The sequence below is a fragment of the Ruegeria sp. CH6 genome, from assembly GCF_056537005.1.
In genome coordinates this window covers 283,274-339,745 of sequence record NZ_JBQFQS010000002.1, presented here as the reverse complement: position 1 = coordinate 339,745, position 56,472 = coordinate 283,274, and the positions used below count along the sequence as shown (strand labels likewise).

The 56,472-nt window shown below is 56.5% G+C and carries 58 protein-coding genes (2 of these 58 only partly in view); 21 read left to right on the top strand and 37 right to left on the bottom strand.

The genetic code is table 11. The features are described from left to right. Positions 1–806 carry the 5' portion of a 5-aminolevulinate synthase gene (gene hemA, locus ACR0CW_RS05960; protein WP_155150981.1) on the bottom strand. The gene continues 418 nt to the left of window position 1, outside the view, so 806 of the gene's 1,224 nt are visible here — the first part of the coding sequence; it begins with the start codon at positions 804–806; the stop codon falls past the left edge of the window. Positions 807–1,142: 336 nt separating this feature from the next. Here hemA and ACR0CW_RS05955 point away from each other — a divergent pair, with 336 nt between their 5' ends. Further along, positions 1,143–2,528 (top strand): dipeptidase, encoded by a 1,386-nt coding sequence (locus ACR0CW_RS05955; RefSeq protein WP_170330902.1) that lies wholly within the window; start codon positions 1,143–1,145, stop codon positions 2,526–2,528. 56 nt (positions 2,529–2,584) lie between these two features. Here the strand turns inward: ACR0CW_RS05955 and lpdA are convergent, their stop codons facing one another. After that, complete coding sequence (gene lpdA, locus ACR0CW_RS05950; protein WP_480787135.1) at positions 2,585–3,979, bottom strand: dihydrolipoyl dehydrogenase; 1,395 nt, start codon at positions 3,977–3,979, stop codon at positions 2,585–2,587. A 213-nt stretch (positions 3,980–4,192) separates the two neighbouring features. Between lpdA and ACR0CW_RS05945 the strand changes: the two genes are divergently transcribed. Continuing rightward, the gene (locus ACR0CW_RS05945) at positions 4,193–4,627 is read left to right on the top strand and encodes a hypothetical protein (RefSeq protein ID WP_480787134.1); all 435 of its coding nucleotides are present in this window, start codon (positions 4,193–4,195) and stop codon (positions 4,625–4,627) included. Here the strand turns inward: ACR0CW_RS05945 and ACR0CW_RS05940 are convergent. The 4 genes from ACR0CW_RS05940 to ACR0CW_RS05925 all read right to left on the bottom strand — a co-directional run bounded on the left by ACR0CW_RS05940 (position 4,624) and on the right by ACR0CW_RS05925 (position 11,167). Then, positions 4,624–5,205, bottom strand: a complete 582-nt coding sequence (locus ACR0CW_RS05940) for a DUF924 family protein (RefSeq protein ID WP_480787133.1) — start codon at positions 5,203–5,205, stop codon at positions 4,624–4,626. The two genes, ACR0CW_RS05945 and ACR0CW_RS05940, sit on opposite strands and share 4 nt — an antisense overlap. Positions 5,206–5,312: 107 nt before the next feature. After that, on the bottom strand, positions 5,313–6,584 hold the full coding sequence (locus ACR0CW_RS05935; protein WP_480787132.1) for an MFS transporter: 1,272 nt from the start codon (positions 6,582–6,584) through the stop codon (positions 5,313–5,315). Between the two features lie 105 nt (positions 6,585–6,689). Then, positions 6,690–7,736, bottom strand: coding sequence for a tRNA preQ1(34) S-adenosylmethionine ribosyltransferase-isomerase QueA (queA, locus tag ACR0CW_RS05930; RefSeq protein WP_480787131.1), 1,047 nt, complete (start codon positions 7,734–7,736; stop codon positions 6,690–6,692). A 44-nt stretch (positions 7,737–7,780) separates the two neighbouring features. Next, positions 7,781–11,167, bottom strand: a complete 3,387-nt coding sequence (locus tag ACR0CW_RS05925; protein WP_480787130.1) for a YhdP family protein — start codon at positions 11,165–11,167, stop codon at positions 7,781–7,783. A 68-nt stretch (positions 11,168–11,235) separates the two neighbouring features. On the opposite strand from ACR0CW_RS05925, the gene ACR0CW_RS05920 reads away from it, so the two are divergent. From ACR0CW_RS05920 to ACR0CW_RS05890, 7 genes are all read left to right on the top strand, one after another. Further along, positions 11,236–11,697, top strand: a complete 462-nt coding sequence (locus ACR0CW_RS05920) for a peroxiredoxin (protein WP_480740243.1) — start codon at positions 11,236–11,238, stop codon at positions 11,695–11,697. 102 nt (positions 11,698–11,799) lie between these two features. Further along, a complete protein-coding gene (locus tag ACR0CW_RS05915) occupies positions 11,800–12,618 on the top strand; it encodes a ferritin-like domain-containing protein (RefSeq protein ID WP_480787459.1) in 819 nt (272 codons plus the stop codon). Between the two features lie 174 nt (positions 12,619–12,792). Then, positions 12,793–14,124, top strand: coding sequence for a DUF5930 domain-containing protein (locus ACR0CW_RS05910; RefSeq protein WP_480740242.1), 1,332 nt, complete (start codon positions 12,793–12,795; stop codon positions 14,122–14,124). Further along, a complete protein-coding gene (locus ACR0CW_RS05905) occupies positions 14,114–14,614 on the top strand; it encodes a bactofilin family protein (RefSeq protein ID WP_155150996.1) in 501 nt (166 codons plus the stop codon). The genes ACR0CW_RS05910 and ACR0CW_RS05905 overlap by 11 nt, the downstream gene beginning before the upstream one ends. Positions 14,615–14,783: 169 nt before the next feature. After that, positions 14,784–15,827 (top strand): Ldh family oxidoreductase, encoded by a 1,044-nt coding sequence (locus ACR0CW_RS05900; protein WP_480787129.1) that lies wholly within the window; start codon positions 14,784–14,786, stop codon positions 15,825–15,827. A 226-nt stretch (positions 15,828–16,053) separates the two neighbouring features. Next, complete coding sequence (gene aqpZ, locus ACR0CW_RS05895; RefSeq protein WP_155150999.1) at positions 16,054–16,743, top strand: aquaporin Z; 690 nt, start codon at positions 16,054–16,056, stop codon at positions 16,741–16,743. Between the two features lie 213 nt (positions 16,744–16,956). Beyond that, a complete protein-coding gene (locus tag ACR0CW_RS05890; RefSeq protein WP_480787128.1) occupies positions 16,957–18,246 on the top strand; it encodes a hypothetical protein in 1,290 nt (429 codons plus the stop codon). Positions 18,247–18,277: 31 nt separating this feature from the next. On the opposite strand, the gene ACR0CW_RS05885 is transcribed toward ACR0CW_RS05890, so the two are convergent. The 3 genes from ACR0CW_RS05885 to ACR0CW_RS05875 all read right to left on the bottom strand — a co-directional run bounded on the left by ACR0CW_RS05885 (position 18,278) and on the right by ACR0CW_RS05875 (position 20,432). Then, positions 18,278–19,240, bottom strand: coding sequence for a DUF3179 domain-containing protein (locus ACR0CW_RS05885; RefSeq protein WP_480787127.1), 963 nt, complete (start codon positions 19,238–19,240; stop codon positions 18,278–18,280). A gap of 135 nt (positions 19,241–19,375) precedes the next feature. Then, positions 19,376–19,933, bottom strand: coding sequence for a peptidylprolyl isomerase (locus ACR0CW_RS05880; RefSeq protein WP_480787126.1), 558 nt, complete (start codon positions 19,931–19,933; stop codon positions 19,376–19,378). After that, positions 19,926–20,432, bottom strand: a complete 507-nt coding sequence (locus tag ACR0CW_RS05875; RefSeq protein WP_155151010.1) for a peptidylprolyl isomerase — start codon at positions 20,430–20,432, stop codon at positions 19,926–19,928. The genes ACR0CW_RS05880 and ACR0CW_RS05875 overlap by 8 nt, the downstream gene beginning before the upstream one ends. Before the next feature lie 134 nt (positions 20,433–20,566). Between ACR0CW_RS05875 and ACR0CW_RS05870 the strand changes: the two genes are divergently transcribed. The 7 genes from ACR0CW_RS05870 to ACR0CW_RS05840 all read left to right on the top strand — a co-directional run bounded on the left by ACR0CW_RS05870 (position 20,567) and on the right by ACR0CW_RS05840 (position 26,961). Next, positions 20,567–21,757, top strand: a complete 1,191-nt coding sequence (locus tag ACR0CW_RS05870) for a phosphoglycerate kinase (RefSeq protein WP_480787125.1) — start codon at positions 20,567–20,569, stop codon at positions 21,755–21,757. A gap of 166 nt (positions 21,758–21,923) precedes the next feature. Then, entirely contained in the window at positions 21,924–22,223 is a 300-nt protein-coding gene (locus ACR0CW_RS05865; protein WP_480787124.1) for an FtsB family cell division protein, read from the top strand. A gap of 118 nt (positions 22,224–22,341) precedes the next feature. Continuing rightward, on the top strand, positions 22,342–22,770 hold the full coding sequence (locus tag ACR0CW_RS05860; RefSeq protein ID WP_480787123.1) for a GNAT family N-acetyltransferase: 429 nt from the start codon (positions 22,342–22,344) through the stop codon (positions 22,768–22,770). A gap of 105 nt (positions 22,771–22,875) precedes the next feature. Beyond that, positions 22,876–23,865, top strand: coding sequence for a pyruvate dehydrogenase (acetyl-transferring) E1 component subunit alpha (pdhA, locus tag ACR0CW_RS05855; protein WP_155151018.1), 990 nt, complete (start codon positions 22,876–22,878; stop codon positions 23,863–23,865). 15 nt (positions 23,866–23,880) lie between these two features. Further along, positions 23,881–25,254: a pyruvate dehydrogenase complex E1 component subunit beta gene (locus ACR0CW_RS05850; protein ID WP_480787122.1), complete on the top strand. Its 1,374-nt coding sequence runs from the start codon at positions 23,881–23,883 to the stop codon at positions 25,252–25,254. Positions 25,255–25,259: 5 nt separating this feature from the next. Beyond that, positions 25,260–25,655, top strand: coding sequence for a hypothetical protein (locus ACR0CW_RS05845; protein WP_480787121.1), 396 nt, complete (start codon positions 25,260–25,262; stop codon positions 25,653–25,655). A gap of 1 nt (position 25,656) precedes the next feature. Further along, the gene (locus ACR0CW_RS05840) at positions 25,657–26,961 is read left to right on the top strand and encodes a pyruvate dehydrogenase complex dihydrolipoamide acetyltransferase (RefSeq protein WP_480787120.1); all 1,305 of its coding nucleotides are present in this window, start codon (positions 25,657–25,659) and stop codon (positions 26,959–26,961) included. A 69-nt stretch (positions 26,962–27,030) separates the two neighbouring features. Here ACR0CW_RS05840 and cysE read toward each other — a convergent pair whose 3' ends face one another. Beyond that, complete coding sequence (cysE, locus tag ACR0CW_RS05835; RefSeq protein ID WP_155151026.1) at positions 27,031–27,840, bottom strand: serine O-acetyltransferase; 810 nt, start codon at positions 27,838–27,840, stop codon at positions 27,031–27,033. 86 nt (positions 27,841–27,926) lie between these two features. Between cysE and ACR0CW_RS05830 the strand changes: the two genes are divergently transcribed. Continuing rightward, the gene (locus tag ACR0CW_RS05830; protein WP_480787119.1) at positions 27,927–28,265 is read left to right on the top strand and encodes a TraR/DksA family transcriptional regulator; all 339 of its coding nucleotides are present in this window, start codon (positions 27,927–27,929) and stop codon (positions 28,263–28,265) included. On the opposite strand, the gene ACR0CW_RS05825 is transcribed toward ACR0CW_RS05830, so the two are convergent. The 16 genes from ACR0CW_RS05825 to ACR0CW_RS05750 form a co-directional block, all read right to left on the bottom strand. Next, positions 28,246–28,542 carry a DUF7742 family protein gene (locus ACR0CW_RS05825; RefSeq protein WP_480787118.1) on the bottom strand — a complete coding sequence of 99 codons (297 nt, stop codon included), beginning with the start codon at positions 28,540–28,542 and terminating at the stop codon, positions 28,246–28,248. The two genes, ACR0CW_RS05830 and ACR0CW_RS05825, sit on opposite strands and share 20 nt — an antisense overlap. Before the next feature lie 8 nt (positions 28,543–28,550). Next, positions 28,551–32,528: a baseplate multidomain protein megatron gene (locus tag ACR0CW_RS05820; RefSeq protein WP_480787117.1), complete on the bottom strand. Its 3,978-nt coding sequence runs from the start codon at positions 32,526–32,528 to the stop codon at positions 28,551–28,553. After that, complete coding sequence (locus ACR0CW_RS05815) at positions 32,528–32,974, bottom strand: NlpC/P60 family protein (RefSeq protein ID WP_480787116.1); 447 nt, start codon at positions 32,972–32,974, stop codon at positions 32,528–32,530. The genes ACR0CW_RS05820 and ACR0CW_RS05815 overlap by 1 nt, the downstream gene beginning before the upstream one ends. Further along, positions 32,971–33,858, bottom strand: coding sequence for a DUF2163 domain-containing protein (locus ACR0CW_RS05810; protein ID WP_480787115.1), 888 nt, complete (start codon positions 33,856–33,858; stop codon positions 32,971–32,973). Before ACR0CW_RS05810 ends, ACR0CW_RS05815 begins: the two co-directional genes overlap by 4 nt. Next, positions 33,858–34,490, bottom strand: a complete 633-nt coding sequence (locus tag ACR0CW_RS05805) for a phage distal tail protein, Rcc01695 family (RefSeq protein WP_480740217.1) — start codon at positions 34,488–34,490, stop codon at positions 33,858–33,860. The genes ACR0CW_RS05810 and ACR0CW_RS05805 overlap by 1 nt, the downstream gene beginning before the upstream one ends. 15 nt (positions 34,491–34,505) lie before the next feature. After that, on the bottom strand, positions 34,506–35,168 hold the full coding sequence (locus tag ACR0CW_RS05800; protein WP_155151048.1) for a phage tail tape measure protein: 663 nt from the start codon (positions 35,166–35,168) through the stop codon (positions 34,506–34,508). After that, positions 35,155–35,364, bottom strand: coding sequence for a rcc01693 family protein (locus ACR0CW_RS05795; RefSeq protein ID WP_170330953.1), 210 nt, complete (start codon positions 35,362–35,364; stop codon positions 35,155–35,157). Before ACR0CW_RS05795 ends, ACR0CW_RS05800 begins: the two co-directional genes overlap by 14 nt. Continuing rightward, the gene (locus tag ACR0CW_RS05790; protein ID WP_170330955.1) at positions 35,361–35,681 is read right to left on the bottom strand and encodes a gene transfer agent family protein; all 321 of its coding nucleotides are present in this window, start codon (positions 35,679–35,681) and stop codon (positions 35,361–35,363) included. Before ACR0CW_RS05790 ends, ACR0CW_RS05795 begins: the two co-directional genes overlap by 4 nt. Positions 35,682–35,684: 3 nt before the next feature. Beyond that, positions 35,685–36,098 (bottom strand): phage major tail protein, TP901-1 family, encoded by a 414-nt coding sequence (locus tag ACR0CW_RS05785; protein WP_155151056.1) that lies wholly within the window; start codon positions 36,096–36,098, stop codon positions 35,685–35,687. Between the two features lie 20 nt (positions 36,099–36,118). After that, complete coding sequence (locus tag ACR0CW_RS05780) at positions 36,119–36,532, bottom strand: DUF3168 domain-containing protein (RefSeq protein ID WP_480787114.1); 414 nt, start codon at positions 36,530–36,532, stop codon at positions 36,119–36,121. Further along, positions 36,529–36,867 (bottom strand): phage head closure protein, encoded by a 339-nt coding sequence (locus tag ACR0CW_RS05775; protein WP_480787113.1) that lies wholly within the window; start codon positions 36,865–36,867, stop codon positions 36,529–36,531. Before ACR0CW_RS05775 ends, ACR0CW_RS05780 begins: the two co-directional genes overlap by 4 nt. Then, positions 36,864–37,463 (bottom strand): head-tail connector protein, encoded by a 600-nt coding sequence (locus ACR0CW_RS05770; RefSeq protein ID WP_480787112.1) that lies wholly within the window; start codon positions 37,461–37,463, stop codon positions 36,864–36,866. The genes ACR0CW_RS05775 and ACR0CW_RS05770 overlap by 4 nt, the downstream gene beginning before the upstream one ends. 169 nt (positions 37,464–37,632) lie before the next feature. Next, entirely contained in the window at positions 37,633–38,811 is a 1,179-nt protein-coding gene (locus tag ACR0CW_RS05765) for a phage major capsid protein (RefSeq protein ID WP_480787111.1), read from the bottom strand. A gap of 36 nt (positions 38,812–38,847) precedes the next feature. After that, positions 38,848–39,393, bottom strand: a complete 546-nt coding sequence (locus tag ACR0CW_RS05760; protein WP_480787110.1) for an HK97 family phage prohead protease — start codon at positions 39,391–39,393, stop codon at positions 38,848–38,850. Positions 39,394–39,419: 26 nt separating this feature from the next. After that, entirely contained in the window at positions 39,420–39,638 is a 219-nt protein-coding gene (locus ACR0CW_RS05755; protein WP_480787109.1) for a GTA head formation protein, RCAP_rcc01685 family, read from the bottom strand. Next, entirely contained in the window at positions 39,631–40,791 is a 1,161-nt protein-coding gene (locus tag ACR0CW_RS05750) for a phage portal protein (RefSeq protein WP_480787108.1), read from the bottom strand. The genes ACR0CW_RS05755 and ACR0CW_RS05750 overlap by 8 nt, the downstream gene beginning before the upstream one ends. A 478-nt stretch (positions 40,792–41,269) precedes the next feature. Here ACR0CW_RS05750 and ACR0CW_RS05745 point away from each other — a divergent pair, with 478 nt between their 5' ends. Then, entirely contained in the window at positions 41,270–41,809 is a 540-nt protein-coding gene (locus tag ACR0CW_RS05745; RefSeq protein ID WP_480787107.1) for a hypothetical protein, read from the top strand. Between the two features lie 60 nt (positions 41,810–41,869). Here the strand turns inward: ACR0CW_RS05745 and ACR0CW_RS05740 are convergent, their stop codons facing one another. Both ACR0CW_RS05740 and ACR0CW_RS05735 read right to left on the bottom strand, forming a co-directional pair. Further along, complete coding sequence (locus ACR0CW_RS05740; RefSeq protein ID WP_480787458.1) at positions 41,870–43,213, bottom strand: DNA-packaging protein; 1,344 nt, start codon at positions 43,211–43,213, stop codon at positions 41,870–41,872. A 535-nt stretch (positions 43,214–43,748) separates the two neighbouring features. Beyond that, positions 43,749–45,092 (bottom strand): hypothetical protein, encoded by a 1,344-nt coding sequence (locus ACR0CW_RS05735; protein ID WP_480787106.1) that lies wholly within the window; start codon positions 45,090–45,092, stop codon positions 43,749–43,751. Between the two features lie 346 nt (positions 45,093–45,438). Between ACR0CW_RS05735 and ACR0CW_RS05730 the strand changes: the two genes are divergently transcribed. Continuing rightward, positions 45,439–46,704, top strand: a complete 1,266-nt coding sequence (locus ACR0CW_RS05730) for a DEAD/DEAH box helicase (RefSeq protein WP_480787105.1) — start codon at positions 45,439–45,441, stop codon at positions 46,702–46,704. A gap of 303 nt (positions 46,705–47,007) precedes the next feature. Here the strand turns inward: ACR0CW_RS05730 and mltG are convergent, their stop codons facing one another. The 7 genes from mltG to fabD all read right to left on the bottom strand — a co-directional run bounded on the left by mltG (position 47,008) and on the right by fabD (position 53,339). Next, positions 47,008–48,165 carry an endolytic transglycosylase MltG gene (mltG, locus tag ACR0CW_RS05725; RefSeq protein ID WP_480787104.1) on the bottom strand — a complete coding sequence of 386 codons (1,158 nt, stop codon included), beginning with the start codon at positions 48,163–48,165 and terminating at the stop codon, positions 47,008–47,010. Next, the gene (fabF, locus tag ACR0CW_RS05720; protein WP_480787103.1) at positions 48,166–49,431 is read right to left on the bottom strand and encodes a beta-ketoacyl-ACP synthase II; all 1,266 of its coding nucleotides are present in this window, start codon (positions 49,429–49,431) and stop codon (positions 48,166–48,168) included. Between the two features lie 207 nt (positions 49,432–49,638). Continuing rightward, complete coding sequence (locus tag ACR0CW_RS05715) at positions 49,639–50,382, bottom strand: 1-(5-phosphoribosyl)-5-[(5-phosphoribosylamino)methylideneamino]imidazole-4-carboxamide isomerase (protein ID WP_480787102.1); 744 nt, start codon at positions 50,380–50,382, stop codon at positions 49,639–49,641. A gap of 116 nt (positions 50,383–50,498) precedes the next feature. Continuing rightward, entirely contained in the window at positions 50,499–51,038 is a 540-nt protein-coding gene (locus ACR0CW_RS05710; RefSeq protein WP_480787101.1) for a GNAT family N-acetyltransferase, read from the bottom strand. 137 nt (positions 51,039–51,175) lie between these two features. Then, positions 51,176–51,409, bottom strand: a complete 234-nt coding sequence (locus tag ACR0CW_RS05705; protein WP_005982462.1) for an acyl carrier protein — start codon at positions 51,407–51,409, stop codon at positions 51,176–51,178. A gap of 210 nt (positions 51,410–51,619) precedes the next feature. Beyond that, positions 51,620–52,357, bottom strand: coding sequence for a 3-oxoacyl-[acyl-carrier-protein] reductase (gene fabG / locus ACR0CW_RS05700; RefSeq protein ID WP_170330981.1), 738 nt, complete (start codon positions 52,355–52,357; stop codon positions 51,620–51,622). A gap of 43 nt (positions 52,358–52,400) precedes the next feature. Then, the gene (gene fabD / locus ACR0CW_RS05695) at positions 52,401–53,339 is read right to left on the bottom strand and encodes an ACP S-malonyltransferase (RefSeq protein WP_480787100.1); all 939 of its coding nucleotides are present in this window, start codon (positions 53,337–53,339) and stop codon (positions 52,401–52,403) included. Positions 53,340–53,500: 161 nt separating this feature from the next. On the opposite strand from fabD, the gene ACR0CW_RS05690 reads away from it, so the two are divergent. Continuing rightward, positions 53,501–54,727 (top strand): cytochrome b/b6 domain-containing protein, encoded by a 1,227-nt coding sequence (locus tag ACR0CW_RS05690; RefSeq protein ID WP_480787099.1) that lies wholly within the window; start codon positions 53,501–53,503, stop codon positions 54,725–54,727. 70 nt (positions 54,728–54,797) lie between these two features. Here the strand turns inward: ACR0CW_RS05690 and ACR0CW_RS05685 are convergent, their stop codons facing one another. Further along, complete coding sequence (locus ACR0CW_RS05685) at positions 54,798–55,370, bottom strand: YceI family protein (RefSeq protein WP_155151097.1); 573 nt, start codon at positions 55,368–55,370, stop codon at positions 54,798–54,800. Positions 55,371–55,496: 126 nt separating this feature from the next. Continuing rightward, positions 55,497–56,006 (bottom strand): hypothetical protein, encoded by a 510-nt coding sequence (locus ACR0CW_RS05680; protein WP_209016419.1) that lies wholly within the window; start codon positions 56,004–56,006, stop codon positions 55,497–55,499. A gap of 279 nt (positions 56,007–56,285) precedes the next feature. On the opposite strand from ACR0CW_RS05680, the gene rpsF reads away from it, so the two are divergent. Next, positions 56,286–56,472 carry the 5' portion of a 30S ribosomal protein S6 gene (rpsF, locus tag ACR0CW_RS05675; protein WP_155151103.1) on the top strand. It continues 167 nt past the right edge of the window, so the window shows 187 of its 354 coding nt (coding positions 1–187); its start codon is at positions 56,286–56,288; its stop codon lies off the right edge, out of view.

The following is a 56,472-nucleotide window of genomic DNA, read 5'->3' as shown; positions in this document are numbered from 1 at the left end:
GAGCGTACAGCGTCGCACATCTTTTCGCTGGCGGCGATATAGCCACCCATCACGCCGTATGCTTTAGCCAGCGTTCCGTTGATGATGTCGATACGATGCGCCAGCCGGTCACGCTCGGTTACACCACCGCCGCGCGGGCCATACATGCCGACCGCGTGCACTTCGTCGATATAGGTCAGCGCGCCGAATTCGTCTGCCAGATCGCAAATTTCTTCGATCGGACCAAAGTCACCATCCATCGAATAGACCGATTCAAAAGCGATCAGCTTGGGCACTGCAGGATCGTCGGCCTCAAGCAGTTCACGCAAATGCGCGACATCATTGTGGCGGAAGATTCGCTTGTCGCCACCATTGCGACGCACACCTTCGATCATCGAGGCGTGGTTCAGCGCGTCGGAATAGATGATCAGGCCCGGGAACAGCTTAGGTAGCGTGCTCAGCGTCGCATCATTTGCGATATAGGCACTGGTGAAAAGAAGCGCAGCTTCTTTACCATGCAAATCCGCAAGCTCGGCTTCCAGCCGCTTGTGATAGACAGTTGTGCCAGAGATGTTGCGTGTACCGCCCGACCCTGCACCCGCGGCATCAACGGCCTCGTGCATTGCGTTCAGGACGACGGGATGCTGCCCCATGCCCAAATAGTCGTTGCCGCACCATACGGTGATATTCTGCTGCGAACCGTCTGGGCGGGTCCGAACGGCGTGAGGGAAATGGCCGTTGCGACGTTCGATATCGATGAAGGTCCGGTAACGTCCTTCTTCATGCAGCCTGGCAATCGCTGAATCGAGCTGAGCAGTGTAGTCCAACGGACCCTCCTTCGATGTCCGGATTGTATTGACCACAACCGGACCACTTTGTTCGCCGTATCTCCTGGCCTAGACCATTAGTACGACTTTGCGTTCCTCTGTATCAACTACCTACTGCTGATCAGTGGGACCTAACTTTGATTTGCATCAATTATCCCTTAACACGCCCTCGGACAAGTAAAGTTACGGCTATAAGACGCGAGGAAACGACGCAGGTAGTTCTACGGCTCTTTCCTTATTTCCGATAGTATACTCCAATTCCCGCCGATACACACTGGACGACACCGCCAGCGCTGCTAGGCTCCGCGCAAATTCACATCCATTCAGGAGAAGCCTATGTCGCTTGACGCTGTTCTGAGCAGGATCGACACCGATCTGACCACTTCCATCGACCGGTTGATGGAGTTTCTGCGCATACCGTCCATCTCAACTGATCCAGCCTTCAAGGAGAACGTTGATCAGGCAGCAGACTGGCTGGTCGCAGATTTGCAAAGCATTGGCATTAAGGCGGAAAAGCGTGAAACCCCCGGCCACCCCATGGTGGTTGGGCACGTCGGTGAAGATGGCGATGGGCCACATGTGCTGTTCTATGGCCACTACGACGTACAACCGGTTGATCCGCTAAATTTGTGGAACCGTGATCCGTTTGATCCGGCGCTGGAAGATACCGAGCATGGGCAAGTCATTCGCGGCCGCGGCTCGTCGGATGACAAGGGTCAGTTGATGACCTTTGTCGAGGCTTGCCGCGCCTGGAAGGCAGTTCACGGTAAACTGCCCTGCCGGATCACATTCTTCTTTGAGGGAGAAGAAGAATCGGGCTCTCCGTCACTGGTGCCGTTCCTCGAAGCCAACAAGGAAGAACTGCAAGCTGATCTGGCCCTCGTCTGCGATACTTCGATGGTCTCGCGCGGCGTTCCTTCGATTGCCTCGCAACTGCGCGGCATGCTGAAGGATGAGTTCACAATCATCGGCCCCCGTATCGACCTGCATTCCGGCCACTACGGTGGGCCGGGCCTGAATCCCCTTCGTGAGCTATCCAAGATTGTCGCTTCTTTCTATGACGATGAAACCGGACGCGTTGCGGTCGAAGGGTTCTATGAAGGCGTTCACGAAGTCCCCGCCGAGCAGCTGCGCCAATGGGAAGGTTGCGGATTTGACGAAGCTGAATACCTGAATTCGGTGGGTTATACCCAACCCCACGGCGAAAAAGGCTACTCCACACTTGAACAGCAATGGGCGCGCCCAACGCTGGAAGTGAACGGCCTTTGGGGTGGCTACAATGGTGCCGGATCCAAAACGGTGATCCCGTCAGAGGCGCACTGCAAAATCACCTGCCGACTGGTCGGTGACATGGACCCGGATGCCCTTCGCGATAAGATCCGTAAACACGTGGAAGAGCGGCTGTCCCCCGATGCGAAGGTTGTTTGGGACAATGACCTCGAAGGCTCCCCTGCTTCTGTCATGAACCTTGACCGCCCCGAATTCGAAGCCGCGCGCGGCGCACTGTCCGACGAGTGGGATCGCGAGGCTGTATTCACCGGCATGGGCGGCTCGATCCCCGTAGTCGGCTATTTCGATACGGTTCTGGGACTAGATTCGATGTTGGTCGGCTATGCCAACGACGATGACGCTATCCACTCACCCAACGAAAAGTATGACGTAAAGAGCTTCCACAAGGGTATCCGCTCGTGGGCACGCATTCTGGATGCTTTGAATAAGTAAACAAAAAAAGGCACCGCCGATATGGCGGTGCCTTTTCCCTTGGGAACATCCCAAACTTACATGTGAATCACCCGGCCATAGGCGTCCAGCACACTTTCGTGCATCATCTCGGACAAGGTCGGATGTGGGAAGACGGTGTTCATCAGGTCTTCTTCGGTGGTCTCAAGCTGGCGACCAACCACATAACCCTGTATCAACTCTGTGACTTCCGCGCCAATCATATGCGCGCCCAGCAATTCACCGGTTTTGGCATCAAATACGGTTTTGATCATGCCCTCGGGCTCACCCAGAGCGATGGCCTTGCCGTTACCGATGAAGGGGAAACGGCCAACCTTGACCTCGTAGCCCAGTTCTTTGGCCTTAGCTTCCGAGTAACCGACCGAAGCGACCTGCGGCTGACAATATGTGCAGCCTGCGATGCTTTCCGGTTTGACCGGGTGCGCGTGTTTGCCTGCAATCAATTCGGCAACCATGACACCTTCGTGGCTGGCCTTGTGCGCCAGCCAGGGCGCACCAGCAATATCACCGATGGCATAAAGACCCTCGACACCGGTGCGACAGAACTCATCTGTCACAACGTGAGTGCGGTCGATTTTGACACCAAGCGCCTCGAGGCCGAGGTTTTCGACATTACCAACGATTCCAACTGCAGAAATCACGGTGTCAAAGTCGTGTTTCTCGACCTTGCCATTGACTTCGATATGCGCTGTGACCTTGCCTTTGCCACGATCCAGCTGCTTGACCATCGCCTTTTCCTTGATGGTCATACCCTGCTTGGTAAAGGACTTTTTGGCGAATGCGCTGATCTCGGCATCTTCGACGGGAAGGATGCGGTCCATCACCTCGACCACGGTCGTGTCAGCACCCAACGTATGGTAGAAGCTTGCAAACTCGATACCGATTGCACCTGAGCCGATGACCAACAATTTCTTGGGCATGCGCGGTGGCTGCAGAGCGTGCTTGTAGGTCCAGACCAGATCACCGTCAGCCTCAAGCCCAGGCAGTTCACGCGCCCGGGCACCGGTCGCAAGGATGATGTTCTTTGCCGTCAGTTCTTCGGTGCCCTTATCGGTTTTGACACTGACCTTGCCCTTGGTTGGGATCGTTGCCTCACCCATCACGACGGTGACTTTGTTCTTTTTGAGCAGATGTCCAACGCCACTGGTCAACTGTTTGGCCACCCCGCGCGAACGTTTGACCACGGCATCGAGATCATAGCCGATCTTGTCAGCGCTCAGACCAAAATCCTTGGCACGCTCCATGAGGTGAAACACCTCTGCAGATCGCAGCAACGCCTTTGTTGGGATGCACCCCCAGTTAAGACAAATCCCACCCAGATGCTCGCGTTCAACCACGGCCGTCTTCAGTCCCAACTGGGCCGCGCGGATAGCAGCGACATAGCCACCGGGCCCTGCCCCGATTACGATCAGATCAAAGGATTGTGCAGCCATGTGTACCTCTCGGCGCAGGTCGATTGAAAACTAGTTTACCGTTAAACTATTTTTTCAAACTCATCAATGTCCGTTCCCGCGACATATATGACGCGAGGTCAGCGTGTCTGAATTACACAGAATTGAACCTATACCCGAGATACACCAATAGCTAGAACAGAGGTGCCCGGACCACCGGGTATTTCATTCTCTTAGATTTCCGAAAGGCGTATCATGGCCAAAACGCTCAAAGATTTAGTGCTCGCCCTTTTGAACGCAACTTTGATCCTTGTGGCCTTGTGCCTGTTTCTGGGACTGAAACTTAGCCAATCGATCGAGAGTATCCGGGATGGGTTTGCTGAGAACCTGCAACTGGTGGCGCCTCTGCGGGATCAGGCGCAGAGTATTCGGGGAGAGCTTGCAGCCGTGCGCAGCGATTTGGCGGCTATTCGCTCACAGGATGGTACACTGGACAGCGTAGTCAGTCAGAAACTGAATGCCACATTGCAGCGGCTTAATGATCTGGAAACCAAACTGGAGACCACCCAGTCACAGCTCGCGGGTTTAGCAGAAAAACCCGAAGAGCTTATCGATCACGCCATTAGCACTTCGGCTGATGTCGTGACCGATCGAATTCTTGTTATTCGAGGCTGTGAGCCCGCGACCTAGGTCGCGGCCCCCTGCAACTCGCGAACAGTTGAGCCGTAACCACCGCTGCTGACATATGCCGCCTCGTGTTCGGTTGTCGGACGCTCCAGCGCCTCGTTCCGATATGGAAACCGACCGAACTTGCGGATCACTTCGCGGTGGGCTCGTGCATGCAACAGGTTGCCTGCGCCGTTTTCCGGCATACGCTCACACATGAGCCGCACACAGCGTTCCTGATCACAAAGGTTTTCCGAGTGCATCATCGGCAGGTAAAAGAACTGCCGTGCCGGCTCGTCAATCTTCAGATCCCAGCCTTTGTCGACCGCACATTTCGCGGCTGTCAAAGCTGCCCTGTCAGACGAGAACGCCTTTCCACTACCCCGGAACATATTGCGCGGGAACTGGTCCATCAGAATGATGTACGCCAGTGAGCCGCTGGGATAGGTCAGCCAGAGCGAGAACCTGCCCTCGCACGCCGCTTCCCATGTTTCGAGGAACAGTTCACGGATTTGCGCATCAAGCGCTTCATCCTGCAGATACCACCCCTCGGGGCCAACTTCATCTAACCAAAAACTCAATACTTCTTCAGGACCTACCATGCCCTTGACTCCGTAATTGCCCTCCCCAGGGACGTAAGGTCATTTAAGTCCGTTTTACAGAATTGTTACAGTAACATATTGCAACATTTGCGACACAAATCCGGCGCTCAGGCAGGTTCTTGCGCATCCGGATCATCCTGCGCAGCCTCGATTGCAACCTCCTGCGCCACTTCAAGCGCAACTGGTGACGAAGTAGGCAGAATGGAGGCAATCGAACTGGTCTCATCAACAGGTACGTAGGCACGCTGTGTCATACGGTAGAGCGCATAAACCGCCATGATAAACATGAGGGTCGCAATAAACAGGAAGAAGCCTGCGGGTCCCACGATGCCTTCCCCCATCAACCAGCCCGTAATGAGCGGGCCTGCAATCGCACCAAGACCGTTAATGAATATCAGGCCGCCAGAGGCTGCGGACATATCGTCATACTCAAGATAGTCATTGGTATAGGCGATCAGCAGCGAATAGAGCGGGCTGGTCATGCCGCCGATCAGGAAAGCGCCTGCCAACAGGATCGTGAAAGTGGCCCCGAAGAACATGCCGATCAGAGCACCACAGCCCCCAACGACAGCGACAAGCAGGATCAGGATGCGTCGATCCATACGGTCGGAAATCCAGCCAATCGGATATTGCAGCAACACTGCGCCCACATAGAACGAGGCTACAAAGGTCGAGATTTCGACAAGCGACAAACCAGCCTGAGCGCCGTAAACCGAACTCATCCCGAACTGGGCCGAGAAAATGCCGCCCAACAGGAACATGCCAACGCAACCCAACGGGGATGTTTCCATCAGCTTGCGCAATGTCATGGGTTTGGTCGTGTCAAATGCAGGGGTTGGTGAAATCGACAGCAGAATTGGCGCAAAAGAAACCGAGACAAGGATCGATGCGATCACGAATGTCTCATAACCTGCGGGATCGCCTATCAACAAAAGTGCTTGTGCGCTGACGATACCCGTCATCTGTACGATCATGTACAGCGACAGCGCTTGCCCACGGTTTTCGTTGCTTGCGGCATTGTTCAACCAGCTTTCAGCCGTCACATACACCCCGGAAAAGCAGAACCCGATCACAACGCGCCCAAGTGACCAGGCAATCGGGTCGGTGAGCATCGGATACATGATCATCACGGCAGAGATGAAAGACGCCAGTGCCGCAAATACGCGTACATGCCCTACGCGCCGGATCATTTCAGGTGCAAGGCGCGATCCGCCAAGGAAACCGACAAAGTAAGCCGACATCACGAATGACATCTGCAGAGTCGAGAAACCCTCAATCTCACCCCGCACACCCAGCAGCGTACCCTGAAGGCCGTTGCCGACCATCAGCAATCCCATACCAAGAAGAAGCGCCCAAGCGCTGGAAAGAACCTGAAGCATGCTGCCACCCGGAATTGCCGACGTGTTGTACGTCTTGAGATCAAAAAACCCTTTGGTCGCGCTTGTCTACGACATTCTAAAGGCGCGATCCGGAAAACACGGCTTTCAAGGCATCAAAAGCGACGCATCCCCATAAGAGAAGAAACGATATTTCCTAGCAATGGCATGCGCGTAGATGTCGTTGACCCGATCCTGCCCCATCAGCGCCGACACCAGCATCAGCAACGTCGATTTCGGCAGGTGGAAGTTGGTCATCAACGCGTCTGTCACATGAAACTCGAAACCCGGATAGATAAAGATATCGGTTTCGCCTTCCCACGGCTGAATACTGCCGCTGCGGGCCGCGCTCTCGATCAGACGCAGGGCAGTCGTACCTACGGGAATGACCCGTCCACCGGCGGCTTTGGTCGCGCGTATTTCCTCGGCGGCCTGTTCGCTGACGCGCCCCCACTCGGCATGCATCTTGTGTGTGGTGACGTCCTCGACCTTGACCGGGAGGAACGTCCCCGCTCCGACATGCAAGGTAACATGTGTAAACGTCACCCCGCGTTCGCCCAGCGCATGCAACAGCGCCTCATCGAAATGTAGCGATGCGGTTGGGGCTGCGACGGCTCCTGAATTCTGCGCCCAAACGGTTTGATAGTCGGTCTTGTCCTGCTCATCCGCAGGTCGTTTGGCTGCGATGTAAGGCGGCAATGGCATCGCGCCTGCTTGTTCAAGCGCTTCGTCGAAATCATCGCCTCGCAGATTGAAACGCAAACAGGCTTGTCCGTCCTCGACCCGTTCCAGCGTCGCACTCAGCCGTTCCGAGAACACGATCTCTTCGCCAAGCTTCACTTTCTTAAGCGGTTTGATCAGTGCCGCCCATGTGTCATCAGATTGCGGATCAAGCAAAGTCGCCTCAATTGCGGCCGAGACAGGCCCTTGCGCGCTATTGCGATGGCGACGCCCATTCAGTCGCGCAGGAATCACCCGCGTATCGTTCAGGACAAGACGGTCACCCGGGCGCAGCCAGTTGGGCAAATCCAAAACCTGCTGATCCGTGATCTCACCCCCATTTGCCACCAGCAGGCGCGCAGAGGAGCGCGGGCTGGCAGGCCGCGTCGCGATCAAGTCTTCGGGCAGGTCGAAATCAAAGTCACTCAGTTGCATGGCGGCGCATTACAGGGCTCTGACAGATTCGGCCACAGCCTGACTTACCGATCCTCACCGCGAGTTCCCTGAGTGGGTTGGGTCCCACCTGGGTTCTGCGGCTGCGCGTTAGGCCCGTCAGAAACCGTGGGTCGTGGTCCGCGCATAAGGTCGCGAAGAAACAGTGGGGCGAGTCCGGATAGTGGGTTTACCGAAACCTGAGGCGAGCCAATCGGCCCTGTCAATGTATAGTTGAATGCAAATATCCCTTCACCTTTTCGCGTCAGAACACTGCCAATCGCGTTGACCAGGTATATCGGAGATATCGCTCCACGCAGATTCAGCGTCTGCCTGACCGTATCCACGGTGCCATCAAAGGACAGGCCCATTGACGGGCCTACCGCGCTACCGCTTAGAACTTTGACTTCGGTGGGAGTAATCCGCATCTTGCTGTCAATTGACGAAAAATAGATGCCCTGTCCCGCCATCTCGGTCAGCAAGCCAACCAGGCTGATGGCATTGAGCAAAGCAGCCATCGCCGGGGCATCCTTGATACGGGTATCGGTGATCTTTAGGTCGACATCATAGTTCCCGGCTTCGGCAATCGGATCCAATTGTACGCGCAGGTTACCTTCTCTTGCCTGCGTCAAAAGCCCGGCAGAACTCAGAACCGCACCTGCATCATTCGAGGTTAGGGTCACCGCACTTCGCCCGCCACGAGGGGATACCTGACCGTTGATCGCTGCTTTTCCATTCACCCGCGCTGAGAATGGCCCCCGAAGACCACCTGTGGTTTCAAACGTACCCCGCATCCCTGTTAGGGCAACCTCTTCGGTGACCTGCAGCCGGTCCAATGCAACCTCAAGCTTTGGTCCCGGCCTAGAGCTGCCTCCGCCACCGGTTCCATTTCCAAAGGTCGCCTTTCCCAGATCCATAACGCCACCGAGAACGCGAATGTCCGGCAACGCGGCTCCTCGCCCAATCAGCTCGGCGGGAACGGCCAGCCATTCACCCAGCTCGAATGAACTGAACTGAACACGATCCAGCTCATCACCATCCCGGAACGATATCGACGCGACCGTTCTGAGACCAGCTGCATCAAGCCTGAGCGAATCCACACGCAACTGGTCACCCAATGTGGCCTCTGCCGTTAGGCTGCCACTACTGTTTGCCCCTTTCCGCCAGCCGAGCTCAGGGATGGCCAGCGCCACTCCGACCAGATCGGACTCCGCGGACAACTTTGGCGGCTCGCCCGCGCCAATCCCCAATCGGAGTGCTGCCGTACCCTGCCCGGTCAACATCCCATTGGGCAGCCCTGCTCTGAGTTCATCCATCAACCGCGGTGATAACTCGATCTGTCCTGTCAGTTCGCTGCGCTGAGGTTCTTCGCCTCCGATCGGTTGTTGCCAACGAGCCTGAATCGGCACCACCCCAAAGAAGCCATTCCCCTGAATGTTGACCTGGGTCTGGTCTCCACTCAATTGCAGATTATCTGCGCTGACGTTGACGTCGGGAACCAGCTTATCACTCGCCAGGTCATCGAGACTTCCTGTGAAGTGAAACTCCGCTTCTTCAAATTTCAGCTTCTTTTTCAGCGGTAGCGACAGTGTGCCCACCAAGCCAACCCGGCCATTGGCCAAATCAACTGGCAAACCGGCTTTGGTCATCACTTCGAGAGGAGCCCGGTTCAACAACGAAAGCGCTGCTGTAACGCTACCGTTTGCAACAATCCGGGCGATACCGGGTGTCGTTTTCTTGATACTCACATCCGGGATGATGAAGGACGTGCCTGATGCATCAACTGATCCGCCCTCGTCTGCGACAACGACACCCTTTTGAGCCGTTATCGTAAAGCGGTCATTAATCAGGCTTGCCTGACCCTGAGCATCCTCCACAGGAGGCAATGTCTTGGCAAACCGAACGCGAGCTTTATCAAAATCGAAATCCAGATAAATGTCGGGTTCGGATTGTGGTCGCAACCTGAGTGCAAAATCCATGTCAGATACTTCACCCTGATACAGATTTTCAGTCACCCAAATACGCGGTTTGGGTGCAAGCCGTGGCGGCCAATATTGCAAAACCTGTTCCGAGGGCATCTGATCAATATTTGCATTAAGGTCCACGCTCCAACCTTCGGTCAGACCGACCAAGTTTCCCGAAGCGCGCAATCGATGTGCACCATCTTCGATCGTGACCTGTCCCAACTGCACCCGAAACGGATTTAGCTTCATCTGAAAATCCAGATCAGCGCGTCTCAGTTCCAAGGTCTCAGTGAACAGATTTGCCGGATTCACACGAATACCGATCAGACGAAATTGTGCCGCCATGCTCTCTAGCAAGCCGCTATCAACGCCTTGCAGAAAAGCCTTGCCTTCAGCCTGCACAGACCCCCAGGCTGAATCGATCGAAACCTCGTTGAAATCCAGAACCTGACCAACCGGATCATAGGTGAAGTACGTACGCGCGGATTCAAACGGCACCGGTTTGATTTCGGGGTTCGGTTGCACGGCACCAGCGCCCAGGTTCAGAGTCGCAAAGACCGGGCCCAAGGCCGCCTGCGCATCAATGCTGCCTCGCAATGCCCCGGAAATTGGCGTGTTGAGCACCTGCAACCATGCCAAAGCCGGGGTCTGCCCGGCAATATCTTCGGCAGGCAAGTCGGTTATTGATACGCCAAACCGGGCCGCAGGCGAGCCCAGTGTGCTGGTATAATTAGCTTCGATAGAACTGACATAATCACGCCCTGCCAGTACCGAGAAACCCGTTGCCAAACGTACTTCGTTGTCATTGCGGTTGGCCTGAATATGCCCACCATCCAGAAGCCACGACCGGCCCAGTCGCAAATCCTTGTAATCAAGAGTGATTGCATCAAGTTCGACCGAAGTCAGGGCCGACAATGCCGGGGATTGGAATATCCTGTCCGAGCCTTCCAGTAGCTGAGCAAAATTCGGTGCCTCCTGCAAAGGCGTGCTTCCAGATCCGACGGTCAGCGACAGCGCGCCATCGGGACCGCGCGTCAATGCAATCAGCGCTCCGTTCAGGATGATGCGCTTGGGGCGCACCTGGCCGCGCAACAGCGGCCTCATCGCCAGACTTGCACGTACATCTGCGACCTGGGCGATTTGCTGTCCCGCCGCATCGCTTACGGTCACATCCGTAAGTCGCAATCTGGGTCGCCAACCTTCGTGAATGATAAAGCTGACGTCACCGAACCTGATCTGCAAACCACCCAAGGCCCGCTCAAGGCGCGCTTCGACGCGGTCGCTGAGCCACTCAGGTGCATGCAGCCGCTGACCAACCACCATAAATCCCGTGAACAGCGCGAGAAACAACAACAGGACAACACCGCGCAAAGTCCACAGACCAGCCCTGCGCCGACGGGATCGGCGGCGCGGCTGTTGTTCTGCCTGCGCAGCACCTTCCTGATCTTGCTGGATCAATTTGCTATCCACGCCTTTCAAACCGACTACGCCGCCCTATGATGTCGAGCATCAATTAAAAACCTTTGCCGGAGTTTCCAATGCCCGACGTTTCAGACACCGCCCCCGATTTCACTTTGCCCCGCGATGGCGGCGGAGAAGTGACTTTGTCGAATCTGCGCGGCGGTACCGTCGTTTTGTTTTTCTATCCCCGTGATGATACGCCGGGCTGTACCAAGGAATCCATCGGTTTCTCAGAACAACTTCAATCCTTTGCCGACGCGGGTGCTCAGGTTTTTGGCATCTCGCGTGACAGCGTCGCAAAGCATGACAAGTTCGTTGCCAAGCACAGCCTGACGACGCCCTTGCTGTCAGACGAGCGATCATCTGTTTGCGAAGATTACGGCGTCTGGGTGGAAAAGAAGATGTATGGCAGAACCTCTATGGGGATCGAACGATCGACCTTCATCATCGACGCAGAGGGGAAGATCGCCCGCGTCTGGCGCAAGGTCAAAGTGCCCGGCCATGTCGAGGAAGTTCTGGAAGCTGTTCAGGCGCTTTAACGGTCAAGTTCACAGTCCTCTCGACCCTCAGCTTGATCCGGTTTATCACCCGCCACGAACAGCGATTGGCGGAGGAAACCCGTGCCAAAAACATTGTCTCAGATGGCGACCGAGGTTCTGACCACCGCGGACGGCAGGGCGAAAACCGCCCTGTCAAAGAAATATGCGGCTGCATGGTTCGAATCCAGAAAAGGCGATTCTGAGCCGATCGAAGTCGGAACGGCAACTCCTCCGCTTAATCCGGCGCGGCCTGATCGTCCCGAGTTGTTGTCGCCCCGCGATGTTCCGAGACGCCGTCCCGGTAGTGAAGCGGGCAGGATCGCCCTGCTGCATGCTGTTGCACATATCGAGTTAAATGCTGTGGATTTGCACTGGGACATCATCGCCCGGTTCGGGCATGTGCCCATGCCAATCGGGTTTTATGACGACTGGGTGAAGTGCGCCGAAGAGGAATCGCGCCATTTTGAAATGGTGTGCGACTGTCTGGAACAAATGGGCAGCCACTATGGCGCCCTTCCCGCCCATGCCGGTATGTGGCGCGCAGCTGAAGACACCGCCGAAGACCTGATGGGTCGGCTGGCAGTCGTGCCAATGGTGCTTGAAGCGCGTGGGCTGGATGTAACCCCCGGCATGATTGACATATTCCGCAAAGCTGACGCCAAACAGGCGATTGAAGCGCTGGAAATCATCTATTCCGAAGAGGTCGGCCACGTAGCGTATGGATCAAAGTGGTTCCACTTTTTGTGCGGTCGGGAAAACGCAGATCCAAAAGATGTGTTTCACCAGCTTGTACGCCGCTATTTTCAAGGAGCGCTCAAACCGCCTTTCAATGAAGAGAAACGCGCCGAGGCCGGATTGCCTCCGGATTTCTACTGGCCACTCGCGGATGATATGCCACCACCTGGGGTTGTGAAGGACTGATATTCCTCCCTCAGATCGGCAATTTCCTGCCGATGCCGTGCGGTAATTCTCTGTCCGGGCAGACCTGATTGTTAACAAACTTGCCCAAACGCGACTTGGCCTTTATGCAATCGGCCCAAGGGACGGCTACCCACTCATGACCGGTCCCGAACAGGGGATGAGAGGTAAAGACGCGTGCGAACACGTCTGGCAATCAAACTACACTCACTGCTCGAGCGGCACTTTCCGGAACGCCGGGTATTTTTAAAGTCCGATAATGACACGCGGTTCATCCGTCTGAGTTCGGAAACTCAGATCGCAGCTGTAGCTGGAGTTGCCGTTATGGTGGGCTGGACCGCTGTCTCAACAGCAATATTGCTGATGGACAGTATCGGATCTGGGAATTTCCGCGATCAGGCCAAGCGCGATCAGGCGACCTATCAGGAACGTCTCAACATTCTGTCCGCAGAACGCGACGCGCGCGCAGAAGAGGCACTGGCTGCGCACGATCGGTTCAACGCCGCACTGGAGCAAATCTCGGCAATGCAATCCGAGTTGCTCAAATCGGAAAACCGGCGTCGCGAACTGGAAACCGGGATCGAAGTTATTCAAACCACTCTCCGCGCGACTATGAAGCAGCGTGAAGAGGCCCGGGTTGAACTCGCTGAGCTCCAGCAGGAAACTGACAGCGACGAAATGTACATGGTGGCTTCGGCCAATCCTGCGCAGATGGCGTTCATGACAGATGCGCTGGCGCGCACTGCACTTGAACGCGACGAGATCGCTGCGAACGCCCAGGATGCGTTGGAGCAGCGCGATGAGCTTGAGCTTGAAATCCGGCTGATGCAGGAGCGCAGCGACGAGATTTTCCGTCAGCTGGAAGAAGCTATGGTGATCTCGGTCGAGCCGCTGGATAAGATGTTCCGGCAGGCTGGCATGCCAACAGATCGCATAATCGAAGAGGTCCGGCGCGGATATAGCGGTATGGGCGGTCCGCTGACCCCTTTATCCTTCAGCACGCGCGGTGAAGAGGCAGAACTTTCTGCCGACGAAGTGCGTGCGAATACTCTGCTACAGCAAATGGATCAGTTGAACCTGTACAGGATCGCTGCAGAAAAGGCCCCCTTTGCAAGTCCGGTGCGTGCGGCCGTGCGCTTTACCAGTGGCTTCGGTACCCGGCGTGATCCCAAGACGGGTGGCCGCCGAATGCACAATGGCGCTGATTTCGCTGGTGCAACCGGCACCGACATCTTTGCGACAGCAGATGGCGTAGTAACCCATGCAGGCTGGCAATCCGGTTTCGGCAGGCTGGTTAAGATCAAGCACGCCTTCGGGATTGAGACACTTTATGCTCATAATACCAAGATCCGTGTAAAGGTCGGTCAAAGGGTCTCGCGCGGCGATCATATTGCTGATATGGGTAGCACCGGACGGTCGACCGGCACGCACCTGCACTACGAAGTACGCGTGAATGGTAAACCTGTAAATCCAATGACTTACATCAAGGCTGCGAGAAATGTTTTCTAAGAGCAAAATGAACGAGCCCGCACCCAAGGCTTCTGAGGCGGCCAAACCCGCCGCTCCGGCAACTCCGGCAACCCCTGCCCCTGCAGAGACAAAGGCAAGCACTGCGCCCAAGCCAAAGCCACCGGCGTCGGTACTGTCTTCTGACCTGCATATCACAGGTAATATCAAGACCACCGGAGACATTCAGGTTGAAGGCACTGTCGAAGGCGACATCCGTGCGCACCTGTTGACCATCGGTGAAACCGCGACCATCAAAGGTGAAGTTACCGCTGATGACGTCGTAATCAACGGTCGTATCGTTGGCCGCGTGCGTGGATTGAAAGTACGCCTGACTTCGACCGCACGCGTCGAGGGCGACATCATCCACAAGACCATCGCCATCGAAAGCGGCGCACATTTCGAAGGTTCGGTTCAGCGTCAGGACGACCCCCTGAATCCGGGCCGCAGCGGCAAGTCGGGCGCAAACCCGGCAGCCGAAGTCAGCCAGTAATCCAGCTGACATTCCAATCGTTTCAAACACCGCAGAGAAATCTGCGGTGTTTTTTTGTTCGCTACAGATGCATCGGCGCTTGTTCGGAAATTACTGCAGTTCCGATTTAGATGTGTAACCGTCAGAGGCAATCACTCCGAATCCGGAACATAGTGTTGCAGGAGGCACAGTGGGCAAACTTCATGCTGATGATCGGATCGAGGTCTCCCCCGAACAAGCCATTCTGACAGCAAAGGCGCTTTTCATAGCGGCTGGCACCACGCCCGAGGTTGCGGAAGAAGTGGCAAAGCACCTTGTGCAAGCTGATCAATGTGGGGTCGAATCCCACGGAATCGTACGTGTGCTGCAATACACTCGAGAGATGTTGGACGGTACGCTGAACACCGGCGTGAAACCTGAGATCAAGAAAAGCGATAGTGGCCGCCTTACCATCGATGCGGGTGGCAGTATCGGCATCCCCGCAATGAGAATGGCGCACCAACTGGCGGCAGAGACCGCGATCGACAGGGGCATTTCAGCTGTTGCGGTTCTCGGTGCCGGACATACGGGACGGCTCGGAGCGTTTGGTGAAATCGCAGCTGAAAAAGGTTGCCTCTCTATCGCAATTGGCGGAGGCAATCGCAAACGCTGGCGTATGGTAGCGCCTTATGGAGGGCGTACAGCGCTGCTTCCAACCAACCCCTACTGCATCGCAATGCCCGGCGGAGAACGGGGGCCAGTTGTGATCGACATCGCAACCTCACAAGCTGCTGGCGGCTGGATTTATGCCGCACGTGCTGCGGGTGTAGAACTCCCTGACGGTTTGATTGTGAACCGCGATGGTGAACCAACGCGAAATCCCGAAGACTATTTTGATGGCGGAGCGATCCTACCCAAAGGTGGCCCGCTGGGATATGGCTTGGCGTTGATTGCGGAATTGATCGGCGAAGCGATGCTTGGCCCGGTACTGGCGGGTGAGATCAACTGGTTGGTACTGGCCCTCGATTGTCGTCGGTACAACACGTCCCCATCGATGCAGATCGCTGCCGAAGAGATACTATCTGAAATTCGCAGCTCGGCACCGGCAAAGGGGCACGACGTGGTTGAAGTGCCGGGTGAGCGCGAACGAAACCTGTTTGCGGATTCGCAAAACCAACCTTTACGGATACCGCGCAGGATATGGGGCGCGATCGAAGTCCTGGCCAGCGAACTGGACGTGAATACGCACCAATAATTTAGTGACATCGGCAAAAAGTGTATCTGCTTATCTGCTGCCCCAAGACATGTAACCACCCTCAAATCAGCGTGGCGCGGGTATCGTACAAAGGCTCAGAACACCGTTCTGACCACCACAATTTACGCAATTGACGACAACGCGCAAAAACTCCCCATAAGGCACAGTTTCACAAAAAGTATTTTTTGAATTAACCTTAACTCCATTGTTTTGTGGAGGACTTTCAATGTCATCAAAACTTCTGGCTGAATTTTTTGGCACTTTCTGGCTGGTTCTTGGCGGCTGTGGCAGTGCGGTTCTGGCGGCAGGTGTCGCTGATGTTGGTATCGGTTGGCTGGGTGTCGCGTTTGCCTTCGGCCTAACGGTTCTGACCATGGCTTTCGCCGTTGGACATATCTCGGGCGGACATTTCAACCCTGCTGTCAGTCTTGGTCTGATGATCGGCGGACGGTTTCCGGCGAAAGATCTTCTGCCTTACTGGATCGCTCAGGTCATCGGTGCAATCGCTGCTGCGGCAGTCTTGTATCTGATCGTCAGCGGCGCGCCGGGTTTTGAGGGTGTCGGCAGCTTTGCGACAAACGGGTATGGCGAGGCCTCACCAGAGGGTTATTCGATGATGTCGGCTTTGGTGATCGAAATTGTCCTGACCGCATTTTTCATTCTGATCATTCTCGGTGCAACATCTGATCGGGCTCCCGCCGGTTTTGCTCCGATAGCCATCGGCCTGGCCCTGACACTGATACACCTCATCTCGATCCCGGTGACGAATACATCCGTAAATCCCGCACGTTCGACAGGTGTGGCGCTGTTTGCAGATGGCCCGGCTATGGCACAGCTTTGGCTGTTCTGGGTCGCTCCGCTGATCGGCGGCGCCGTTGGTGCGCTTATCTGGAAGGTGATGGCATCTGACGAGTAGCAAAGTCTTAGACAGATAAATCCACAAAGACGTTGCCGAATTGGCAACGTCTTTTTTTATGGAAATTCGGCAAACTCTGCTCCACCTAAACGGACAGCTTCTTTGACTTCACCAAGACACACCCGAGACAAGAATTGGACCTTCGCGCTCTGGTGTGTTGAAATCCGGGATTAAGCCGCGAAAATCCATTCGCATGTGCAAGAGAGCAAGTTCATGAGTGCCCGCCCCGGCTTTAAACGCCCCGCATCGGCGATCCCGGCTACAACCGGTGTGATCGCCATTACCGCAATTCCAATCCTGCATTACCTATGGCCTGACATGCCAGGGATATCGGATCGGGATCAGACAGTGCTGTTTGCCCTGTCGATATTTGGTTTGCTCGCCCTGTCCGAGATATTCATCGCAAGGATCCATCTCCAGCCGGGCAGCGGTCTGGTTTACAGGCCCAAGAACTTCTCAGATCCGCAGTACATTCTGGACTTTCAGATCAAGCTTGTCGGACTGGCCGCCAGTTTTGGACTTCTGGCGCTGTTTTATCTGACTGCGGATATCTATCGAAGGGATTGGTATCAGCCCTTCTTTTCCCTGCTAGCGGATTATTGGGGCCTGATCTTAGCTGTTGTCCTGCTGACAGTAACTGCGGTTCATTTTTCCATGCGGCATCCGCGCGACGGGCTTTGGCATCTGGGACGCGTGGTTCTGACCTTTGGTCGTCAGTCGACTGATGCCCCCGGGCTGAAGGTTCATCTGCTGGGCCTCGGGATCAAAGGGTACTTTCTGCCGTTGATGTTCTGCTATCTGGTCTACGACTGGTCTTTCCTGCAGACCCGTTCCCTTTGGGATTCAACAAGTTTCGCTGAAGCCTATCGCTATCTCTACCGATTTGCCTTCTTTTTGGATCTGACGATCGTTGTGATTGGCTATGCCACGGCAACCCGCCTGCTGATCTCACAAATCCGCTGGACTGAGGCAACGGTAAGCGGATGGCTGGTTTGTATCATCTGCTACGCTCCATTCTGGCAACTTTTGTCGCGCAACTATTTCAACTATGTCGAAGAAGGTTTCGCATGGGGCAATTGGCTATGGGACTACCCGGTGCTCTATGTCTTATGGGGCAGTACGATCCTCTTCTTCCTGGCGATTTACTGCCTGACTGCCGCGCGTATGGGGATCAGATTCTCAAATCTTACCTATCGCGGGCTGGCATGTGACTTTCCCTACAACATCAGCAAGCACCCGTCTTATATAAGCAAAAACATCACTTGGTGGCTTATTTCGATCCCTTTTATCGCGGTTGATTTCTGGACCGGTATAGCGAATTGCACTGCACTGCTCGGGGTAAATGGGATCTACTATTTTCGGGCATGGCATGAAGAAAGATGCTTGTCGCAAGCTCCATCCTACCGCGCCTACAAGAGCCATATCAATGAACATGGAATGCTGGCGCGCGTAAGGCGCAGTGTATCCGGGCGGGCGCGTCAACGTCCCAAGCAAACAAGCTAAGGGTTCTTGAAACTGAGCGGGCTTACCCCTCTCAGGGATCAATCATCCACGTCCCGTTGGGCCAGAATGCATGGAAGGCAAAGGCGAACATAACGTCGTGGACAACATCGCGCCCGTTACCATCCCGCACCCGGATTGACCCGACATCCCGCCCGTTTCCAATGCTGCTGGTATCCAGAGCCGAAGACTGTCCTGGCATCCAGCTGATTGTTACACCCGCCTCGCTCACTTCTCCTTCGCGACTGAGACGTGTCAACGGCCAGGCTCGATTGCCCACGCGTACCACCCGTTCCAGCGGATCAATGCCATGCGGAGGCATTTCGCCGGAATAAAGGAATGGTCGGCGTGAAGTATCGTAACCACGATAGGGGTTGCGCCCGTAGTCGCGATTGAAGCCCGGCTCCGCCATGACAAGCCCAATTGGGTTACGCTCTTGAAACTCTGCCCAGCTTTCCATCCAAGCAGGCAGCGCCTTGAGTTGAGTTCCTGTCAGGCGTCCGACAATCGCTTCACCGGTGGCTTGTTGCCACCAGCTTTGGGTTTCGCGGTCATACATGATCATGTCCGAGTTACGCAGTTTCCCACTGACCCCGAAACTAAGCACACCGCGGGGAGTACGACGATCGAACACGATGCCGGAATTGCAGAGCGGGCAATAGGTCACCGCGATCGGCTTTCCGCCAACCCGGTCATTCACGATCTCATGCCACATCAGGTATCGAATGGGATAAGCGCGCGGGCTCTGGCCTGACAGTTCGACCGTAATGACAGGTTCTGATGCCGCGAGACCTGATTTGCCCGATGCGCGCACAAATGCCGGATCACTTAGCGCCGGGATCCCATCTTTGGGTGGACCGCCCGATTGAACCTCGGACCAACTCCCGATGTTTGTCTTTCCGAAATTGGTATCAGGCCACTCACCACGCCATTGATCCGGGTTTGCTTGCGCCGTGGATGCAAACAGGATCATCAGTAAGAAGGTAAAGATGCGCATCTCGTTACCTCGCCATTTGCCTCATCTTATACAGACGAAATAACGCAAACAGCCTGCAACACGCAGACGTGAGGGATTGTGCAGGAAATGAGATGAGAGAGAGACCGGCACCAGGGTTGGCGCCGGTCAATAGCGTCACTCGACGACGGTGACCTTTTTCATGACGTCTGGCTGGCCAACGACGGCACCGTTCTGGCCGGCGCCGCGCTTGATGGCATCAACCACGTCCATACCGCCGGTTACTTTACCGACGACCGTATACTGGCCGTCGAGGAACGGACCAGGCTCAAACATGATGAAGAACTGCGAATTGGCGCTGTTGGGATCCTGAGCCCGCGCCATTCCGACGACACCGCGATCAAACGAAATATCCGAGAATTCAGCAGGCAGATCGGGGCGCTCAGAACCTCCACGGCCTGCCGCGCTGACGTTGAAGTTGTCAGAGTTCATGTTGCCGTATTCGACATCACCTGTCTGCGCCATGAATCCGTCGATCACGCGGTGGAATACCACGCCGTCATACTTGCCTTCACCAGCCAGAGCGGTGATCTGCTCGACATGCTTCGGCGCGACGTCTTCGAGCAGATCGACGGTGATCGTCCCGTTGGCGCCCTCTCCTTCGACCTCAATTTCCAGGCCGGTGGCCAGCGCAGGGCTGGCCAGCAGGACAAATGCAGCTGCCAGCTTATACATCGGCGGCCACCTTGACGCTGATCATGCGGTCAGGGCTCATTGGCGGCTCACCGCGAACAATCGCATCCACGTGCTCCATCCCGTCGATAACGCGGCCATAGACCGTGTATTGACCGTTCAGGAAGTGGTTGTCCTTGAAGTTGATAAAGAACTGCGAGTTGGCCGAGTCCGGATTCTGCGAACGTGCCGCACCCAGTGTGCCACGATCATGAGGCAGTTTGGAGAATTCAGCCGGAACATTCGGCAGCGACGAACCACCGGTCCCCGCCATGCGCAGGTTGAACCCGTCTTCCATGTCACCGTGCTGTACATCGCCGGTTTGTGCCATGAAGCCGTCGATCACACGGTGGAAGGCCACGTTGTCATATTCGCCAGCCCGGGCCAGTTCTTTCATCCGAGCGCTGTGCTGCGGTGCCACATCAGGCAGCAGCTCGATGACGACATTACCGTCCTTGAGTTCGACGATGATTGTGTTTTCGGGATCCTTGATCTCGGCCATCTGGCCCTCCTGTCGATTGGTCTTGCGCAAATACCTATGCGCCGGGCGCGCGAATGCCAAGTCACGCATTGACCTGAGGGCAAAATGCAGGAAAAGAACCGCCTAATTCTGTTGCAATGGTCGAGGTATGCACAATGGGCTGGAAATCACTGGACGACATGGACCTGAACGGCAAGCGAGTATTGGTGCGCGTGGACATCAACGTACCTGTCGCCGACGGTCAGGTCACCGACGATACTCGCATCCAGCGGATCGTACCCACTGTGCAGGATATCCTGAAGGCAGGCGGCAAACCGATCCTGCTGGCCCATTTCGGACGCCCGGGTGGTGAACCCCGTCCAAACCTATCGCTCAAACAGCTGGTTCCGGCTTTGGAAGCGGCCTTTGGCACAACAGTTCGATTTGCAGATGACTGCGTCGGCTATGAGGCCGAAAAAGCCACGGCTGCACTGGGCACAGGTGAAGTCCTTTTGCTCGAAAACACCCGATTTCATGCAGAAGAGACCAAAAACAGCATCGATCTTGCTAAGGGCATGGCCAAGATGGGCGATGTCTACTGCAATGACGCATTCTCCGCCGCGCACCGCGCGCATAGCTCGACCGAAGCATTGGCGCGCTTGCTACCTGCCTGTGCCGGACGCCTGATGCAGCAGGAACTCAGCGCTTTGGAGAATGCGCTGGGGTCACCCAAGCGCCCAGTTACAGCTGTTGTTGGTGGTGCCAAGGTTTCAACCAAACTGGATCTTCTGGGCAACCTTATTGAGAAAGTGGATTATCTGGTGATCGGCGGGGGCATGGCGAACACCTTCCTGCTGGCGCAAGGCCTGAACGTCGGAAAATCTCTGGCCGAGCATGGTATGACCGAAACCGCGTCAGATATCATGGCCAAAGCCGAAAGCACCGGATGCAAGATCATCCTGCCGCGCGATATTGTTGTCGCTGAGAAATTTGAGGCCAATGCCCCGCATCAAACACTGCCAGTAGATCAGTGTCCTAACGAAGGTATGATCCTGGATGCCGGTCCTGAAAGCGTTGCAGCAATTGTCGATGTGTTCGAACAAAGTCAGACGCTGATCTGGAACGGACCCTTGGGCGCCTTTGAAATCGAACCCTTCAATGCGGCAACAGATGCAGCAGCTTTGAAAGCCGCTGAACTAACCCGCGCAGGCAAGCTGATTTCGGTTGCCGGTGGTGGCGACACAGTGGCGGCACTCAACGCGTCTGGCGCAGCGAAAGACTTTTCTTACATCTCAACAGCGGGTGGGGCCTTCCTTGAATGGATGGAAGGAAAGACCTTGCCGGGTGTTGCTGCACTGGATCAGTGACTGGAAGATTAAGGCGCCTCAACCGAGGCGCCTTTTTCATTTTCGACTCAGGTCGCAACTTTTTCTGCATTCGGGGATTCACAACCCGAATCACCTATGACATAGTGCCGGGAGATGCCCGAAAAGGGCACGTTATTGAGGCAGTATTCATACGGCGGTAAACAGAGTGTCCCGTTCCCATCGGCCCGGTTTGGGCGCAGTTGTCTTCTTTTCGGTGGCTTTCATGCTGGGTGTTTATTTCACCTTCGCTGCCGTTCAGGGCGACTATGGTCTCTTCCGCAGGGTTGAGATCGCAGCGGAACGGGACGCCCTGTCACGCGATTTGGCAGCCCTGAATTCCGAAATCATCGAAATGGAAAACCTGACGCGCCGTCTGTCCGATACTTATCTGGATCTGGATTTGCTGGATCAACAGGCACGCTCGGTCCTTGGCATGATCCGTGCGGATGAAATTGTGATCCGCTAAGTCCGCTCTGCCATTCAAGGTCTTCTGTTTCCCTTACTTGGACAGAACAATGGACCACGTAAAAATCCAAAAATGGGTCAGACCCGTCTGCCCCGGTGACAGAACGCGCTGGGAAAGCATGTTTGAAGCTTACGCGCGTGTCGGACAGCAAGATCAGACTGCTGACATGCGCGCACGTGTCTGGGATTGGGTCCAAAACCCTGACAGGCAGGTATTTTGCAACATCGCGGGCACCGATGAGGCCGGCGCTGTAGGCTTTATTCACTTTCGCGCATACGAAAGACCCCTACCCGCCACCATCGGTTGCTATATCGATGACATGTTCGTCTGCCCATCTGCCCGCGGTCTCGGCCTGGCTGAACTATTGATCGAAAGTGTCTGTGACTCGGCATCTCGAAACGGCTGGGACGTCGTGCGCTGGATGACGTCTGAAACCAATTATAGGGCCAGAGCACTTTATGATCGAATAGGCTTTAAAACAAAGTGGATCACCTATCAGGCTGGCGAGAACTCAACTGATCTGACAGGCGAAAAATCGCAACGATAGAGCCCTGGCAACGTCGCGTCACATTTCCCCTCGCCAGATCGCGCCAAATGCTTTATGAGATAGTTTAACGCTAAACTATCTTGCCGTAAGGGGGAGATCGCCACGATGGCCGCGCGAAAAACCACAAAGAAACCAAACGTTTCGGCGGATGAGCTGAAACTCTACTACCGTGAAATGTTGCTGATCCGTCGATTCGAAGAGAAAGCCGGTCAGCTTTATGGAATGGGTCTGATCGGGGGGTTCTGCCACCTTTACATCGGACAAGAGGCTGTTGTGGTAGGCCTCGAAGCTGCCGCCGAAGAAGGCGATAAGCGCATCACCTCTTACCGCGATCACGGCCATATGCTGGCCTGCGGAATGGATCCGGGTGGCGTTATGGCCGAGCTGACCGGGCGCGAGGGCGGCCTTTCAAAAGGTAAAGGCGGCTCAATGCACATGTTCTCGAAAGAGAAGCATTTCTACGGCGGCCATGGCATCGTCGGCGCGCAGGTGCCGTTGGGTGCGGGTCTCGCCTTTGCGGACAAATACAAAGGGAATGGCCGCGTCACCTTCACCTATTTTGGTGATGGCGCTGCAAACCAGGGCCAGGTTTATGAAACCTTCAACATGGCGGCGCTCTGGGATCTTCCGGTCGTTTTTGTGATCGAAAACAACCAATACGCCATGGGTACTGCTCAGGCGCGTTCGACCTCGACCAAAGACATCTATCACCGCGGCGAAGCCTTCGGTATTCCGGGTGAGATCGTGAACGGCATGGACGTGCTGGCGGTCAAGGAAGCCGGTGAAAAGGCCGTTGCACATTGCCGCGCGGGCAAAGGTCCGTACATTCTGGAAATCAAAACTTACCGCTATCGCGGCCACTCGATGTCCGACCCGGCCAAGTACCGCACCCGCGAAGAGGTTCAGAAAGTCCGCGAGCAAAGCGACCCGATAGAACACGTGCGTGAGCTGCTGCTGTCCGGCAAGCACGCGACCGAGGATGACCTGAAGGCGATCGACAAAGAGATCAAAGAGATCGTGAACCAGGCCGCCGAATTCTCGAAAGAAAGCCCTGAGCCTTCGGTCGAAGAGCTCTGGACTGATATCTACGCCTGAGAGGACGAATAAGACATGGCAACCGAAATTCTCATGCCCGCCCTTTCGCCCACGATGGAAGAGGGCACATTGGCCAAGTGGCTGATCAAGGAAGGCGACACCGTATCATCCGGCGACATTATGGCCGAGATCGAAACAGACAAAGCGACCATGGAATTCGAAGCTGTCGATGAAGGCATCGTTGGCAAGATCCTGATCGCAGAAGGCACAGAAGGGGTCAAAGTGAACACCCCCATCGCGGTTCTGGTGGAAGACGGCGAAGATGTCTCCGCTCTGCCTGCTGCTGCGCCCGCAGCCGCTGCAGTGACCGAAGCTGCCCCAGCGGCGGTTGAGGCCCCTGTTCCGGCCGCAGCAGCCACTGCCGCGCCCGTGGTGGACTTGTCCCCCGACTGGCCTGCAGATGCCGAGATGAAATCTGAAACCGTCCGCGAGGCCCTGCGCGATGCGATGGCCGAGGAAATGCGCGGCGACGAAGATGTCTACCTGATGGGTGAAGAAGTCGCCGAATATCAGGGCGCTTATAAAATCTCGCAAGGCCTTCTGGATGAGTTCGGCAGCAAGCGGGTGATCGACACACCGATTACCGAGCATGGCTTTGCGGGAATCGCGGTTGGTTCGGCCTTTGGTGGCCTGAAACCGATTGTCGAGTTCATGACCTTCAACTTCGCCATGCAGGCGATTGACCAGATCATCAACTCTGCCGCTAAAACGCTTTACATGTCCGGCGGTCAGATGGGTTGTCCCATCGTCTTCCGGGGACCTAACGGCGCAGCGGCCCGCGTGGCGGCGCAGCACTCTCAGGATTACGCTGCATGGTACATGCAGATTCCCGGTTTGAAGGTGGTGATGCCGTATTCGGCCGCCGACGCCAAAGGTCTGCTGAAATCAGCGATCCGCGATCCCAACCCCGTGGTGTTTCTGGAAAACGAAATCCTCTACGGTCGGTCGTTCGACGTTCCGCAGGTTGATGATCTGACCATCCCGCTGGGCAAAGCCCGCATCTGGCGCGAAGGTTCCGATGTAACCATCGTCAGCTTCGGCATCGGCATGCAGTTCGCTCTAGAAGCTGCCGACAAGCTGGCCGAGGAAGGCATCAGTGCCGAGGTGATTGACCTGCGCACCATCCGCCCGATGGATACCGGCGCGATCATCAATTCGGTGATGAAGACCAACCGTTTGGTGACTGTCGAAGAAGGCTGGCCGCAAGGTTCCGTCGGCAGCTACATCTCGTCCGTGGTGATGCAAGAGGCGTTCGACTATCTCGACGCACCGGTCATCAACTGCACCGGCAAAGATGTACCGATGCCTTATGCAGCTAACCTCGAAAAACTGGCGCTGGTGACCACGGATGAAGTGATCGCAGCCGTCAAACAAGTTACCTACCGGTAGTAGTAATGGCTAAGCTCAAAACACCTCTCCTTGTCTCAGCGGGATTTGTCTTGGGCTTTGCCGCCGGCGAGTTAATCGACTGGCTCAACAACGCAATGACCGTAGCTTACCAAGAAGCAGACCACAGCATAACACTGACCTATGTGTTTGCAGAGCAAAACACTCTGCGCGCAGAAAGTGACGTGCTGAAAGCTATGGCTGAACCGCACTGGGTTGGATTACCAGCCGACTTAGCGAAAGAGCAACTTGAATTGCTCGGTATCTATGAATTCACAAAAGGTAGCGAAGGGTTCGCTGCCGGTCCGGTATTCCTGCGGTTGCAGGATGACACTGTTTTCGAAATTCAAGCCCATTGCGCCCGGATGAAATCTGATGGTTGCAAGGACGAGGGAGTGAACTGAAATGCCCACCGAAATTCTGATGCCCGCCCTTTCACCGACGATGGAAGAAGGCACATTGGCCAAATGGTTGGTCAAGGAAGGCGACACCGTCTCCTCCGGCGACCTGCTGGCCGAGATCGAAACCGACAAGGCCACGATGGAATTCGAGGCCGTAGACGAGGGCGTCGTCGGCAAAATCCTGATCCCCGAAGGCACCGAAGGGGTCAAGGTTAACACGGCTATTGCTGTGCTGTTGGAAGATGGCGAAAGCGCGGATGATATCGCGACCACATCGACCAAAGCGCCGGATGCGGCGCCAGCCGCCGCGGGCAACGAGGCTGCCGCCCCAGAGGCACCCGAGGCGCCCGCCCCTGCTCCGGCTGCTGCGGTCAAAGCCGATGGTGGCCGTATCTTCGCTTCACCTTTGGCCCGTCGGATTGCCGCTCAGAAAGGCCTCGATCTGACGCAGATCACCGGTTCGGGTCCGCATGGCCGTATCGTGAAGGCTGATGTCGAAGGCGCAACAGCTACTGCTGTCGCTCCGGCCGCAGCCCCGGCACCTGCGGCGGCGGCCTCTGCTGCAGCAGTACCGGCTGGTCCTTCCGCCGATGCTGTTGCACGGATGTACGAAGGTCGTGAATACGAAGAGATTACCCTCGACGGCATGCGCAAGACCATTGCTGCGCGTCTGTCCGAGGCCAAGCAGACTATCCCGCATTTCTATCTGCGTCGTGATATCAAGCTGGATGCGTTGTTGAAGTTCCGCAGCCAGTTGAACAAGCAACTGGAAGGCCGGGGTATAAAGCTCAGCGTCAACGACTTCATCATCAAGGCGGTTGCGAATGCTTTGCAGCAGGTCCCTGAGTGCAATGCTGTTTGGGCAGGTGATCGTGTGTTGCAACTGAAACCATCGGACGTGGCAGTCGCCGTTGCGATTGAAGGTGGTCTGTTCACGCCGGTTCTGCAGGATGCCGACACCAAATCACTGTCTGCCTTGTCGACCGAGATGAAGGATCTCGCGGCCCGGGCACGGGAACGCAAGCTGGCCCCGCACGAATATCAGGGCGGCACCTTTGCGGTTTCAAATCTTGGCATGTTCGGCATCGACAATTTCGATGCGATCGTAAATCCGCCCCATGCCGGCATCCTGGCCGTCGGCACAGGCCTGAAAAAACCTGTTGTCGGCGACGACGGAGAGCTGACCGTCGCGACCGTGATGTCGGTGACGATGTCCGTCGACCATCGGGTTATTGATGGTGCTCTGGGGGCTCAGCTCTTGCAGGCCATCGTCGACAATCTGGAAAACCCGATGGTCATGCTGGCCTAGCCAGTAATCCAAACATCAAAATAGCCGCCTCGAAGATCGAGGCGGCTTTTTTTGTTAACTGACTAGATTTTACTGGTCTTTACCCAGCATATGATCCATCGAAATTGACGGCTGGTCGCACCCAGCCTCTCCTACGATCTTGGCGGGGATACCCGCCACGGTCTTACAAGCAGGAACTTCCTGAAGAACCACAGAACCTGCCGCAATACGGCTGCAGTGGCCGACCTCGATATTTCCGAGAACTTTGGCCCCGGCACCGATGAGTACACCATCTCCGATCTTGGGATGGCGCTGCTCCTCTTCCTTGCCGGTTCCACCCAGTGTTACCGAATGCAGCATCGATACATTGTCGCCCACTACCGCAGTCTCGCCGATCACGATGGAATGGGCATGATCGATCATGATCCCCTTACCGATCTTCGCAGCCGGGTGAATATCGATCCCGAAAATCTCAGAGGAGCGCATCTGGAAGAAATAGGCCAGATCGTGACGACCCTTGCGCCACAACCAATGTGCCACGCGATAGGCCTGCATCGCCTGATACCCTTTGAAGTAAAGGATCGGTTGCAGCAACCGGTGGCATGCCGGATCACGTTCATAGACCGCCATCAGATCCGCGCGCGCAGCCTCAAGCAGGCTTTTGTCGTCGGCATAGGCTTCGTCAACGATTTCACGCAGAACCATCATCGACATCTCGTTCGAACACAGCTTGGCGGCCACGCGATAGGATAGAGCGCGCTCGAGGCTGCGATGATGCAGAATACAGGCATGCACCAGCCCGCCCATCAATGGCTCTTTTTCAACCGCTGCCTGGGCCTCTGACGTGATACGATCCCAAACAGGGTCCACTGGGGTCACATGAGTGCGCGTTTCGAACATGGCTTTTCATCCTTTGCTGCGCCTAGAATAGCCATCTAGGCTCAAAAAGGCCAAACGCAAACCCTTGATGTGCGACACAACAAAAAATGAACGAGACCGATCTGCAGCATTTCAAAACGCTTATTCTTGCTCGGCTGGCCGAACTGGAACAAAATTCCGTCGCCGGACAAGATGCCCAGTCGGTTGTGGAACTGGACCAGCAAGCAATCGGCAGGCTCAGCAGAATGGACGCGTTGCAGAATCAGGCGATGGCCAAGGCACAGCAGACACGGCGGGACATGGAATCTCATCGCTTAAACGCTGCACTCGCCCGCATAGAAGAGGGTGAGTTCGGGTATTGCGAAGACTGCGGAGATGAAATTCCACGTGGGCGAATGGAGCTTGATCTGGCAGCAAGCAAATGCGTCAGCTGTGCCTCTGGCTGACATGAAACCGGACCACTTGGCGCAATACCAATTCGAAACACAGGCAATACTCCACATCATCGAAGGCAGGTTCATCAGCAAGTGTTCTGGTCCGTGCTGCAGCCATCAACGATCCGTTTCCATAGGCCGGATGCAACTTCCCCGTTTGCGCAACATGCTGATCAGCAAGTTCCGCCTCGGTGATCAACTCGGTGCAGATTCGGTCTCGCTCTGACTGCGGCAGGGCCAGCAAAACCCGTGCCGCAGCGCTGACATCTCCGTGGAGAAGTGGGCGCATAGAATTGGCTATCCGATGGCCAGATGGGCAAATGCCCCTGCTCCGAAACTTGCGGATACCTGCGCCACCTCGAAATCATAGGCGCCTGCTAGGCCATCCTCTGTTTTCATGGCGCTGGTATATTGCCAATTTGGGGAACTTGTTACTGCTTCGCGCAGAACGGCGCCGTTGGATCGTACCCGCACCAGATAGGACTCGCTTTCTTCGCCCAGCGGCACGTCCAGGCCGCTCCAGTCATCTCCATTGATGCGCGTACGTCGTATCCAGTCAATTACATCTCCCGAGTTCGATCTTTTCACTTTCAGATGTGCGGGTGCATAGGGGCGCAGTCCGTTGCCCTGAAAAGTTTCGACCTGATGTACATAAGCCGGGTCTTCGTAGCCCCGCGTGGCCGGACCGATCCGATAGTGCTTTGCAATACGTCTTTCGGTCGGAAGAAGCCCAGTCTGATAGATCCGTTCATCAAGCAATACGAACATCGAACCTTCGGGCCATACATCGGGCATCGCGGTGTCTGTACCCAACTGCCCCCGCAATCGCCCGGACAGCGCGTAAACTCCGGTCTCTTTCAGTTCTGCATTCGCAAACTGAAACAGCTCCCAGTTTCCTGTCGTGCCATCTCCTATGGCGGCCAGATTGGCACCGTTCAGCAATGCTGACCGAGGGCGCGATTCCAAAACACCGTCGATCAGGTTCACACGCAGCGGACTACCCTGATCCCAAAGCCCCATAGAAGCCTTGAACAGCGGAGTTTCAGCAAAGCCGATAACTGCCTGACCCGAGATCAGTTCGTGTAACACATAGTCCTCGTCGCTCGCGGCTGCGTAAACTGCGACATTACCGGGCCACGGATCAGCAGTCACAGCCAGATATGGCGCATGCGGGACTTCGGCCCCTGTGATCAATGGCAGATCCATGAATACGGGCAGCACTGGTACCGGGGCGTTGTAGGGTTTGGCTTTTACCTCGTCATCTGGCAGGTCCGAGGGTGCATAGACACTCGGCTCGATCCGAACTGCATCCGCCAGTTGCATCTCGGCCTGCTCCAGCCGGTCGATACGGTAGAGAGCCCCCTTATCCTGGCCCGTCCCTGCCAATCGAACCACATCGCCCGCACCCAAGTGCAACAAAGACGGCGGCAAGGCAAACCGGGCTGTTTCGCGCGATGTTCGCGCTTCGCTCAGCCAGCGCTCAGCCGTTTGACGCCCTTCAGCTCGTGTCATCGACAACGGCATCTCATTCACGGACACGGCATGGGTTTTGTCGTCGGGCAGAATTGCCTCTTCTGCCACTACATCATGGTCCGCATCCGATTGCACGAACCTCAGGCGCACACGGCCGCTCATTTCCGCCTCAGCTTCTCGACGGTACTCAACCGTGCCTTCAATTTCCGAGTTCATCGCCATTTTGTCCGGGGTGATCTCCTGTACCCCCAACCCGCCCCGCGTTCGGAAATGAAGAATTCCATCACGCTCGATAGCGTCAAATCCATAGCGAAGCATCAACGGCTGCAGCGCAGCACGCGCGTCCATCACATCCTCAACCGCATACCCGCGGACAACACCATACAGGCGGGAAACATCGATTTGCGTGACACCGGCATAATGGCAAATTTCCGTTACAACCGAAGCCAATGAGCGCGATCCTGATCGTCCATTCAGCCAATGCCCACGGGCATAGTTGACCCCGTCGCTCCATTGTGAACCAAGGTTGGGAAACGTCGGGTACGGTCTCGCATCCCACGCCCAGACATAGGCATTCGACATATCAACCATCCTGCCACCATAGTGATGCGACACCGGGTTGTTCTGAGGTGTGTTCCAATAGCCCAATACGGCCTTCAGATACTGAATCTGCATAAAGTCGTCACGCATTCCATTGGAATAGCGTGGCAAACTTGATTCCGACGATTTGGGATCCAGAAACTTGTTCGGCTGGTTCGTGCCCTTGTCGATGGCCGCACACCCCAGTTCGGTAAACCAGATCGGCTTTGATCCTGGCACCCAACTCGTCGGCGTCGCCTGCCTGACGCCTCCGATCCGCTCGTGATGCGGTTTGGACCACCAGTTGCTCAGATCCTTGTAACGCCAGATCCAGGGCTCATCGTGTTCGTCATCTTTGATCGGAGTTCTGATCTGGGCTTTGGCTTCTTCTGGCGATGCATAGAACCAATCGTAGCCTTCCCCGCCTTCGACATTGCTACGCAAATAGTCCAGATCATAGATTGAATGGACACCGGCCTTTGCATCCACGTGCGTATCGCCGTCCCGCCAATCTGAGATTGGCATGTAGTTGTCGATCCCAACGAAATCGATATTTGCATCTGCCCACAAAGGATCGAGGTGAAAATACCTGTCGCCACTGGCATCCTCGGGTTGGTAACCGAAGTATTCGGACCAGTCCGCCGCATAGCCGATCTTGGTATTAGGCCCAAGAAGCTGACGAACCTCATTTGCCAGCGCCCGCAACTGAGCCACCGCTGGAAACCCAGACGCCCCCCGGATCTGTGTCAGCCCGCGCATTTCCGAACTGATGCAAAACGACTCCACTCCGCCCGCCGCCTTGCACAAAGCGGCATTGTGCAGGATGAAACGTCGTAAACCCCAGTCCTGCGGACCGTGATACGAGACTTTGCCATTTGCGACCGTAAAGTCACTGGCTCGGGCGCCGCCAAAGAATGCAGCCACTTGTGCATCGGCTGTTGCTGTCTTCTCGGGCGATCCCGCGCGTCCCGGAGCCACACTCAAAGATATGCGCCCGCGCCAGGGCAAATGCGGTTGCTCTCCTGACTCTGACCAGGGATTGGGCAGACCATTCCCTTTCAACTGGTCCATCAGAATGAACGGGTAGAACATGACACGCTGACCAGACTGTCGCAGATGCTGAATAGCCTGCACCACAGCGTCATCCGCCGGAGTACCTCCATAAACCGGCCGATCATTCTCGTGCTTGACGACCTGAGCAGAGTGCCGGGTCAGACCCGCAACCTTCCACGGCATGTTTTCACCGTCTACATCTCCGCGCACTACCTTGGGGGTGATCTTGCACTGACCGCAGCGCAGATCGCTACCGAACCAGGATACGATCAGTGAGGTCGCCCGGCACTCACGCAATTCGTGCCGCAATGCCCTGACGGACGTCACCAGATCAGGACGCCCAGAGCGCGAGTTTACATTGGCAGCCCAGCTGCGACCCTGTCCTTTGGTGTAGTTCACCTGAGTGCTGGCAAGCGCATACTCGCCTGTGCCCGGCATCAATGCCACACCCTTGATGATCTGACACAGCGCGTCGGTAAAGCGGGGCATGGTGCCTTGTTCCTGCCGCACGACCTCGAACGAGAACTGCGGCACCCGGTTCCCGTACGAGCCCAGCTGCAGATCTTCTATCACCACATATGCAGTGCCGCGATAAGCTGGAACCTGACCCGTGCCCTCGATGGATTCAATTAAAGGATCTGGTAGCTGATCCGGACCACCATGATAGACTCTCATGTTCAGAGAAGATCTCTCAACTTCTTCTCCATCCGCCCAGATCCGCGCCACATCCGAGATTATGCCGGCGCCAACCGCAATCGCCAGTGATACCGAATAGCTGTAGGTATGTGTGGTGGTGGTCGTTGTCACCTGTGGCTGTTTCGGCTTACCTTTGCCGCCACCGCCCGTCGTTTGGGTTTGGGTCGACGTGCTCTTGGTCTCCAGAAAGTCCGAGGCCCAGATCACCTGCCCACCAACGCGCATCCGACCAAACGTTGTGGATACCGGTGCGCCTTCGCCGGTCTCGGTCAGACGAAAACGATCGAGGCGGCCAGTCTCGACAACTTCGCTGCCTCCGCCCATAACCGATTGACTCATCAACCGCTGATCAATGACGCGGCCCAGAGTTGCGCCAATGGCGCGACCGATGACTGCCGTTGAAAGACCCGCGACCGTCCCCCCAATGGATCCCCCGATTGCAGCGCCTGCTGCAGACAAAACGATAGTAGCCATCAGCCATTCTCCAGCGGGAATTCAAAACAAGCGACGACCCGGCGTCGCCAAGGATCGCTTAATGTGTTCTCGACAACGCCATGCCCGGAATATGCGTGGATGAAGCGCGGCACTGCACCATCAGCGCTTACGATGCCCAGATGCTTGGCCACACTCTGGTCGCGCATCCGAAACAAAAGGACATCGCCGACCCGCATGTCGGCCGCACTCTTTTCGACAAGGTGTCTTTGTGCAGCGGCCCACATGCGCTCTTCACCCTGTGGTTCCGACCAATCCATGCTGTAGACAGGTACTGCCTCTGGCTCGTGTCCCATGACGGCGCGCCACACACCACGCAAGAGGCCCAGGCAATCCGCCCCCGCCCCCCGAACCGAGGCCTGGTGGACATAGGGCGTTCCGAGCCAACGCTTGGCCTCGGCGACGATGGTTTGCTGTGACACGCTCATCTCCTGCTACCCCCTTTGTTGGGCTTGCCGGATTTGGGCACGGCCATCACCCAATCTTCTTCGGGAAGATCCGGGAAACCCTGAAAATTCAGAAGATTGTTGAACTTTAACCGGCAGGTATTCATGGCCTTGTCACATCCCGCCAACAAACGAACCCGGTCACCCGCCGCCACCGGCGCATTGATGCCAGACCACAAAGTCACCTCGCGTCCGCCCTCAATCCGCCGGTCTAGTTTGATAGATGCCCACAACCCTTTGGCCTGACCGGACAGGACATCCAACCTTCCCCGCTTGAACCAATGGTCCAAGGGCTCAATTCCGCCGCGCAGCACCAAAAAAGTTCCGCCTTCGGCTTTGGCCACCTCTGCCTCGGCTGAATAACCCGGCTTATTCAAATCGATCTGGCACGAGCTATCCCCAAGAACGGCGGTGCAAGGTTTCTGATAGATGCGCCCCATGGGTCGGTTCAATAGATCAGTCAGCCCGCGCAGCTCGGCATGAAATGCGCCACCGCCACGCCGCAGCTCACCAATCGTTCCTCTGAACTGCAGCACACGTTGCTCGGGCGCGGTCCAATTGACCAACCACGCCCGCACTTCGGCCCCGTCAAAGCGGCCAGCCTCGATGTCCTCTTCGCGGACGGCGGCATCCGACAGAGCGCCCATGGCCTCGGAATTGTCGATCGACAATCCGGTTGCCTGCTCAATCGCGGCAGCGGTCAAACCGCTACTTGCCCGAAAGGCCACCCCCTCAAAGCTCAATTCCATGTCATGGTCGGTAAAGCCAAAAACCTCTCCGTCGGTGCGTTTGATCGCCCAGCACCGGCAGGTCGTCGTCAACCCGCTTTCCAAATGGGTCTGCAATCCCTGTTTGTCACCACTCATCAGACCCGCACCTCCACTACAGGGACATTCGGAACGTCTCCTGCCTGAAAGCTCGCAACGCTGGTTTGGATCTTGTCGGTGTCAAATCGCACCGGCACATCGAATTCAAAACCGGCCGTAATCTCAACTTCATCGGGTGGCGCATTCTCGAAGGTAACCACGCCATTAGCGAGATTAATCTCAAAGTCCGTCCCCTCGCGCATTTCATCTTGCTCGAGGCCCAGCTTCACCGTTCCAAGTACCGGCTTCACGATCGGGCGCACATAGCTGAACCCGCCCGAACTGTAAGTCTTGATCAACTGAAACTCAGTTTGTTTCCCATCACCCCGTGCGATGATCTGATCGGCTTTGTCCACATCGGCCGAAGACGCGCCGGATTTGTAGTCAGACCAGTCTTTCCAACGGAATCCATACATCTGGCCCTGCCGCGCTTCAAAAAACGAGATCAGGGTTTCGATGTCATCCAGTGATCGCATTCCCAACCCCGCATCATAGCGGCGACGGGAATGCGCCCAGGGCGTGTTCCGCTCCTCAAAACCATTTGCAAGCGTCACGATATCGGTCCGCCGTTCGGGCCCTCCGACTGAGCCGAAACTCAGACTTGCGGGAAATCTCACTTCGTGAAAATTCATGACCTGCTCCCCTGATTATCTGTTGCGATTGCCGCGCCCCAGAGCACGGCTCATTTGTGCTGCAATCTGGCTTTGGCTACGGCGGAAACCCTGTACGTCAGGCGTGGTGATGTTCATGACCACACTCACTGCGCGACCGCCGCCAGAGTTACGGACACCCAATTTTCCATCAGGACCGCGGGCCAGTGGCATGATCGCTTCTGGGCCTGCCTCACCCATTAGGCCGGTACCACCCCGCATCGGAAAGGTGGTCGGCCCGCTGACCACCCCTCCATTTGCAAAGGGCATCACCCTGCCTTGTGAAAAGCTGCCGCCATCTGCAAAAGGCAGAATGCCCTGCACCAATCCACCCACGGTGTTGGCCAAAATCCCACCGAAGTGGTCCGTTACAGGCTTGATCGCTGCCGAATATGCAGTGCGGATCATCGAGTTTTTGAGCACATCCAGCGCATCCGACAGGTTCATCCCATCCAGCACGACCCCATCAAAGGCTTTGCGCAACCCGCTGGACATGCCGCGTTCCAGCGTGGCAACGTCCTTACCCGTTTCCTCAAATGCGGCGCTGATCCGTTTCATCTGCCCATCAAAGGCCGCCGCCATGGTTGCCGCATCTCCCAGCGAGTCGCCCAGCGCCTCGCCACGTTCTTGCAGATCCTCCAACCCATCACGATCCGTCATCACGCTCTCCTTGTTCCTTGTCCGGATAAGCCGACAGCAACGCATCCAGGCCTGCCCGGTTCATCGCGGGGATCCCCGCGCCTTGCCCCAACATCAGCCGCAACTCAGCCGGTGTCAGACGCCAGAACTGGTCTGGCGTCAGACGCAGGCCAACAAACCCAGCCCGCATCAGGACGGGCCAGTCGAACCCGCTCATACTTGCTCGGGGACCATGAAGGCCCGCGCCAACAACTCAGCCGCCGCGCGCGCGCCCGCCAGCGGACCGCCTTCGATTTCGGCGCTCAGCAAATCGGATCGGGTAACCTTGGCCCCACCACCCCTCAGTCCGGCCACAATCAATGCCAGCACATCACCGCTGGAATAGGCTCCACCTTCGAACCGTTGCACCAGTTCAACCAATGATCCCGCCCCCAGTTCTTTTTCCAGTTCCGCCAAGGCACCCAAAGTCAGCTTGAGCACATGCCGCTCTTCATCGATGGTCAGTGCCACCTCACCCGTCCAAGGATTGGCCATTGGTCAAAGCGCCGTGAATGTCAGAGCGCCCGCGCTCGCCATGCTCATCTCGTAAGTCGCCTCGCCATTGTGCGAGCCCGCATATTCGATGCCGGTCACCTGAAAAGGCCCCTCTACGATACCGAAATCAGGGATGATTACCTGAAAGCCTGGCGTCTCCCCGTCAAAGAACAGCTGCCTCGCCCGTTCATCCGTTCCTGCATCCTTGAACACACCCGAACCCGAAATAGCCGCGGACTTGACACCCGCCCCCGACAGAAGTTCTCGCCATCCGCCCTGACTTTCCAGAGATGTCACGTCCACACTTTCGGCGTTGAAACTGATCCGTGTGGCGCGCAGCCCCGCGATTGTCTCGAACAGACCCGATCCGTTCATGTCTACTTTGACCAGTAGGTCCTTACCATTCTGGGCACCCATATGCTCTCTCCAATGATTGCTTAATTGTCTTCCACGCGCGCGCGAAATCTCAGATCGATCTGACGAATTGCGCCACCGGTGCCGGTACGCCTGGCCGAAGCACGCTCGAACCACAGCCCAACAAGCCGACCACGATCCAAGGTCAAAGGCGCATCCTCAAGCGCATCACAGACCGCGCCAGCCAGTATTTTGGCCGCGCCAAACCCGGCTGCTTCGGATACCACCGAAACCGTGAACCGATGCACCGCGCCCGCGCCGGACCGGTCCGAGGCTTCACGAACCTCTTCCGGACCCAGCGACACATAAGTCTGGGGAACTGTCCCAGTGGGCACGGCGTCATAGATTGCACCGCCAGATTGCGCGCTGACCTGCGCGTCATTCGAAAGCTGTTGATACACTGCCGCTTGCAAAGCAGCTGAAACGCCATAGCTCATGCCGCCACCTCTTCATCAGCAAAGCAGGTCAGGTAGTGACCTCGAGCGTCCCGATCCGCGACAGCGCGAATTACGAAACGGCGCTCACCCTCGCGAAATCGCTGATCCGGTGCAGGTCGCGCTGTCGATCCCTGAGGTGCATTCCGCACCACGATGCGATAGCTAACCCGCGAAACAGGCACTCCGGCGATTGATCGCTCTGCACCAGTACGGGCAGTGATCTCGGCCCAATGCTCTCCCAAAGCCTCCCAGGTCTCGGTGTATCCACCCGCTCCGTCAGCAGTTCTCACTGGTGACTCCAGCACCAGCTTCCGATTCAAATGCGGTGCCTTCATCGCGCCACCCCTGCCCCAAAGCGCACCATGCGGTAGCGCTGGATCAGACTGGTCACACCAAAGGGCATGCACCCATCACCCAGTGCGGTTTCATCTCGATATTCATAGTAATGCGCTGCCAGCAGCAGTACCGCCTGACCAAGATCAGCCGGCAGGCCACCCCAATCTGTTGCCATGCCAGCAATAAAGGCAATCTTGACCGAACCTCCGATAGAAATCGCAGGCAGACTCGCACCTTTGGGGCGCAATCTGGGCCGCTGACTATCCCGCTCCAACCGATAGGCATCAGTCACCACTGCGGTTTCGGATCCTGACGCATCCGACATCGTCATCACAGATATCTCCGTCACCGGTGCAACCGGTAAAATCTCACCCGCCTGGTCGCGCCATTTGTTCAGGCTCCACGAGAACTCGCGCTCGATCAGAACCTTGCCCGTGCGCGCCTCAATCGCTGCGATTGCTGCACGCAAGAACCCCTTCAACACTTCGTCCTGCACGGTGGCTTCGGTGAAACCCGTTCCCAGCCGCAGGTGTGCTTTGAACTGATCTACCGGCAGCGCCGCATCCGCGATGGCGGTTTCTTCGATCAACATCATCCATTCACTCCGCAATCTCGGACCCCTCCGGGGCCGCTTCTTGGAAAATGACGGGCACGCGCCGCCCCACGTTGCTCGGACGGAGGGGAGCAGCTAGACAACGCAGGGGATTCACCCCGGCTCGCGCCCGCCGTCCGAGGGGCACCAGACCCCTCGGATCCGTCACCGCTTAGGCGGTGCCGAATTTCACCAGCTTGATCGCGGCAAAATCGCTCACGTCGCCGCCCACGCGCTTGGTCGCGTAAAATAGAACGTGCGGCTTGGCGCTGAACGGATCGCGCAGCACACGCAGATCAGGTCGCTCGGCAATGGTGTAGCCAGAGTGAAAGTCACCAAAGGCGATCGAGAAACTGTCGGTCGCCGCATCCGGCATGTCTTCCGCGATCAGCACCGGATAGCCCATAAGACGTGCAGGCTCTCCCGCGGCCAGACCATCCGACCACAGGAAGCGGCCATCACTGTCCTTCAGTTTACGGATCACACCTGCGGTTTTCGAGTTCATCACAAAGGTGCCATTGACCCGATACTGTGCACCCAGCGCATAGACCACATCGACAATAGTGTCCGCATCAACACCACCATCAATGCCGGAAGCCACATAACCCAGACGCCCCCAGGACCAGTTGTCCTCGGCCATCGTGCCGTGGTTCAGGATACCCTTGGGCTTATCCACGCCATCCCCATTGATGAACGCCGCTGCCTCGGCTCGCGCGAACTTGTCTGCGATACGCGCCGCCAGCCAGCCTTCGACGTCAAAGGCACTGTCATCCAACAGGCGCTGCGACGCCTTGGGCAAAGCGCTGAGCTCGTGCAATGGGATCGAGATGCGGTCAATCGTCGGTGTCGAAGTCTCGGTTGTGGCCGAGCTCTCGTCGGCCCAGCCCGCGCCGACATCAGTATGGTCGATCAGTACATCGAACGAATTCGCCTCTACATTCACCACAGACGCAATGGAACGGATCGAAGCGGTGGAATTCAAAACGGATTTGATGGTCTCAGCCGTTTGTGGGTCAATCAGATAGCCGCCCTCACTGTTGACCGCGCTGGACAGCGACTTGGCCTCCATCTCAAGCCCGCGCAGCCCGTCATCTTCACCTGATCTCACATAGGCATCAAAGGCCTTCTGATGCGGGGCTCCGTCCTCAAGCGAAGCCGCAAGATGCGGGCGCGCCGCGATGGTTGATTTACGATCCAGCATAGTCAGTCGCTCTTCTGTCTGTTGCAATTTGGTTTTAACTTCAGCCTTCAGGCCCTTGAATTCATTCACGAAGCCAGCCATCGCCTGCTTCACCTCCTGAACCAGGGGCGCACCCTCTCCGGTCAAGGCCGGGGTCTCGGTCTTGCTCATCAGCATGTCCTGTTTTTGGGTGGGTATTGAGGCGCGCTAGGTCCGCGCCAGCTCCTGCCGGGCGTCGTTGAACACCTCAGCAATACTGCGCCAGGTGTTCTCAACGTCAGGCTCGATGCCCTTCGCTGCCACCCGCGCACTGGGCAACATCGGGAAGGTCACCAGCGACACCTCCCAAAGCTCCAGTTCGGTCAGGACCCGCTGGCCCTTGTCATTCTTCACGGCCCGCTTGGTGCGATACCCAATCGACAGGCCATCCATCGCACCCGCCCGGATCAGCTCCGCCGCCTCGCGACCCTTCTGCGTGCTTTCCAGAAGTCGCCCTTTGACCCTCAGGCCCTTGTCGTCTTCGCGCACTTCATCCCAGACACCGATGGGCTGCGCCGGGTCGTGTTGCCACAGCATTTTGACCCGCTGACCCGCCTTCGCCAGCGTATCAAGCGATCCGCGATACGCACCACGCTGCACCACATCGCTGCCTTGATCAGCCTGACCAAACAGGCTGGCATAGCCTTCGATCACAGCGTCCTCGGTCACGGATAGCCCATCGCCGAACCGCGCGAATTTATGCTCCAACTCCATGAACATCTCCTCGTAAGTACTTGATTTCACGTCGTAGACGTGAGAAATGACTGAAACGCCTGTGCTAGGATCACTGCCGCCACACCGTAGACCGTCAACCAAAGCCGACGCTCCAACCGCTCCATCATCTCTTCGATCTGATCCAACCGCCTGCACAGATGCGCATGCTGAATCTCCGCCACCCGTTCATGCGCAGCCAGACGCAGGCCCGGCGCACATTCGAACGGAGGATACCCGTCAGACATCCGCACGTTCCGGCAGCCCCAGCAAAGCGCGCTTCTCGGCATCCGACAGGAAATCGGCCCCGTTGACCCGCGCCCATTGTGCATCCCGTTCCGCCGACAACGCGGGCACCTGATCCAGATCGGGCTTCAGCACCAAATCCTCACCCGAGAACCCTGCCAGCCACTCCGACACCGCCGCCGCCACCCGCGTCACCAGGGGCAGCACGGTCAGGCGATAGAACGCCCGGTTGGCCTCCTGATAGTTCGAATAGGTCGCGTCGCCCTGGATCCCCAGCAGCATCGGCGGGACCCCAAAGGCCAGCGCGATCTCGCGGGCAGCGGCTTCCTTGGTCTTTTGAAACTCCATATCGGACGGAGAGAAGCCCATTGGCTTCCAGTCCAGCCCCCCTTCCAGAACCATCGGACGGCCAGCATTGCGCGCCCCGCGATAGTTCTGCTCGATCTCATCGGACAGACGCCGGAACTGATCCTCGGCCATCACCCCATGACCATCGCCTTTCCAGACCAGCGCCCCTGAAGGCCGCGCCGCATTGTCCAACAGCGATTTCGACCACCGAGACGCGCTGTTATGCACATCGATCGCCATCGCCGCCGCCTGCATCGGCGAGAACCCATAGTGATCGTCCTGAGGGTGGAACGACTTGATATGACAGATATTTTCTGCCGCAAACCGGTGCTTCTTGCCACCCACCGCGTAATCATACGCCTTGGGCCAGCCATCCGCCCCCGGCACCACGCACATCCGGTCCGAGCGCAGCACATGCAACTCAACCGGAAGCCCCTCTTCGGCTTGAACCGCCTCGACATAGGCATTGCCTGACAGCAGCAACTGCCCGAACAAAGCCTCCATCAACTCCGCCCGCCCCTGCGCCGCATTCGGACGGCGCATTAGCGACAGGATCGGATGAGTATCAAAACGCTGCGCCTGATCCTGCAGCACCAAGGGCAGAGCAGCCGCCGCCTCGGCAATCAGCTTAACCGAGCGAAACCCCACCGGGTTCCCCGAAAACCCGGTCCGCGTCAGTGACACCGCGTCCCGAGGGCTCCACGCCACGCGCCCGCTCGTCTGCCACGCCACCACAGGCCCCGCCGCGCTCGCCTTCGCCTCGGGCGCCTCGCCAGCCGATCCACGACGCAAGAAATCGAATACCATCTGTGCTCCTTTCTGCCGCCGCTCTGCCCGGCTTGTTGAAAGGAGTTATGACGGAAAGAAGTTTAAGCCTCGGGAATGGGGCGTACGGGGGATTGGCAACGGGTGGATATCCGTCAAAGAAATGCTCAGAGCACCAAAGGCTTAACCGCTGGTGCTAGTCGTCGTCCCGCATGCCTACAAAGTAATGCCTTGTTAGACCTGCGATTACCAATGCTGTAGCCAGCAAAGTTCCCATTCTGTGCTTCCCAGTGAACCCGGGCTGATCAAAGTACCAAAGCGCGCCGAAACACCCAAGGAGCACCAAGGTAACAAGTAAAAAATAAGTTTTTCTGTAGGACATTTCCAACACCCTCAGATTGCACACTCCAAACCATTTACAACTTGGCGCGCTGATGTCAATTGAGGACCATATTCGAAAGTTGCGCGCTTTTGCAAACGTTTGTAAGGATCTGAATCGTTGATGATTAGTCACGTCAGAATGGCCTCACTTCTGATTTCTCTGTTGGCCTTGAATTGCAACATGGCGCTTGCCGAAGACGCGCAATCATCGCTTGCTCAAGAGATCGAAAAATCTTCCGATACGCGGCTGGTTCAAAGAGGAAACAAAATTGGCAATCGCGTTTGGTTCCCTGAAATTCGTTTCCGGCAATATATCAAATTAGACGGCTGCAATCTGACTGCCGAAAATGAAGAAACGACGGCACAAGGCATACGAACACATGGCATCACTTTTGATCTCACAAGAACTGTACTACCAGATCCCAGTGATCCGGACAGCGCGGATTGGGGTATAGTCAGTTTCGCGGAGGGTGTTCAGTGGGGAGAGATAGTGTTTAGGTTTATCAAACCGTACACTCCTACTCCATATGGGACCGGAGACCTTTACGGTTCCATGGAGTTTTCTCCCGTGAAGCTCTACTCGTTTGGGATGCGAGAATTGCAGGACGTTGAGCAACCTCAACACCTTCTGGTATTACTTCAACATTATCAAAAGCAGTATTGCGCCTTTACCGGTTAGCTGCGGTCAATAAATTGGACTTCGAATCTTTGGTAGCGCTGTGACGTTCGTTAACGATCTTCACAAAGCCCGCACTCTAGGTCGCCGATACACCCCCGCAGGCCCCACAACCAATTCATGCAGCGCCCAGACCAGCGCGTCGACTCGGTCGGGCGAACCCGGCCCCTCAAACCCCCGCGCGGTCATCTGGCACATCTGCTCCTCCAGCGCGTCCAGCCCGGTCACATGCGCCACCCGCCCCTGCTCGTATAACGCTGCCACAGGCTCGGCCCGCGCAACCTTGCCGCGTGACGCCCGCACCGCGCGGAACGGGACCAGAGGGTCCACCTGCCGCACGACCTCTTCCACCAGTTGACCGCCCTGATTGACCTCGGCCACCAGCCGTTCGGCCCCGAATTCATCCATCGCATCAATCGCCGCCTGCGCCCAGCCTGCCGGACCGACGCCCTGCACCGTCCGGTCGGCCAGCACATAGGCGCGCCAGTCTTCGGGCGATCCCTGCACCCGAGCCCCCACGACCACGATCCCGCAAGCATCCGCATCTGCCCCCGCCGTCACCGCCGGGTCCAGCGCCACGACGATCCGATCCAACGCAGGCACCTGCGCGCACCGCGCCGCCTCCAGCATCGATCCGGTCCACAACGCCCCTTCGGCATCCGACAACAGCACCCCGTCCAGCTCCTGCCTCCCCAGCCGCGTGCCTGCATAGCGCGCGCGCACCTCATCTAAGAAGGAATCCGCCAGATTGGCCCGGTTCGCCTCAGTCGGCGCATGGGTCTGCACGGTCGAGGGCGACGCCAGCAACTCCTTCAAAACCTTCACATTCCGCGGTGTGGTCGTCACACAGGCCCGAGGCCGATCCCCCAACCGCAACGCGAATTGCAGCATATCCCACGTTTCGCCAGCCTTCTTCCACTTGGCCAACTCATCCACCCAGGCCGCATCAAACTGCGGCCCGCGCAGCCCCTCTGGGTCATGCGCCGAAAACGCCTGCGCCTCGGCCCCGTTGGGCCAGATCAGTTTCCGTTCCGATGCCTTCCAGGTAGGTCGACGATCCGGCGGAGAACACTGCAATATTCCGCTATCCCCAAAGATCATCACATCGCGCACCTGGTCAAAGGTCTCACCGATCAACGCCACCCGACTGGCCTCACCACTGTCCAAAGGCTTTGCCCCTTCGACCATCGACCGTACCCATTCAGACCCGGCCCGCGTCTTGCCGGCCCCACGCCCACCCATAATGACCCATGACCGCCATTCGCCCGCGGGTGGCAACTGATGCGGCAACGCCCAGAACTCGAACAGGAAAGGAAGGGCACTAAGCCCTCCCTCCCCGATCTCACTCAGATATCTGTCCTGCAGCGCAACAGGTGCGGAGGCGAGCCAACCGGCACCCGACCTCAAATCGAGCTCGGTTAAGGTCGAGCGCGTATCCCCCTTGGGCAATTCCGGCTTGTCTGTGATGTTGTTCGACAAAGCTTGTCTCCACTTTCTGACAACTTCGGATCAGCCCCTCTAACTGCCCGAGTTGCTTGGCTGAACCAGCAAGATCTGCATCCTCCCCGGTTCCGATTTGCCTTCGCAGTTCTTCCGCTGCCTGCCGCAAACCGCGAATGGATGCCTCAAGCGACTGCAAAAGTTCTGCCGTCTGGGACATCCGCTCTTCCGGGGTAATCAAAGTCATGTTTGCCTGTGACCTCATGCGTGAGTTTTCTCCGCACGAGAGAAACGAAAAACGGCCACCGGGTCGCCCCGGGGCCGTCGCCCACTTCTTCTAGCATGACACAAGGTGTATACGATTAAGTTCGCAAAGTCAATGAGTTACGCAACATGGACGCAACACGGTGCGTACGGAAACCGAACGAAACATTAAGACAGAGCTCAACAATCGCTCACCTGGGTTTACCAAAAACAATTCCCGTAAAGGCGGTGCAACGCATTACGGAACCATCGTTGCAAGAAACGACAACGCCGGGGAATCCTTGCGCTCATAGGCAAGTTTGATCGCTTCCCCAACCCTACCTTGCGCTATCATCAATCGCTCAAGCGCGAAATTTCGGTCATCAAAGACAGAACGCCCATTTGAGTTGGGGTGCAAACGCCAAAGGTCCTCATACGTGTCCAGAGCACCTTCTATATCCCCTTGCTGCACCTGCAAATACCCAAGAACACCCAATCCTTCGCGTTGATATTCTGCAGGAATACTTAGACCCAACAGCGACAAGTCATTGTAACCGGATTGCAGATAAGCACGCCCCACGGTCCACAACCGTCGCTCGTAGTCAAAGCGATCCTCTGCATCCTGCAAATATAGTAATATCTCGCCGTTGTTCCCGCTAGATGCCGCATGAACGGCTCTGATCCCGTCGACTGTGACGCTCGAATACACATGAGAATTTTCAATGGACCAAATCAGCAACTCCATTTGTTTCGTATCGCCCGCAACCGCATGGACAAGGGCAAAGTCATCGGTGCTCGAATCGTAGCGATCCAGATTTTGCTGCTTCATGAACTCAAGCAGTTCCAGAGCCCCATCTACCTCGCCGTCCATCGCCATGGCCAAGGCTATGTTTGACAGATGCAAAGCGCGATTTTCAGCATCCAGCAGATGACCTGCAAGATCTTGCGCATTCTGATATTCTTTCTTCTTCACAAGAGTATCAATGCTGTCAGCCTTCAGAAATAACCGCTCCTTGGGCACCCCAGCTGTCTCGATAAGTTGCAGCGCCTCCAAATAACGCCCTTGCAGAATCAGAACATTGACCACTTCGCGCTCAAGCAAGGCCCGCTCTTCGGCAGTTGCCGCCTCAAGCAGCGCTTCAACCTTTGCTCGATCTCCTGCAAACATCAGGAAATAGCCCGCCGCGGCCTTTGCGTGTTTTTGCCTCTTGGGCTCAATCTCCGGCATGAGATCGAGAATATACGTCGCGAAATCCGCCGCCGTTTCCGGCGCTTCGTTCATCAACGGTCCAATCAAAACGTCTGAATGAAACCTCAACAGTGCGCCTTGCCGTGCCACATCGGGCCATTTTTCTGCAAAATGGGCAAGAAACGCTGCCCGCGTTTCTGCGTGATCAGGCGCACCCGAACGCTCCTGATGAACCAAAATCCTAAGGGTGCTCCGCATCCAATAGCCAGGATCATAATCGGCCTCGGCAGCCTCGGTCGCGAGACCAAACACGCAATCGCGCGTCGGTTCGGCCAGACATGTATCAACCTCGGCGGAAACCGGATCGCTGGCCACTAGAAGGCCCGCAAAAACAATCGATCCAATAGTTTTCAAGGTCAAAGCTCCAACGAATGGCTTTCGGATATTCTGAGTACACATCCCTGCGTCGTTAAACCAGCGCCAGATCAACCCGGATTGGAGGCAAAACTTGACATTTCCCCCAATACCCCGCATGAGCGGCCACAACACCGCGCTGCCGCGTGAGCACGTGGGCCCTGAACAGCCCCCACAGCGCCAGACTTCCACCAGTTCCCATTCACGCAGGGTTCTTGACGCGACGACCAGATGATGCAGGGTGCGCTTGCATCTTCTGAGGTTTCGCACAACCCCTGTCGGTCGCGGATGCGGCCCGTCATGACTTGTCCATGAGTCATCCTCATGGGCGCAAAAGGATAGTTAATTGTTCGACTTCGACATGCTTGGCCTTGCGCCAGCGCTTAACGATGCGCTCAAAAGCGCCAATTTCACTCAACCCACTCCAATTCAGAACCAGGCAATCCCGCTGGCGCTGAACGGGCATGATATTCTTGGGTTGGCGCAGACCGGTACCGGCAAAACGTTGGCCTTTGGCTTGCCACTGATCGACCATCTGCTTGCCCAGCCCGGTAAGCCGGACCCCAAAACTGCCAAGGCGCTGATCCTTGCCCCCACCCGTGAGCTGGTGAACCAGATCGCTGACAGCCTGCGCAACCTCACAAAGAAAACCAAACTGCGTGTGGCGACAGTAGTTGGCGGCCAGTCGATCAATAAGCAGATCATGTTCCTGGCACGAGGCACGGATATTCTCGTCGCGACCCCCGGGCGCTTGATCGATCTAATGGAGCGTCGTGCCGTTGACCTCAGCTCGGTACGGCACCTTGTTCTCGATGAAGCTGATCAGATGCTGGATCTCGGCTTCATTCACGCGCTTCGAAAGATTGCTCCACAGCTGGGCACACCGCGCCAAACAATGTTGTTCTCGGCCACCATGCCCAAGCAGATGGAAGAACTCAGCCGCGCTTACCTGACCAACCCACAAAGAGTTCAGGTCTCGCCTCCCGGCAAGGCAGCAGACAAGATCACCCAATCGATCCACTTCGTCAGCAAACCCGGAAAACCATCAAAGCTGCGCGAAATCCTATCCCAGGATACCGACGCTCTCACGCTGGTCTTTTCCCGCACCAAACACGGTGCTGAGAAATTGATGAAGGGCCTGGTGGCGGATGGTTACAACGCTGCGTCGATTCACGGCAACAAAAGCCAGGGACAGCGCGATCGTGCAATCAAGGCCTTTCGCGCGGGCGAGATTAACGTGCTTGTAGCAACCGATGTTGCAGCGCGCGGTATCGACATCCCGGGCGTTGCCTATGTGATCAACTACGACCTGCCCGAAGTTCCTGACAACTATGTCCACCGCATCGGTCGCACAGCTCGCGCAGGTCGCGAAGGCGAAGCAATTGCGTTCTGTTCGGCGGAAGAAGTAGATCTGCTGCGTCAGATCCAGAAACTGATGAAGATCGAAATCCCGGTGGCCAGTGGGACCATGCCCGAAGCTGTGGAGCCCAAGAAACCAACAGGACGCCGCGGCAATGGCCCCCGCCGGGGACGAGGACCACAGTTCAAGCCTGAAGGTGCATCAAAACCCACCAACAAAAAACGGCGTCCGCGTCGCCGTCCGGCTGCATAACCAAACTCGAGGATCAGAGTGGCTTGTGCCCTTTGATCCTCGTGACTGCCAGTCGCAATTAGCTGAAAACTTCGGTTGGTCTGCGCCCCAGTTGTGCTGTCCGGTGGGTCGCATTGATATGTGCTAAGATATCTCGAAGCTCGGCATTTGGAAGCGAAACTTCAAAAGCCCGCATTCTCGATTAAGGCCTTTGAAATTCAGGGTTCGTCGCGAACCACGAATTATCCAAAAACACCTTCTTTCACCGAACAAGAAAGCCATCCGCGCAAAGACGCAGATGGCCTCGAACTTTTGTTAACAGGGTCAGTTACCCGAATTCCGCTCGGCTTCGATTTCGCGCCATTTGGCAACGTTCCGATTGTGCTCCTGCAGTGTCTCGGCAAAGGCATGCCCGCCCGTACCATCAGCCACAAAGAACACGTAGTTCGTTTGATCAGGCGATACCGCTGCCTCAAGGCTTGCGAGACCCGGGTTTGCAATCGGTGTTGGCGGCAAACCATCAATCTGATAGGTATTCCAAGGGGTTGGCCTATTCAGCTCACTACGCCGCAAACCGCGACCCAGAGTACCCTGTCCCTTTGTAACACCGTAGATCACCGTGGGGTCCGTCTGCAGCTTCATGCCTTGGTTCAGTCGGTTCACAAAGACGCTGGCGACCTGTCCGCGCTCTTCCGGAACGCCGGTTTCCTTTTCGATGATCGAGGCAAGGATCAACATCTCTTCGGGGCTTTCCAGCGGCAGACCCTCCTGACGCGCTTCCCAAGCGGCGTTAATTCTTAGCTGTTGTTTGTCCTGCATCTCCTGCAGAACTGCATTTCGATCTTCACCCGGCGTTACTTCATAACTATCCGGCGCCAGCATACCTTCAGCAGGTATCTCAGCCACTTCTCCCGCCAGCATGTCGACCGATTTCAGAGCTTCTACAATCTGCCAGCTTGTCACCCCTTCAGCCAGAGAGATGCGATAGCGGGTATCCGCCTCATTCCGCTTCTCACCATACACTGCAGGAACTTCATCCTCGCCGAATTCGAACGAAGCGATTTCGACAAAATTCAGTGTCGCCGGATCCAGTTCGCGCACGCGCGTCTGGGTTCGGGTCACGCCGATACGGTATTCAATCTCGGTTCCGCAGGTGCTGGCGCCACTACGCGTGATCTCATCGACGATCTCTTCCATCGATGCGCCTTCACGCACCAGAAAGCTGCCTGCCTTCAACTGCTGAGACTTGTCAGCGTAGTCGGCTGCCATCCGGAATATCGTGGCGCTGCTGATCGCTCCCTGATCCTCAAGCTCGCGGCTGACCCTGGTCATGTTCGACCCGGGCTTCACCTGCAGGCACATGGCGGTTTCAAGCGGGCCCTCGGCCTTGTATTGCGACTGCCCCCACAGGATCAGACCACCCATCAAAAACAGGCCAACCACCAGGATGGTCAGCATGTTCGACGCCAGAGCCCGCCACATTTAACTGACCTTTCCGAAGATCACGCTGGCGTTGGTGCCGCCAAATCCAAACGAGTTCGACAGTGCAACGTTGATTTCCCGCTCGCGCTTGGCGTTAGGTGCCAGATCAATCGGAGTTTCAACAGCCGGATTGTCCAAGTTGATCGTCGGTGGCGCGACCTGATCGCGAATAGCAAGGATTGAGAAAATCGCCTCGATTGCACCGGCTGCCCCCAACAGGTGGCCTGTGGCCGATTTCGTTGAGGTCATGGTCGCCTTGCTCGCGTGCTCGCCCAACAGACGCTCAACTGCACCCAGTTCAATGGTGTCGGCCATGGTCGAAGTACCATGCGCGTTAATGTAGTCCAGATCATTCGGCTCAAGTCCGGCGCTGCGCAGCGCGGCTTTCATCGAACGTTCCGCACCATCACCATCCTCAGACGGTGCAGTAATGTGATAAGCATCGCCCGACATGCCATAGCCCAGCACTTCGGCGTAAATCTTGGCACCGCGCGCTTTGGCGTGTTCATAGTCTTCTAGAACCACAATGCCGGCACCCTCGCCCATAACGAACCCATCGCGGTCAATATCGTATGGGCGGCTGGCTTTCTTCGGATCGTCAGCATACTTGGTGGACAGCGCTTTGCACGCATTGAAACCGGCAATACCGATTTCGCAGATACAACCTTCGCCACCACCAGCGACCATAACATCCGCATCGCCCGCGCGGATGATCCGGCTTGCGTCGCCAATAGCATGAGCACCTGTTGAACAGGCCGTTACGACGGAATGGTTAGGCCCTTTAAACCCGTGGCGGATCGACACCTGACCAGAGGCAAGGTTGATCAACGCACCCGGAATAAAGAAAGGGGAAACCCGACGCGGGCCCTTGTCTCGGATCAGGTTTGCAGTATCGGCAATAGAACCGAGACCGCCAATGCCGGAACCGATCAGCACACCTGTGCGCAGGCGCGATTCTTCGTCCTCGGGCAACCAGTTAGCATCTTTGCAGGCCATTTCGGCAGCTGCGATTGAATAGAGGATAAAGTCCTCGATCTTGCGCTGCTCTTTAGGCGGCATCCAGTCGTCAGGATTGAATGTGCCGTCTGTCCCGTCGCCGCGCGGAACCTCGCAGGCATAGGTGGTGGTTACACCACTCGCTTCGGCATCGAACTGAGTGATTGGGCCCGCGCCCGACTCTCCGTCCAGCAACCGTGACCACGTTTCCTCGACCCCGCTGGCCAAAGGAGTGACCAATCCCAGACCGGTTACAACGACTCTGCGCATGAAATGCCTCTTGCCTGCTTCCTGTTTGAGAACCGCTCATACCCCGGCCCGGGGTCCGGGGGCAAGAGCAACAGCATATTCCCTACCGGCATCATACCGCCAAAACGGGTAAGAACTGGCTTCTGAACCGGAGATTTCGAATTGAAATAACGAATTCCGCCCCTTCCAGAAAGCAGAAGAAGCGGATCATCGTTTAATTCGGCAGCTTTATTGGAACTGTGCCACCGGTTCATGAGCAGCTTTGGCAACGTCCAAAGCCTCGGCCAGATCCAGCGACTTGCGGAACAGCGCCCGACCGACCAGCGCGCCGGAAATGTTGTGAATGTAAGCCAGTCGCGAAATGTCATCAGCCGTGCGGACCACACCGCTTGCGATCACTGGCGTACGAGAATGCGCTGCCAACCCCGAGATCAAGCCGAGCTGCGCTTCTACATCTTCCATGTCGCTGTCGATATCCGTGACAAGGATCGCAGCGAAGGGCGTACCCTCGAACGCATCAATAAACGCTTCGGGCGTGAATGCACTTTGGCTACGCCAACCTTCGGTCATGACGTATCCCTGCCAGACGTCCACCGCGAGAACGATCTGGTCCGGGTAGAATTTGGCAAGTTCCTTGACCAGATGCGGATCGCGCGCTGCGAGAGTGCCGATGACGATGCGACCGACCCCCTTGTCGATCCAATGTTCGACCTGTTCACGGCTGCGCATACCACCCGCCAGTTGTACCGGCATTTCTGCTGTACGAATAATCTCCTCTACCAACTCAGCATTGGTATCACGGCCTTCGATCGCATCGAAGTCGGTCAGATGCATCCATTCTGCTCCGGCCGTAGACCATCCGCGCGCAGTTTCGGCAGGGTCGACATGCCAGATCATCGCTTCGTCCAGACGGCCTTTGTCCAATGTGACACAACGGCCATTCTGCAATTCCATGGTGGGGTAAATCATCATGAGCCCGCTCCTACGCTCTGGTAATCCAGAATAACATACAAGCGGCAATTGCGTGCACATTTTACAGTATCGGCAAACCGGGTTCTATTTGCGGCACTCATCCGGCCGGATATGTTTCAGATCCGTGCAGGCGGTCCGTCGCGGCGAAACAAATGAACCGGCGTATCATTGTATACAGACTCGCGCAGTTTCACATATCCCAGTTTCCCGGCAAGGCTCTGCGAAGCAGTATTGGTCGCATCCACCAACGCCACAAGCGGCCCGGGAATGACCCTGTCGAACCAGTCATGTGCAGCCTGCGCGGCCTCGTAACCAAACCCCTGCCCCTGCGCCTCAGGAGCAAGCACCCAACCTGCTTCGGGGAAAGTATCAAAATCCTCACCGAGGCATCGATTGCCGTAGAAGAATCCAGCTTGCCCAATGAGTACGCGATTCGACTGCATGACCACGCCCCATTGACCAAATCCGGCCATCTGCCAGTGGCCTGCGTTTCGCAGAAAGGAATCCCAGGCTTCGCCACGGCTGCGGGGCTTGCCACCGATATGTCGCACAACACAGGGATTACGCCAGATTTCGGCGAACCGATTGAAATCCTCTGGTCGCATCGCGCACAGCGTCAGACGCGCAGTATTTATCATCGGGGTGGATCTTATCATGCCCTTGCCCGCTCAGGTTTTGCCTCTGGTTCACAGTGCAAACCCGAGATTCACCACGCAAGCTCGAATTTCTTGCAGGCATAAAAAACGGCGCTTCCGTTGCCCGGAAGCGCCGCTTTTGATCAATTTCGAAACTCTTAGGAAGCTTCGCTGATGAATTTGACGGCGTCGCCAAAGGTCTGAATGGTCTCGGCTGCGTCATCAGGGATCTCGATGCCGAACTCTTCTTCGAAGGCCATAACCAGCTCAACGGTGTCCAGGCTGTCCGCGCCCAGATCGTCGATGAAGGAAGCGTTTTCGGTCACTTTGTCTTCTTCAACACCCAGGTGCTCAACAACGATCTTTTTAACGCGATCTGCGACGTCGCTCATGTCTATTCCTCATTCCATTTCAGGGCGCTTTGCCCGGTTCTGCCCTTGCCCGCTCGGGGTGGCTTTGTTTGCCCTTACCGGGCGGTTTGCGTCCCGGGTCACCGGGAAAGTTGAAGGCCGACCAAAATGACCGGCCTCTGCATTTATGCGCCGCCTAATAACACAGACTACGCAAGAGGCAAACGCTTTCGCACCTGCCTCCGACAGCGCCTACAACATGGCCATACCGCCATTCACATGCAAGGTGGTTCCGGTAACATATCCTGCTTCGGGGCTTGCAAGGTACAAAACTGCCGCAGCAATTTCAGACGGTTCGCCCATCCGACCTGCTGGCACCTGTCCCAGAATGCCCTCTTTCTGGTCATCTGTCAGTTTTGCAGTCATTGCAGTCGTAATGAAGCCAGGCGCCACTGCGTTGGCTGTGATTCCACGACTTGCGACCTCATAGGCCAGTGATTTGGTCATACCAACCATGCCGGCTTTGGATGCTGCATAGTTTACCTGACCCGGATTACCGGTTGCACCGACGACGGATGAGATGTTTATGATCCGGCCCCAGCGCGCCTTCATCATGCCGCGCAGCACACCCTTACACAGCTTTGCCGTTGCGGTCAGGTTCACGTCAATCACGCTCTGCCATTCGTCATCAGACATCCGCATGAAGATATTGTCGCGTGTAATACCGGCGTTGTTCACCAGAATATCTACCGAACCCATCGCATCGGCCGCTTGCTTCGGCAGCGCGGCCACAGCCTCCAGATCGCTCAGGTTGCACGGCAACACATGCGCGCGCTCACCCAGTTCATCGGCAAGTGCCTGCAAAGGCTCTACCCGGGTTCCAGAAAGCGCAACGGTCGCGCCCGCCGCATGCAGTGAACGTGCAATGTCACCGCCAATCCCGCCCGAAGCTCCGGTGATCAGAGCATTCTTACCAGTCAAATCAAACATTCGGTTTCCCTCTTGGTTCGTCGAAAGTGACGAGAAATTATGATCAGGCGTCTGCCTGAATGGCTTTTTGAACATCTTCAGGTGTACCAACCGCCTGACATGCAATGGACCGCTCGATCTTGCGGATCATACCGGACAGAGCTTTGCCAGCGCCAATTTCCCACGCACCGGTCACACCCTGTGCAGCCATATACTGAACACTCTCGCGCCAGCGAACCGAACCCGTGACCTGCTCGACCAGCAGCTGGCGGATCAGATCCGGGTCAGTGACCGCTTCGGCGCGCACATTGGCAACCAATGGCACTGCAGGTGCTTTGATCTCAACCTTAGCCAGCGCCTCGGCCATCACATCCGCTGCAGGCTGCATCAAAGCGCAGTGGAAAGGGGCACTGACCGGCAGCATAATCGCACGCTTCGCGCCTTTTTCCTTGGCAATCTCTGCAGCACGTTCAACGGCAGCCTTGGCCCCCGAGACCACGACCTGTGTCGGATCGTTGTCATTTGCAGCCTGGCAAACCTCTCCCTGAGCAGCCTCTTCTGCAACTGCACGCACAGCATCCAGATCCAAACCAAGAATTGCAGCCATCGCGCCCTCACCCACCGGCACGGCGCTCTGCATTGCTTGACCGCGCGTCCGCAGAAGACGAGCTGTATCGGCAACGGACAGCGCACCAGCAGCAGCCAATGCCGAGTATTCACCCAGCGAATGACCGGCTACGAAAGACGCCTTGCCGATCGAAACACCTTCAGCCTCAAGCGCACGCATCGCCGCCATCGACGTCGCCATCAATGCAGGCTGTGCGTTCTGTGTCAAAGTCAGATCTTCGATGTCGCCTTCCCAGATCAGTGTGCTGAGCTTCTCACCCAGTGCCTCATCCACTTCATCAAACACGGCTTGCGCGGCTGGATATGCGTCAGCCAGCGCCTTGCCCATTCCGATGGTCTGGGCACCCTGCCCGGGGAAAACGAACGCGATTGTCATTGCGACCTCTTGGATGACGTTAGGTTGCGGCGGGGTGTAAACCGAGTGACGCCGCCGCACAAGCTCTGCATTCTGACACTTATTCTGTGCGCACTACGCTATTGTGTGTTTGCACCAGCCAATTAGGGTGTCCGCAGCCAATCAATTGGAGCCTGCGACAGATGCCCCTGACTAACACCATATCCAGCTATGGCGGAGTGACCAAAGCCTTCCACTGGCTAACCGCCCTGCTGATTTTGACGGCCCTGCCCCTCGGCTGGGTCGCTGAAAGTATGGCCCATGCAATCTACGACCCAAGTATTGCGTCAACCGAAGAAGATATCGCGCGCGCAGCCCGTCTTTTCTCGTTGCACAAAACGATCGGGATCACGGTATTTTTCGTCGCGCTTGCGCGCATTCTATGGGCCGTGACGCAAACAAAGCCCGGTCTTTTGAACGCAGAAAACAAGTCCGAAGCATTTGCCGCAGAAACCGTTCACTGGCTGCTATACGGATCGCTTGTGCTCGTCCCGCTCAGTGGCTGGGTTCACCACGCCGCTGCCGAAGGGTTTGCTCCGATCCTCTGGCCCTTTGGACAAAACCTGCCCTTGGTCCCCAAATCGGCTCATCTGGCCGAATTGACCGCAAACCTTCACTGGCTGTTCATGTGGACTTTGGTCGGGGCACTGGCTCTTCATATTATGGGCGCTTTGAAACACCATGTCGTGGACAGGGACAGCACTTTGCGCCGCATGCTGCCTGGACGCTCTGATGCCCCTCAACCTCCCGATCAGCATCACTCGATGGTTCCTGCTTTAGCTGCTGCAATTGTCTGGGTAGGCGTGCTGTCCGGTGGCTGGATGACCGGTACCTTCGATGAGGACGCACACGGTGAAACTGACGCAACCGAACTGACCGAAGTGCAATCCGACTGGAAGGTGCAGGAAGGAAACTTGTCCATCACCATAACTCAGCTCGGCAGCCCGGTGACCGGAACATTTGCCGATTGGACTGCTGCAATCACCTTTGACGAGACCGATGATCCCGGGTTGGCCGGTTCAGTCGACGTCACGGTTGCAATTGGATCGCTCAGCCTTGGAACCGTCACCGATCAGGCGATGGGAGCTGATTTCTTTGACAATGCCCAGTTCCCGACGGCGCAGTTCTCGGCTGATCTTTACAAAACCGAACAAGGATACGAGGCCCGTGGCCCCTTGACGATCAGAGATAAGACACTGGATGTCGTTCTACCCTTCACATTGGATATAGAAGACGACACCGCAACCATGGCAGGGGAATTGGAACTGAACCGTCTTGATTTCGATGTCGGAAAGTCCATGCCTGCTGAAGACTCGCTTGCTTTTGCCGTTACCGTTTCAGTTGAGCTTACCGCAACCGAGTCCGAGTAGATGTGAGCAAACTAAAAAACCGCCGGAGCGATAGCAACCGGCGGTTTCTTTTTGTCTTACGACCGGATCTTTAGTCAGCTTTCTGAGCTTCGACCGAAATCCTGACTTCGACTTCATCGCTGACGAAGGGTGCAAACTGACCCAGATCGAAATCGCTGCGTACAAGCGTTGTGGTCGCGTCGAAACCTGCCCATGGCTTCTTTGCCATCGGATGCTCGGCAACCTGGTTCAGTTTTGCATCCAGAACCACAGATTTGGTTACGCCGTTCATGGTAAGATCGCCGGTGATGTTCGCAGTGCCTTCACCTGTGACCTCGATTCCGGTCGAGGTGAATGTGATCAGGTCACCTTCGGCAACGCCAAAGAAATCTTCAGTCATGAAGTGGTCTTCGCGCGGCTTCCAGCCGGTGATCATCTCAACGACAGGCATCGAGACGCTTACACTCGAAGCTGCGGGATCTTCCTGATCGAACATGATCTCGCCTTCGAAACCTGAGAACATGCCATAGGTCGTCGAAAACCCGAGGTGGTTATAGCTGAAGACGACCTGGCTATGGCTGGGGTCCAGAACATATTTTTCGGCGCTCGCAAACGCCGTTGTCGCTGATACGGCCAGTGCAGCAGCAAGGAGGGTGGATTTCATGACAATCTCCGCAATTTTGTGTTCGCAAACCTATTGGGTTGCTCAACAACGAAAATGTGCCGCCCAAGGGCGGCACACAACCTCTATTCTCTCACAAATTCTGTTCCTTAATGAACAGACGCGTTTTTAAGCGAAAATCGCGACACTTCCGCTAAGTTGGCCTTTCAGCGCTCGGCTGACATCCGCCGATTCCAGCGGCAACTTCATCAGAACACTGCCATCAACATCAAACAGTTCGACCTCATCATCTGCAAATCGTGCACCGCCCAATGAGTCGTAGCCGCGGCGCAGAACCGTCTGCGGACGTCCATTCTCGTTCTTTTGCAACACACGTACTTCGCGACGGATCGGATCGAAATAAGCGTCAGGGCGCGGATCCAGCACTTCGATTGTCAGCAGGCTTACCCCTGCAATCAGGAACACCATCGAAGCCACCAGCTTGATCGGCCAAACCTCTGCACCGGCCACCGAACCGGGCATCAGCCACATCGAAAACGCTGAAACGATAAGGAATGCGCCGAGCACGCGGAACAGGATCAGTCGCGCTTTCCAGTTCGGCGCGAAGGTGATCATCACCGGTACAGATTCATCATACGCCGAGTTCGGCGCCGCTTGTTGAAATGTGTTCGTATTCATCACGGCCATCGCTTTTGCCCTGTCTGTGTTTTCCGACCACCCGGGTAACTCCCGGCTTGCAAACAACTTTGAGCCGAAAAGCGTCAGGAATTGGGCACCCCAATGGAAATTGGACGACTTCACCAAGGCATATGTGGCGGGACTTGCCCCTGCCCCACAAACGTGTATATGGGGCCATCCTTCGCAATACACATGAATCGCGCAGCCTCTCGTGGCAGGGTCGCGAAGGACCAGATGGCCCCGCCTTTGAAATGCGCCTTGATAGAAACAGGAGTGCACATGCCACTGTATGAGCATGTAATGATCGCGCGTCAGGACCTGTCCAACGCGCAGGCAGAAAGCCTCGTCGAACATTTCGGCACCGTTCTGGCTGACAACGGCGGCAACGTCGTCGAAAGCGAGTACTGGGGCGTCAAGACGATGGCCTACAAGATCAACAAGAACCGCAAGGGCCACTATGCCTTCC

Excerpts from the sequence above, each read along its gene's own strand:
- ACR0CW_RS05955 (WP_170330902.1), top strand. The coding sequence starts at position 1,143 with ATGTCGCTTGACGCTGTTCTGAGCAGGATCGACACCGATCTGACCACT.
- lpdA (WP_480787135.1), bottom strand. The coding sequence starts at position 3,979 with ATGGCTGCACAATCCTTTGATCTGATCGTAATCGGGGCAGGGCCCGGT.
- ACR0CW_RS05945 (WP_480787134.1), top strand. The coding sequence starts at position 4,193 with ATGGCCAAAACGCTCAAAGATTTAGTGCTCGCCCTTTTGAACGCAACT.
- ACR0CW_RS05940 (WP_480787133.1), bottom strand. The coding sequence starts at position 5,205 with ATGGTAGGTCCTGAAGAAGTATTGAGTTTTTGGTTAGATGAAGTTGGC.
- ACR0CW_RS05935 (WP_480787132.1), bottom strand. The coding sequence starts at position 6,584 with ATGCTTCAGGTTCTTTCCAGCGCTTGGGCGCTTCTTCTTGGTATGGGA.
- queA (WP_480787131.1), bottom strand. The coding sequence starts at position 7,736 with ATGCAACTGAGTGACTTTGATTTCGACCTGCCCGAAGACTTGATCGCG.
- ACR0CW_RS05920 (WP_480740243.1), top strand. The coding sequence starts at position 11,236 with ATGCCCGACGTTTCAGACACCGCCCCCGATTTCACTTTGCCCCGCGAT.
- ACR0CW_RS05915 (WP_480787459.1), top strand. The coding sequence starts at position 11,800 with ATGGCGACCGAGGTTCTGACCACCGCGGACGGCAGGGCGAAAACCGCC.
- ACR0CW_RS05905 (WP_155150996.1), top strand. The coding sequence starts at position 14,114 with ATGTTTTCTAAGAGCAAAATGAACGAGCCCGCACCCAAGGCTTCTGAG.
- aqpZ (WP_155150999.1), top strand. The coding sequence starts at position 16,054 with ATGTCATCAAAACTTCTGGCTGAATTTTTTGGCACTTTCTGGCTGGTT.
- ACR0CW_RS05890 (WP_480787128.1), top strand. The coding sequence starts at position 16,957 with ATGAGTGCCCGCCCCGGCTTTAAACGCCCCGCATCGGCGATCCCGGCT.
- ACR0CW_RS05885 (WP_480787127.1), bottom strand. The coding sequence starts at position 19,240 with ATGCGCATCTTTACCTTCTTACTGATGATCCTGTTTGCATCCACGGCG.
- ACR0CW_RS05880 (WP_480787126.1), bottom strand. The coding sequence starts at position 19,933 with ATGTATAAGCTGGCAGCTGCATTTGTCCTGCTGGCCAGCCCTGCGCTG.
- ACR0CW_RS05875 (WP_155151010.1), bottom strand. The coding sequence starts at position 20,432 with ATGGCCGAGATCAAGGATCCCGAAAACACAATCATCGTCGAACTCAAG.
- ACR0CW_RS05870 (WP_480787125.1), top strand. The coding sequence starts at position 20,567 with ATGGGCTGGAAATCACTGGACGACATGGACCTGAACGGCAAGCGAGTA.
- ACR0CW_RS05860 (WP_480787123.1), top strand. The coding sequence starts at position 22,342 with ATGTTTGAAGCTTACGCGCGTGTCGGACAGCAAGATCAGACTGCTGAC.
- pdhA (WP_155151018.1), top strand. The coding sequence starts at position 22,876 with ATGGCCGCGCGAAAAACCACAAAGAAACCAAACGTTTCGGCGGATGAG.
- ACR0CW_RS05850 (WP_480787122.1), top strand. The coding sequence starts at position 23,881 with ATGGCAACCGAAATTCTCATGCCCGCCCTTTCGCCCACGATGGAAGAG.
- ACR0CW_RS05845 (WP_480787121.1), top strand. The coding sequence starts at position 25,260 with ATGGCTAAGCTCAAAACACCTCTCCTTGTCTCAGCGGGATTTGTCTTG.
- ACR0CW_RS05840 (WP_480787120.1), top strand. The coding sequence starts at position 25,657 with ATGCCCACCGAAATTCTGATGCCCGCCCTTTCACCGACGATGGAAGAA.
- cysE (WP_155151026.1), bottom strand. The coding sequence starts at position 27,840 with ATGTTCGAAACGCGCACTCATGTGACCCCAGTGGACCCTGTTTGGGAT.
- ACR0CW_RS05830 (WP_480787119.1), top strand. The coding sequence starts at position 27,927 with ATGAACGAGACCGATCTGCAGCATTTCAAAACGCTTATTCTTGCTCGG.
- ACR0CW_RS05825 (WP_480787118.1), bottom strand. The coding sequence starts at position 28,542 with ATGCGCCCACTTCTCCACGGAGATGTCAGCGCTGCGGCACGGGTTTTG.
- ACR0CW_RS05820 (WP_480787117.1), bottom strand. The coding sequence starts at position 32,528 with ATGGCTACTATCGTTTTGTCTGCAGCAGGCGCTGCAATCGGGGGATCC.
- ACR0CW_RS05815 (WP_480787116.1), bottom strand. The coding sequence starts at position 32,974 with ATGAGCGTGTCACAGCAAACCATCGTCGCCGAGGCCAAGCGTTGGCTC.
- ACR0CW_RS05810 (WP_480787115.1), bottom strand. The coding sequence starts at position 33,858 with ATGAGTGGTGACAAACAGGGATTGCAGACCCATTTGGAAAGCGGGTTG.
- ACR0CW_RS05805 (WP_480740217.1), bottom strand. The coding sequence starts at position 34,490 with ATGAATTTTCACGAAGTGAGATTTCCCGCAAGTCTGAGTTTCGGCTCA.
- ACR0CW_RS05800 (WP_155151048.1), bottom strand. The coding sequence starts at position 35,168 with ATGACGGATCGTGATGGGTTGGAGGATCTGCAAGAACGTGGCGAGGCG.
- ACR0CW_RS05795 (WP_170330953.1), bottom strand. The coding sequence starts at position 35,364 with ATGAGCGGGTTCGACTGGCCCGTCCTGATGCGGGCTGGGTTTGTTGGC.
- ACR0CW_RS05790 (WP_170330955.1), bottom strand. The coding sequence starts at position 35,681 with ATGGCCAATCCTTGGACGGGTGAGGTGGCACTGACCATCGATGAAGAG.
- ACR0CW_RS05785 (WP_155151056.1), bottom strand. The coding sequence starts at position 36,098 with ATGGGTGCCCAGAATGGTAAGGACCTACTGGTCAAAGTAGACATGAAC.
- ACR0CW_RS05780 (WP_480787114.1), bottom strand. The coding sequence starts at position 36,532 with ATGAGCTATGGCGTTTCAGCTGCTTTGCAAGCGGCAGTGTATCAACAG.
- ACR0CW_RS05775 (WP_480787113.1), bottom strand. The coding sequence starts at position 36,867 with ATGAAGGCACCGCATTTGAATCGGAAGCTGGTGCTGGAGTCACCAGTG.
- ACR0CW_RS05770 (WP_480787112.1), bottom strand. The coding sequence starts at position 37,463 with ATGATGTTGATCGAAGAAACCGCCATCGCGGATGCGGCGCTGCCGGTA.
- ACR0CW_RS05765 (WP_480787111.1), bottom strand. The coding sequence starts at position 38,811 with ATGAGCAAGACCGAGACCCCGGCCTTGACCGGAGAGGGTGCGCCCCTG.
- ACR0CW_RS05760 (WP_480787110.1), bottom strand. The coding sequence starts at position 39,393 with ATGGAGTTGGAGCATAAATTCGCGCGGTTCGGCGATGGGCTATCCGTG.
- ACR0CW_RS05755 (WP_480787109.1), bottom strand. The coding sequence starts at position 39,638 with ATGTCTGACGGGTATCCTCCGTTCGAATGTGCGCCGGGCCTGCGTCTG.
- ACR0CW_RS05750 (WP_480787108.1), bottom strand. The coding sequence starts at position 40,791 with ATGGTATTCGATTTCTTGCGTCGTGGATCGGCTGGCGAGGCGCCCGAG.
- ACR0CW_RS05745 (WP_480787107.1), top strand. The coding sequence starts at position 41,270 with ATGGCCTCACTTCTGATTTCTCTGTTGGCCTTGAATTGCAACATGGCG.
- mltG (WP_480787104.1), bottom strand. The coding sequence starts at position 48,165 with ATGTGGCGGGCTCTGGCGTCGAACATGCTGACCATCCTGGTGGTTGGC.
- fabF (WP_480787103.1), bottom strand. The coding sequence starts at position 49,431 with ATGCGCAGAGTCGTTGTAACCGGTCTGGGATTGGTCACTCCTTTGGCC.
- ACR0CW_RS05715 (WP_480787102.1), bottom strand. The coding sequence starts at position 50,382 with ATGATGATTTACCCCACCATGGAATTGCAGAATGGCCGTTGTGTCACA.
- ACR0CW_RS05710 (WP_480787101.1), bottom strand. The coding sequence starts at position 51,038 with ATGATAAGATCCACCCCGATGATAAATACTGCGCGTCTGACGCTGTGC.
- ACR0CW_RS05705 (WP_005982462.1), bottom strand. The coding sequence starts at position 51,409 with ATGAGCGACGTCGCAGATCGCGTTAAAAAGATCGTTGTTGAGCACCTG.
- fabG (WP_170330981.1), bottom strand. The coding sequence starts at position 52,357 with ATGTTTGATTTGACTGGTAAGAATGCTCTGATCACCGGAGCTTCGGGC.
- fabD (WP_480787100.1), bottom strand. The coding sequence starts at position 53,339 with ATGACAATCGCGTTCGTTTTCCCCGGGCAGGGTGCCCAGACCATCGGA.
- ACR0CW_RS05690 (WP_480787099.1), top strand. The coding sequence starts at position 53,501 with ATGCCCCTGACTAACACCATATCCAGCTATGGCGGAGTGACCAAAGCC.
- ACR0CW_RS05685 (WP_155151097.1), bottom strand. The coding sequence starts at position 55,370 with ATGAAATCCACCCTCCTTGCTGCTGCACTGGCCGTATCAGCGACAACG.
- ACR0CW_RS05680 (WP_209016419.1), bottom strand. The coding sequence starts at position 56,006 with ATGAATACGAACACATTTCAACAAGCGGCGCCGAACTCGGCGTATGAT.